The organism is Pseudomonas sp. R3-56, assembly GCF_051132075.1.
In the GTDB taxonomy this organism is placed as follows: Bacteria; Pseudomonadota; Gammaproteobacteria; order Pseudomonadales; family Pseudomonadaceae; genus Aquipseudomonas.
This window is the reverse complement of the sequence record NZ_CP071657.1, coordinates 931,072-988,135: the sequence shown is the minus strand read 5'-3', so window position 1 is coordinate 988,135 and position 57,064 is coordinate 931,072. Positions and strand designations below refer to the sequence as shown.

General features: G+C 60.8%; 50 protein-coding genes, 4 tRNA genes and 1 pseudogene (2 of these 55 running past the window's edge). 30 read left to right on the top strand and 25 right to left on the bottom strand.

Annotation, left to right across the window (positions count from 1 at the left end):
* The 12 genes from J3P96_RS04585 to J3P96_RS04530 form a co-directional block, all read left to right on the top strand.
* Positions 1–2,172, top strand: the 3' portion of a protein-coding gene (locus J3P96_RS04585; RefSeq protein ID WP_434628244.1) for a sensor histidine kinase. Its footprint begins 783 nt before the window's first position; only the last 2,172 of its 2,955 coding nucleotides appear in the window; its start codon lies off the left edge, out of view; it ends in the stop codon at positions 2,170–2,172.
* A gap of 22 nt (positions 2,173–2,194) precedes the next feature.
* Positions 2,195–3,631 (top strand): sigma-54-dependent transcriptional regulator, encoded by a 1,437-nt coding sequence (locus J3P96_RS04580; protein WP_434655631.1) that lies wholly within the window; start codon positions 2,195–2,197, stop codon positions 3,629–3,631.
* A gap of 714 nt (positions 3,632–4,345) precedes the next feature.
* Positions 4,346–5,743 carry a polynucleotide adenylyltransferase PcnB gene (locus tag J3P96_RS04575; RefSeq protein ID WP_434601856.1) on the top strand — a complete coding sequence of 466 codons (1,398 nt, stop codon included), beginning with the start codon at positions 4,346–4,348 and terminating at the stop codon, positions 5,741–5,743.
* A 3-nt stretch (positions 5,744–5,746) separates the two neighbouring features.
* The gene (gene folK, locus J3P96_RS04570) at positions 5,747–6,232 is read left to right on the top strand and encodes a 2-amino-4-hydroxy-6-hydroxymethyldihydropteridine diphosphokinase (RefSeq protein WP_434655629.1); all 486 of its coding nucleotides are present in this window, start codon (positions 5,747–5,749) and stop codon (positions 6,230–6,232) included.
* A gap of 327 nt (positions 6,233–6,559) precedes the next feature.
* Entirely contained in the window at positions 6,560–7,360 is an 801-nt protein-coding gene (panB, locus tag J3P96_RS04565) for a 3-methyl-2-oxobutanoate hydroxymethyltransferase (RefSeq protein ID WP_434655627.1), read from the top strand.
* Positions 7,357–8,217 (top strand): pantoate--beta-alanine ligase, encoded by an 861-nt coding sequence (gene panC / locus J3P96_RS04560; protein WP_434628232.1) that lies wholly within the window; start codon positions 7,357–7,359, stop codon positions 8,215–8,217. Before panB ends, panC begins: the two co-directional genes overlap by 4 nt.
* A 214-nt stretch (positions 8,218–8,431) precedes the next feature.
* A complete protein-coding gene (gene panD, locus J3P96_RS04555) occupies positions 8,432–8,812 on the top strand; it encodes an aspartate 1-decarboxylase (RefSeq protein ID WP_434655625.1) in 381 nt (126 codons plus the stop codon).
* Positions 8,813–9,155: 343 nt separating this feature from the next.
* Complete coding sequence (pgi, locus tag J3P96_RS04550) at positions 9,156–10,820, top strand: glucose-6-phosphate isomerase (RefSeq protein ID WP_434655623.1); 1,665 nt, start codon at positions 9,156–9,158, stop codon at positions 10,818–10,820.
* Positions 10,821–11,011: 191 nt separating this feature from the next.
* Complete coding sequence (gene acs / locus J3P96_RS04545) at positions 11,012–12,949, top strand: acetate--CoA ligase (RefSeq protein WP_305498769.1); 1,938 nt, start codon at positions 11,012–11,014, stop codon at positions 12,947–12,949.
* A gap of 251 nt (positions 12,950–13,200) precedes the next feature.
* Entirely contained in the window at positions 13,201–14,217 is a 1,017-nt protein-coding gene (locus J3P96_RS04540) for a class I SAM-dependent rRNA methyltransferase (protein WP_434655620.1), read from the top strand.
* Between the two features lie 116 nt (positions 14,218–14,333).
* Positions 14,334–17,267, top strand: a complete 2,934-nt coding sequence (locus J3P96_RS04535; protein ID WP_434655617.1) for a DUF748 domain-containing protein — start codon at positions 14,334–14,336, stop codon at positions 17,265–17,267.
* A gap of 2 nt (positions 17,268–17,269) precedes the next feature.
* A complete protein-coding gene (locus J3P96_RS04530) occupies positions 17,270–17,566 on the top strand; it encodes a DUF2845 domain-containing protein (RefSeq protein WP_434631157.1) in 297 nt (98 codons plus the stop codon).
* A 317-nt stretch (positions 17,567–17,883) separates the two neighbouring features.
* Here the strand turns inward: J3P96_RS04530 and J3P96_RS04525 are convergent, their stop codons facing one another.
* Positions 17,884–18,237, bottom strand: a complete 354-nt coding sequence (locus J3P96_RS04525; protein ID WP_434628219.1) for a BON domain-containing protein — start codon at positions 18,235–18,237, stop codon at positions 17,884–17,886.
* A 284-nt stretch (positions 18,238–18,521) separates the two neighbouring features.
* Positions 18,522–18,932 (bottom strand): pilin, encoded by a 411-nt coding sequence (locus J3P96_RS04520; protein ID WP_434655614.1) that lies wholly within the window; start codon positions 18,930–18,932, stop codon positions 18,522–18,524.
* A 224-nt stretch (positions 18,933–19,156) separates the two neighbouring features.
* On the opposite strand from J3P96_RS04520, the gene pilB reads away from it, so the two are divergent.
* From pilB to yacG, 5 genes are read left to right on the top strand one after another with little or no spacing between them, the layout of a single operon-like run.
* Positions 19,157–20,857: a type IV-A pilus assembly ATPase PilB gene (gene pilB, locus J3P96_RS04515; RefSeq protein ID WP_434628213.1), complete on the top strand. Its 1,701-nt coding sequence runs from the start codon at positions 19,157–19,159 to the stop codon at positions 20,855–20,857.
* A 2-nt stretch (positions 20,858–20,859) separates the two neighbouring features.
* Complete coding sequence (locus J3P96_RS04510) at positions 20,860–22,077, top strand: type II secretion system F family protein (protein ID WP_434655612.1); 1,218 nt, start codon at positions 20,860–20,862, stop codon at positions 22,075–22,077.
* A 1-nt stretch (position 22,078) separates the two neighbouring features.
* Positions 22,079–22,948 carry a prepilin peptidase gene (locus J3P96_RS04505; RefSeq protein ID WP_434655609.1) on the top strand — a complete coding sequence of 290 codons (870 nt, stop codon included), beginning with the start codon at positions 22,079–22,081 and terminating at the stop codon, positions 22,946–22,948.
* Positions 22,948–23,571, top strand: coding sequence for a dephospho-CoA kinase (gene coaE, locus J3P96_RS04500; protein WP_434655606.1), 624 nt, complete (start codon positions 22,948–22,950; stop codon positions 23,569–23,571). Before J3P96_RS04505 ends, coaE begins: the two co-directional genes overlap by 1 nt.
* Positions 23,568–23,774 carry a DNA gyrase inhibitor YacG gene (gene yacG, locus J3P96_RS04495; protein ID WP_434571758.1) on the top strand — a complete coding sequence of 69 codons (207 nt, stop codon included), beginning with the start codon at positions 23,568–23,570 and terminating at the stop codon, positions 23,772–23,774. Before coaE ends, yacG begins: the two co-directional genes overlap by 4 nt.
* Before the next feature lie 47 nt (positions 23,775–23,821).
* Here the strand turns inward: yacG and J3P96_RS04490 are convergent, their stop codons facing one another.
* The gene (locus J3P96_RS04490; protein ID WP_434628198.1) at positions 23,822–24,508 is read right to left on the bottom strand and encodes an energy-coupling factor ABC transporter permease; all 687 of its coding nucleotides are present in this window, start codon (positions 24,506–24,508) and stop codon (positions 23,822–23,824) included.
* A 143-nt stretch (positions 24,509–24,651) separates the two neighbouring features.
* Between J3P96_RS04490 and J3P96_RS04485 the strand changes: the two genes are divergently transcribed.
* The 4 genes from J3P96_RS04485 to J3P96_RS04470 are packed head-to-tail and all read left to right on the top strand — an operon-like array spanning position 24,652 to position 27,387.
* On the top strand, positions 24,652–25,278 hold the full coding sequence (locus J3P96_RS04485; protein ID WP_030140261.1) for a DUF1780 domain-containing protein: 627 nt from the start codon (positions 24,652–24,654) through the stop codon (positions 25,276–25,278).
* On the top strand, positions 25,275–25,802 hold the full coding sequence (locus J3P96_RS04480; RefSeq protein WP_434655603.1) for an MOSC domain-containing protein: 528 nt from the start codon (positions 25,275–25,277) through the stop codon (positions 25,800–25,802). Before J3P96_RS04485 ends, J3P96_RS04480 begins: the two co-directional genes overlap by 4 nt.
* Positions 25,803–25,854: 52 nt before the next feature.
* A complete protein-coding gene (locus J3P96_RS04475; protein ID WP_076386361.1) occupies positions 25,855–26,028 on the top strand; it encodes a DUF3094 family protein in 174 nt (57 codons plus the stop codon).
* A 60-nt stretch (positions 26,029–26,088) separates the two neighbouring features.
* On the top strand, positions 26,089–27,387 hold the full coding sequence (locus J3P96_RS04470) for an NAD(P)/FAD-dependent oxidoreductase (protein WP_434571751.1): 1,299 nt from the start codon (positions 26,089–26,091) through the stop codon (positions 27,385–27,387).
* A gap of 151 nt (positions 27,388–27,538) precedes the next feature.
* On the opposite strand, the gene J3P96_RS04465 is transcribed toward J3P96_RS04470, so the two are convergent.
* The 8 genes from J3P96_RS04465 to rluD form a co-directional block, all read right to left on the bottom strand.
* Positions 27,539–29,164, bottom strand: coding sequence for a methyl-accepting chemotaxis protein (locus J3P96_RS04465; RefSeq protein ID WP_434655600.1), 1,626 nt, complete (start codon positions 29,162–29,164; stop codon positions 27,539–27,541).
* 155 nt (positions 29,165–29,319) lie between these two features.
* A tRNA-Pro gene (locus J3P96_RS04460) sits at positions 29,320–29,396 on the bottom strand.
* Between the two features lie 94 nt (positions 29,397–29,490).
* A tRNA-Lys gene (locus tag J3P96_RS04455) sits at positions 29,491–29,566 on the bottom strand.
* A gap of 5 nt (positions 29,567–29,571) precedes the next feature.
* A tRNA-Pro gene (locus tag J3P96_RS04450) sits at positions 29,572–29,648 on the bottom strand.
* 7 nt (positions 29,649–29,655) lie between these two features.
* Positions 29,656–29,731 (bottom strand) — tRNA-Asn (locus J3P96_RS04445).
* Positions 29,732–30,046: 315 nt separating this feature from the next.
* Complete coding sequence (clpB, locus tag J3P96_RS04440) at positions 30,047–32,611, bottom strand: ATP-dependent chaperone ClpB (protein WP_181290028.1); 2,565 nt, start codon at positions 32,609–32,611, stop codon at positions 30,047–30,049.
* 131 nt (positions 32,612–32,742) lie between these two features.
* Positions 32,743–33,468, bottom strand: coding sequence for a peptidoglycan editing factor PgeF (pgeF, locus tag J3P96_RS04435; protein WP_434655597.1), 726 nt, complete (start codon positions 33,466–33,468; stop codon positions 32,743–32,745).
* Positions 33,465–34,427: a 23S rRNA pseudouridine(1911/1915/1917) synthase RluD gene (gene rluD, locus J3P96_RS04430; RefSeq protein WP_434655594.1), complete on the bottom strand. Its 963-nt coding sequence runs from the start codon at positions 34,425–34,427 to the stop codon at positions 33,465–33,467. The genes pgeF and rluD overlap by 4 nt, the downstream gene beginning before the upstream one ends.
* Positions 34,428–34,577: 150 nt before the next feature.
* On the opposite strand from rluD, the gene J3P96_RS04425 reads away from it, so the two are divergent.
* The 4 genes from J3P96_RS04425 (at position 34,578) to J3P96_RS04410 (ending at position 38,874) form a co-directional block, all read left to right on the top strand.
* Positions 34,578–35,594 (top strand): outer membrane protein assembly factor BamD, encoded by a 1,017-nt coding sequence (locus J3P96_RS04425; protein WP_305498735.1) that lies wholly within the window; start codon positions 34,578–34,580, stop codon positions 35,592–35,594.
* A gap of 124 nt (positions 35,595–35,718) precedes the next feature.
* Positions 35,719–35,952 (top strand): PP0621 family protein, encoded by a 234-nt coding sequence (locus J3P96_RS04420; RefSeq protein WP_434601868.1) that lies wholly within the window; start codon positions 35,719–35,721, stop codon positions 35,950–35,952.
* Complete coding sequence (locus J3P96_RS04415; RefSeq protein ID WP_434655591.1) at positions 35,942–37,531, top strand: two-component system sensor histidine kinase NtrB; 1,590 nt, start codon at positions 35,942–35,944, stop codon at positions 37,529–37,531. Before J3P96_RS04420 ends, J3P96_RS04415 begins: the two co-directional genes overlap by 11 nt.
* A complete protein-coding gene (locus J3P96_RS04410; RefSeq protein ID WP_434628177.1) occupies positions 37,528–38,874 on the top strand; it encodes a sigma-54-dependent transcriptional regulator in 1,347 nt (448 codons plus the stop codon). Before J3P96_RS04415 ends, J3P96_RS04410 begins: the two co-directional genes overlap by 4 nt.
* Before the next feature lie 194 nt (positions 38,875–39,068).
* On the opposite strand, the gene thiO is transcribed toward J3P96_RS04410, so the two are convergent.
* Genes thiO through J3P96_RS04375 form a run of 7 tightly spaced genes read right to left on the bottom strand, consistent with a single transcriptional unit; the run spans position 39,069 to position 45,860 of the window.
* On the bottom strand, positions 39,069–40,169 hold the full coding sequence (gene thiO / locus J3P96_RS04405) for a glycine oxidase ThiO (protein ID WP_434655588.1): 1,101 nt from the start codon (positions 40,167–40,169) through the stop codon (positions 39,069–39,071).
* Positions 40,170–40,223: 54 nt separating this feature from the next.
* Positions 40,224–40,625: a type IV pilin protein gene (locus J3P96_RS04400; RefSeq protein ID WP_434655585.1), complete on the bottom strand. Its 402-nt coding sequence runs from the start codon at positions 40,623–40,625 to the stop codon at positions 40,224–40,226.
* Between the two features lie 8 nt (positions 40,626–40,633).
* Positions 40,634–43,735 (bottom strand): pilus assembly protein, encoded by a 3,102-nt coding sequence (locus J3P96_RS04395; protein WP_434655583.1) that lies wholly within the window; start codon positions 43,733–43,735, stop codon positions 40,634–40,636.
* Positions 43,722–44,198 (bottom strand): pilus assembly PilX family protein, encoded by a 477-nt coding sequence (locus J3P96_RS04390; protein WP_305498726.1) that lies wholly within the window; start codon positions 44,196–44,198, stop codon positions 43,722–43,724. Before J3P96_RS04390 ends, J3P96_RS04395 begins: the two co-directional genes overlap by 14 nt.
* A gap of 11 nt (positions 44,199–44,209) precedes the next feature.
* Positions 44,210–44,923 carry a PilW family protein gene (locus J3P96_RS04385; protein WP_434655581.1) on the bottom strand — a complete coding sequence of 238 codons (714 nt, stop codon included), beginning with the start codon at positions 44,921–44,923 and terminating at the stop codon, positions 44,210–44,212.
* Positions 44,920–45,381 carry a type IV pilus modification protein PilV gene (gene pilV, locus J3P96_RS04380; protein ID WP_305498723.1) on the bottom strand — a complete coding sequence of 154 codons (462 nt, stop codon included), beginning with the start codon at positions 45,379–45,381 and terminating at the stop codon, positions 44,920–44,922. The genes J3P96_RS04385 and pilV overlap by 4 nt, the downstream gene beginning before the upstream one ends.
* A complete protein-coding gene (locus J3P96_RS04375; RefSeq protein WP_434655579.1) occupies positions 45,378–45,860 on the bottom strand; it encodes a GspH/FimT family pseudopilin in 483 nt (160 codons plus the stop codon). Before J3P96_RS04375 ends, pilV begins: the two co-directional genes overlap by 4 nt.
* A 126-nt stretch (positions 45,861–45,986) precedes the next feature.
* Here J3P96_RS04375 and J3P96_RS04370 point away from each other — a divergent pair, with 126 nt between their 5' ends.
* Positions 45,987–46,526 carry a GspH/FimT family pseudopilin gene (locus J3P96_RS04370; protein ID WP_434601876.1) on the top strand — a complete coding sequence of 180 codons (540 nt, stop codon included), beginning with the start codon at positions 45,987–45,989 and terminating at the stop codon, positions 46,524–46,526.
* On the opposite strand, the gene ispH is transcribed toward J3P96_RS04370, so the two are convergent.
* From ispH to murJ, 6 genes are all read right to left on the bottom strand, one after another.
* Positions 46,480–47,427: a 4-hydroxy-3-methylbut-2-enyl diphosphate reductase gene (gene ispH, locus J3P96_RS04365; protein ID WP_420767641.1), complete on the bottom strand. Its 948-nt coding sequence runs from the start codon at positions 47,425–47,427 to the stop codon at positions 46,480–46,482. The genes J3P96_RS04370 and ispH overlap by 47 nt on opposite strands.
* 135 nt (positions 47,428–47,562) lie before the next feature.
* Positions 47,563–48,000: an FKBP-type peptidyl-prolyl cis-trans isomerase gene (fkpB, locus tag J3P96_RS04360; protein ID WP_434571725.1), complete on the bottom strand. Its 438-nt coding sequence runs from the start codon at positions 47,998–48,000 to the stop codon at positions 47,563–47,565.
* Complete coding sequence (gene lspA, locus J3P96_RS04355; protein ID WP_434601878.1) at positions 47,993–48,517, bottom strand: signal peptidase II; 525 nt, start codon at positions 48,515–48,517, stop codon at positions 47,993–47,995. The genes fkpB and lspA overlap by 8 nt, the downstream gene beginning before the upstream one ends.
* The gene (gene ileS / locus J3P96_RS04350; RefSeq protein ID WP_434655576.1) at positions 48,510–51,341 is read right to left on the bottom strand and encodes an isoleucine--tRNA ligase; all 2,832 of its coding nucleotides are present in this window, start codon (positions 51,339–51,341) and stop codon (positions 48,510–48,512) included. The genes lspA and ileS overlap by 8 nt, the downstream gene beginning before the upstream one ends.
* Before the next feature lie 13 nt (positions 51,342–51,354).
* Positions 51,355–52,293 carry a bifunctional riboflavin kinase/FAD synthetase gene (ribF, locus tag J3P96_RS04345; protein WP_039593898.1) on the bottom strand — a complete coding sequence of 313 codons (939 nt, stop codon included), beginning with the start codon at positions 52,291–52,293 and terminating at the stop codon, positions 51,355–51,357.
* Positions 52,294–52,422: 129 nt separating this feature from the next.
* Positions 52,423–53,961 carry a murein biosynthesis integral membrane protein MurJ gene (gene murJ, locus J3P96_RS04340; protein WP_434601880.1) on the bottom strand — a complete coding sequence of 513 codons (1,539 nt, stop codon included), beginning with the start codon at positions 53,959–53,961 and terminating at the stop codon, positions 52,423–52,425.
* 254 nt (positions 53,962–54,215) lie between these two features.
* On the opposite strand from murJ, the gene rpsT reads away from it, so the two are divergent.
* Positions 54,216–54,494 (top strand): 30S ribosomal protein S20, encoded by a 279-nt coding sequence (gene rpsT, locus J3P96_RS04335; RefSeq protein WP_020798646.1) that lies wholly within the window; start codon positions 54,216–54,218, stop codon positions 54,492–54,494.
* A gap of 369 nt (positions 54,495–54,863) precedes the next feature.
* On the top strand, positions 54,864–55,811 hold the full coding sequence (locus tag J3P96_RS04330; protein WP_434623735.1) for an IS110 family transposase: 948 nt from the start codon (positions 54,864–54,866) through the stop codon (positions 55,809–55,811).
* 94 nt (positions 55,812–55,905) lie between these two features.
* On the opposite strand, the pseudogene J3P96_RS04325 reads toward J3P96_RS04330, so the two are convergent.
* Positions 55,906–56,103: pseudogene (locus J3P96_RS04325) on the bottom strand (CreA family protein); the annotation flags it as partial.
* Positions 56,104–56,519: 416 nt separating this feature from the next.
* Here J3P96_RS04325 and J3P96_RS04320 point away from each other — a divergent pair.
* Both J3P96_RS04320 and J3P96_RS04315 read left to right on the top strand, forming a co-directional pair.
* A complete protein-coding gene (locus J3P96_RS04320) occupies positions 56,520–56,744 on the top strand; it encodes a hypothetical protein (protein WP_434655567.1) in 225 nt (74 codons plus the stop codon).
* Between the two features lie 52 nt (positions 56,745–56,796).
* Positions 56,797–57,064, top strand: partial view of a ThiF family adenylyltransferase gene (locus tag J3P96_RS04315; protein ID WP_434655564.1) — the beginning only. It continues 710 nt past the right edge of the window; the window shows 268 of its 978 coding nt (coding positions 1–268); the start codon lies at positions 56,797–56,799; the stop codon falls past the right edge of the window.

Here is a 57,064-nt window from a genome sequence, read left to right as displayed (position 1 = left end):
ACCTTCACCGAAAACCTCAACCCGCGCTCACTGGTCAGCGCGAGCTGGGGCCTGCCGCTGTTCCTGCTGTTGATGAGCCTGGCGGTGCCACTGATTCTGTGGGCAGGCCTGAAACTCGGCGCCAGCACCAATCCGGAATACTTCACCCTCGGCATCGGCATTGCCGCCAACAGCAAGGCCCTGGCATTGCTGGCCTATATCGGCGGGCTGTCGGCGGCCAGCGGCCTGATCATCGTCACCACTTTGGCGTTGTCGGGCATGGCCCTCAATCATCTGGTGCTGCCGCTCTACCAGCCGCCGGCGGAAGGAAACATCTACCGCTGGTTGAAATGGACCCGCCGCGCGCTGATCGTTGCGATCATCATGGCCGGTTATGGTTTCTACCTGATGCTGGGCGACGGGCAGGACCTGGCCAACCTGGGCATCGTCGCGTTCGTCGCCACCCTGCAGTTCCTGCCCGGCGTGCTGTCGGTCCTGTATTGGCCAACCGCCAACCGCCGCGGCTTTATCGCCGGCCTGATGGCCGGGATCCTGGTCTGGCTGGTCGCCATGCTGTTGCCGCTGCTGGGCAACCTGCAGGGGTTCTACATCCCGCTGCTGAACATGATCTACGTGCTCGACGACACCAGCTGGCACATGGCGGCCATCGCCTCGCTGGCGGCGAACGTGCTGATGTTCACCCTGATTTCGCTGTTCACCAACGCCAGCAGTGAAGAAGCCAGCGCCGCCGAAGCCTGCGCTGTGGACAACGTGCGTCGCCCGCAACGCCGCGAACTGCACGCCGCCTCGCCCCAGGAATTCGCCACGCAACTGGCCAAGCCGCTGGGCGCCAAGGCCGCACAAAAGGAAGTCGAACAGGCCCTGCGCGATCTTTACCTGCCGTTCGATGAGCGTCGCCCGTACGCGTTGCGTCGCTTGCGCGACCGGATCGAAGCCAACCTGTCCGGCCTGATGGGCCCCAGTGTGGCCCAGGACATGGTCGAAACCTTCCTGCCTTATAAGGCAGGCGGCGAAAACTACGTGACCGAAGACATCCACTTCATTGAAAGCCGCCTCGAGGACTACCATTCGCGCCTCACTGGCCTCGCCGCCGAGCTGGATGCCTTGCGCCGCTACCACCGCCAGACCCTGCAGGAACTGCCGATGGGCGTCTGTTCGCTGGCCAAGGACCAGGAAATCCTCATGTGGAACAAGGCCATGGAAGAGCTGACCGGCATCGCCGCCCAGCGCGTGGTCGGCTCGCGCTTGAGTACCCTGGGCGAGCCGTGGAAAGGTTTGCTGCAAGGCTTCATCGACCTGCCGGACGAACACCTGCACAAACAGCACTTGGCTCTCGACGGCCAGACCCGGTGGCTGAACCTGCACAAGGCGGCGATCGACGAGCCGTTGGCGCCGGGCAACAGCGGCCTGGTGCTGCTGGTGGAAGACCTGACCGACACCCAGATGCTCGAAGACAAGCTGGTCCATTCCGAGCGCCTGGCCAGCATCGGTCGACTGGCCGCCGGCGTGGCCCACGAAATTGGCAACCCGATCACCGGCATTGCCTGCCTGGCGCAGAACCTGCGCGAAGAACGCGAGGACGACGGTGAACTGACGGAAATCAGCGGGCAGATTCTCGAACAGACCAAGCGCGTGTCGCGCATTGTCCAGTCCCTGATGAGTTTCGCCCACGCCGGCGGCCACCAGCACAACGACGAGCCGGTGTGCCTGGCCGAAGTCGCCCAGGACGCCATTGGCCTGCTGGCACTCAACCGGCGCAATTTCGAAGTGCAGTTCTTCAACCTGTGCGACCCCGATCATTGGGTCGATGGCGATCCTCAGCGGCTCGCCCAGGTGCTGATCAACCTGCTTTCCAACGCGCGCGACGCCTCCCCGGCCGGCAGCGCGGTACGGGTCAAGAGCGAAGCCTTTGAACACACGGTCGACCTGATCGTCGAAGACGAAGGCAGCGGTATCCCACAGAACATCATGGATCGATTGTTCGAACCTTTCTTTACCACCAAGGATCCTGGCGAAGGCACCGGTCTGGGCCTCGCACTGGTCTATTCCATCGTTGAAGAGCATTATGGACAAATCACCATCGACAGCCCGGCCGATGTTCAGAGCCAACGCGGCACCCGTATCCGGGTGACCTTGCCGCGTCATGTCGAAGCGACGTCCGCTGTGAACTGAGACCGTCGAGAGAATCGAATCAATGCCGCACATTTTGATCGTCGAAGACGAAACAATTATCCGCTCCGCCTTGCGCCGCCTGCTGGAACGCAACCAGTACCAGGTCAGCGAAGCCGGTTCCGTGCAGGAAGCACAAGAGCGTTTCAGCATTCCAACGTTTGACCTGATCGTCAGTGACCTGCGCCTGCCTGGTGCCCCGGGGACCGAGTTGATCAAGCTCGGCCAGGGCACGCCTGTGCTGATCATGACCAGTTATGCCAGCCTGCGCTCGGCGGTCGACTCCATGAAAATGGGTGCGGTCGACTACATCGCCAAGCCGTTCGACCACGACGAAATGCTTCAGGCCGTCGCTCGAATCCTGCGTGACCGACAAACGGCGACCAGCCAGCCTTCGGAACCGACGAACGGCAAGACCGCTGCTCCAGGCAAGGCGGGCGCCAGCAACAGCAATGGCGAAATCGGCATCATCGGCTCCTGCCCACCCATGCAGGACCTCTACAGCAAGATCCGCAAAGTGGCACCGACCGATTCCAACGTCCTGATCCAGGGCGAGTCCGGCACCGGCAAGGAGCTTGTGGCCAGGGCGCTGCATAACCTGTCCCGCCGAGCCAAGGCGCCAATGATTTCGGTGAACTGTGCGGCCATCCCGGAAAGCCTGATCGAGTCCGAGCTGTTCGGCCATGAGAAAGGCGCCTTCACCGGCGCCAGCGCAGGGCGTGCCGGCCTGGTCGAGGCGGCGGACGGAGGCACGCTGTTTCTTGACGAAATCGGCGAGCTGCCCCTGGAAGCCCAGGCGCGGCTGTTGCGCGTCCTCCAGGAAGGCGAGATTCGTCGAGTCGGTTCGGTCCAGTCGCAAAAGGTCGATGTGCGCCTGATCGCCGCGACGCACCGCGATCTCAAGAGCCTGGCGAAAATCGGTCAGTTCCGTGAAGACCTGTATTACCGGCTGCACGTAATTGCCCTGAAGCTGCCGCCACTGCGCGAGCGCGGCGCGGACGTCAACGAGATTGCCAATGCCTTCCTCGCCCGCCAGAGCGCGCGGGTCAACCGCACCGACCTGAAGTTTGCCCCCGACGCCGAACAAGCCATTCGTCATTACGCCTGGCCGGGTAACGTCCGTGAGCTGGAAAATGCCGTGGAGCGCGCGGTGATCCTGTGCGAGAGCCCGGAAATTTCCGCCGACCTGCTGGGGATCGACATCGAATTGAGTGACCTGGACGATGAAGAATTCATCGGCCTGGCCCCTCAACAGGGCGGCGGCGCCAACAACACCAGCCACGAACCCACCGAAGACCTGTCGCTGGAGGACTACTTCCAGCACTTCGTCCTGGAGCACCAGGACCACATGACCGAGACGGAACTGGCGCGCAAGCTGGGCGTGAGCCGCAAGTGCCTGTGGGAGCGCCGCCAGCGCCTGGGTATCCCACGACGCAAGACGGGCGTCGCCAGCGAGAGCTGAAACACGCAGGTAACACCGCAGGCTGTGAAAAAACTGTTACCTCAGCTTTTTCACGTAACAGATGCCGGGGTTTACGGTAACGAAACCCCGGCTTTTTTTCGCCTCGAAAAAACCGCTATAACCATAGAACCCCCGGTTTCGCTGGGCCTGCCAAAAGTTGGCACGCACCCTGCTATAGCTTTGGTACAAGAACAATAACAAGCAATGCACAAGACAATAAAAATAAGACGAATCGACTCACGCACAATAAAAACAAGACGGCGAGAGGCGCAGCTAACTGATTCTTTTGGAGAGGCGTTGTATTTGGGGCTTGCCCCACAACCAGGCCGAGAACAATAAAACTGTCTCAAGACAGGTGCCTGAACTGGTTGGATCGATTGATCACTGCAACACAGCGACCAAAGCAATCCGTTTGCTCTTGGCTCCCGATTGGGAGGGTCACGAAGGGAAACCTCGTGGCGCGGGCACTCAACAAAAACAAAAAGCCCGAAACCAATAATAAGAACAGAGCACGCAACTAATTCTGGGGGAGCTTCGGCTCCCCTTGTGGTTTCTGTCATTCCGCCTTCCCCGCAGCCTACAAGCTCGTCGCCTAAAGCTTGCAGCTCAAAACTCCTGTGTCCTACACCATCCCTCGACTAAATGCTAGAATCCCCGCCCATCATGCGGTCATTCCTCGTTTTTGGCCGAATATTCCTTCAAACAGTGCATCCCATGCTGAAGAAGCTGTTCCAGTCATTCCGTTCTCCCTTGCGTCGTACGCAACACATCCGCAGCACGCCTGAAGTGCTCAACAGCGGCCAGCATTCGTTGCAAAAGGCCCAATTCAGCCGTTACGCGGTGAACATCGTCGAACGCCTGCAGAACGCCGGCTACCAGGCTTACCTGGTCGGTGGTTGCGTGCGCGACATGCTGCTCAATATCACGCCCAAGGATTTCGACGTCGCCACCAGTGCCACGCCTGAGCAGATACGAGCCGAGTTCCGCAATGCGCGGATCATCGGGCGGCGCTTCAAGCTGGTGCACATCCACTTCGGCCGCGAAATCATCGAGGTCGCGACGTTCCGCGCCAACCACCCGCAAAACGACGAAGAAGAAGACAGCAACCAGTCTTCGCGCAACGAGAGCGGGCGCATCCTGCGCGATAACGTCTACGGCACATTGGAAGAAGACGCGCAGCGCCGCGACTTCACCATCAACGCGCTGTATTACGACCCGGTCAGCGAACGCATTCTCGATTACGCCAACGGCGTTCACGACATCCGCAACCGGCTTATCCGCCTGATTGGCGATCCCAGGCAGCGTTACCAGGAAGACCCGGTGCGGATGCTGCGGGCCGTGCGTTTCGCCGCCAAGCTGGATTTTGGCATTGAAAAGCACAGCGCCCTGCCGATTCGCGAACTGGCGCCGATGCTGAGGGAAATCCCGTCGGCGCGCCTGTTCGAAGAAGTGCTCAAGTTGTTCCTCTCGGGTCACGCCGCAGACACCTTCGAAATGCTCGTCGACCTGCAGTTGTTCGACCCGCTGTTCCCCGCCAGTGCCGAGGCGCTGGAATACAACCCGACCTACACCCACACCTTGATCAGCGAAGCGTTGATCAACACCGACCTGCGCATCAAGCAGAACAAACCGGTGACCCCGGCGTTCCTGTTCGCCGCCTTGCTCTGGCCCGCCCTGCCCGCCCGGGTCCTGCGTTTGCAGGAACGCGGCATGCCGCCGATTCCGGCAATGCAGGAAGCCGCCCACGAGCTGATCGCAGAGCAATGCCAGCGCATCGCCATTCCAAAACGCTTCACGATGCCGATCCGCGAGATCTGGGACATGCAAGAGCGCCTGCCGCGGCGCAGCGGCAAACGCGCCGACCTGCTGCTGGACAACCCGCGTTTCCGCGCCGGTTACGACTTCCTGCTGCTGCGCGAAAGCGCCGGCGAACAGACCGATGGCCTGGGCGAATGGTGGACCGATTACCAGGACGCCAACGACAGCGAGCGCCGCGACATGATCCGCGAACTGAGCGGCAAGGATGACGGCGCCAGCGGCCCGCGCAAACGTCGCCGCAGCAGTGGCGCCAAGCGCAAACGTGCCGGTGCGCCAAGCGCCTCGGGCGAGTGATCGATGGAACGCATCTACATCGGCATGGGCAGCAACCTGGCCGAGCCCGCCGAACAATTGCGCAGCGCCGTCGAGGCGCTGGCGCGACTGCCCGAGACGCGATTGGCGGGCGTTTCAGCGTTCTATCAAAGCGACTCCCTGCTCCCCGGCCAACCGCGCTATACCAATGCCGTTGCGGCGCTGGACAGCAACCTAGCGCCGCTGGACTTGCTCGATGCACTACAGGCCATCGAAACCGGCCAGGGCCGCGAGCGCCTCGAGCGCTGGGGCCCGCGCACCCTGGACCTGGATATTCTGCTGTTCGGTGATCACCTGATCGACGAGCCGCGCCTCGAAGTCCCTCATTACCATATGCACGCCCGAGCCTTTGTCCTGTATCCGCTGGCCGAGCTCGCGCCCGCCGACCTGCGCCTGGCCGATGGGCGTTTGCTCAAGGACCTCCTCGCGGCGTGCCCCTTCGTCGGCCTGGAGCGCCTGCCTGCTAACTGACACCAATCCCCTGTGGGAGCGAGCCTGCTCGCGAAAGCTTTGCGTCAGCCTCATTTGCCGGACTGGTACACCGCCTTCGCGAGCAGGCTCGCTCCCACAAAAAATCCGCGACCAGGCAGTCAGTTTTTAAACACGCCTCCACGCTGAAACGCATCAGTAACCTCGGTAACACCCACCGGTAACACATCCAATTGACTTCCCGGTTGCTCCTCACGACTATAGGCGTCCCGTCGCCGCCAACGCGGCGCTAATGGGCGTAATCCAGGCCTTACAAGCACCACGCATAGAAGGTGCGCCTGTATTGGAGCGCCTAATGAGGACTTTTTCATGCCAGCTATTACCCTGACCACGCTGCAAGGTCTCAAGCAGAAAGGTGAAAAAATCACCATGCTGACCTGCTATGACGCAACCTTCGCCCATGCCTGCAACGAGGCCGGTGTCGAAGTGCTGCTGGTGGGCGATTCCCTCGGCATGGTGCTGCAAGGTCACGACAGCACGCTGCCGGTGACCACCGCCGAGATGGCCTACCATGTAGCCGCCGTCAAACGCGGTAACACCGACGCGCTGATCCTCGCCGACCTGCCGTTCATGGCCTACGCCACCCTCGAACAAACCATGACCAACAGCGCCATGCTCATGCAGGCCGGTGCCCACATGGTCAAGGTCGAAGGCGCGTTGTGGCTCGCCGACTCGATCCGCCTGCTGGCCGAGCGCGGCATCCCGGTGTGCGCACACCTGGGCCTGACGCCCCAGGCGGTGAATATCCTCGGTGGCTACAAGGTCCAGGGCCGCAACGAAAACCAGGCGCGGCAGATGCGTGCCGATGCGATTGCGCTGGAACAGGCCGGTGCCGCCATGTTGCTGCTCGAATGCGTACCCAGCGAGCTGGCGCAGGAAATCACTCAAGCGGTAAAAATCCCGGTGATCGGCATCGGCGCCGGTAACGCTACCGACGGCCAGGTACTGGTGCTCCACGACATGCTTGGGCTGTCGATTACCGGCCGCGTACCCAAGTTCGTGAAGAATTTCATGGCCGGGCAAACCACTATCCAGGCAGCCTTGTCCGCCTATGTCGCTGAAGTGAAGGCGGCAACCTTCCCTGGCGCCGAGCACGGATTTTCCGCATGAACACCGTCAAGACCGTACGCGAACTCCGCGCCGCCGTGGCCCGCGCCCGGGGCGAAGGCAAACGCATCGCCTTTGTCCCGACCATGGGCAACCTGCACAGCGGGCACATGGCGCTGGTGACCAAGGCGGCGCAACGGGCCGATTTTGTCGTGGCGAGTATTTTCGTCAATCCGCTGCAATTCGGCGCTGGCGAAGACCTCGACAAATATCCGCGCACCCTCGCGGCCGACCAGGAGAAACTGCTCCAGGCCGGCTGCCATCTGCTGTTCGCGCCCAGCGTGGAGGAGATGTATCCCGATGGCATGGCCGGTCAGACCCGCGTCAGCGTCCCGCAGTTGTCCGAAGGCCTGTGTGGCGCCAGCCGTCCGGGGCATTTTGAAGGCGTGGCTACCGTGGTCAGCAAGCTCTTCAACATGGTCCAGCCGGATCTGGCGGTGTTCGGCCAGAAGGATTTCCAGCAACTGGCGGTGATCCGCGCGCTGGTGCATGACCTGAACATGCCGATCCAGATCATCGGCGAGCCGACCGTGCGCGCCGATGACGGCCTGGCGCTGTCTTCGCGCAACGGTTTTCTCAGCCCCGAGCAACGCGCCGTGGCGCCCGTGGTCTACCGTGCCCTGAGCCAGATCGCCGAAGCGATCAGGCAGGGGCGACGGGACTTCCCGGCGCTGATTGGCGAACAGCTCAAACAGCTCGAATCCGCCGGCCTGCGTCCCGATTACCTGGAAATCCGTGACGCCAGGACCTTGCGCCCAGCTGTGAGCGAGGATCGCGACCTGGTGATTCTGGTCGCCGCCTTCCTGGGCACCACGCGCCTGATCGACAACCTGCATCTGGAACTCGACACGCCCGCCTGAACACCTCAGCGCCCCTGTGGGAGCGAGCCTGCTCGCGAAAACGGCAGGTCAGTTGGCGCAAGCGTCGACTGATACACCGCCTTCGCGAGCAGGCTCGCTCCCACAGGAGTATGGGGTGCCTGACAGACTGTATTTGAAGATCCCACGCGTATTGCCGCCCCCCAAGCCTTCGGGCAAACTGCCCGCCGTTTGGACCCGACCAGAGGAAACACTCATGCACGCCATCATGCTCAAGGCCAAGCTGCACCGCGCCGAAGTCACTCACGCCGTGCTCGACTACGAAGGCTCCTGCGCCATTGACGGTGATTGGCTGGACCTGTCGGGCATCCGCGAATACGAACAGATCCAGATCTACAACGTCGACAACGGCGAGCGCTTCACCACCTACGCCATCCGTGGCGAAGAAGGCTCGCGGATGATCTCGGTCAACGGCGCTGCGGCGCACAAGGCCAAGGTCGGAGACCGCGTCATCATCTGCGCCTATGCCCATTACAGCGAAGCCGAACTGCTCAACTTCAAGCCGCGCATGCTTTACATGGCGCCGGGCAACGAACTGAGCCACACCAGCAACGCCATTCCGGTCCAGGTGGCCTGACCGAATCCAACGGCTCCCACGCTCCTCTTCCGTGGGAGCGAGCCTGCTCGCGAAGGCGGTGCGTCAGTCACTCACAATGTATCGGCCAGAGCGCTTTCGCGAGCAGGCTCGCTCCCACAGGGGGAATCTGCGTTCCGCCTGTCGGACCCTATCACCCGCTGTTGTATAAAAAAGTACCGGGAAACTGTCAGACAAAGTCAAGACAGATCGCAACGCGAGGTTTACTGTAGTCGCCCTGTGTCCGGCGATCGTGTCGACGCAGTTGTCCGGACGCCCTTCTCGGGCCGCGCCGGAATTTTTCAGTGTTAAAAAGGCCGTTCAAAGTAAAAGGAAACCCGCAGCGATGGCGTATTACCGAACTCCTCATGACGTGACCGCTCTGCCCGCCTGGCAAGCGCTGAATGACCACCGCAAAGCCATGCAGGATTTCAGCATGCGCGAAGCGTTCAATGCCGATCCGCAGCGTTTCAATCAATTCACCCTGTCGAGCTGCGGCCTGTTTCTCGACTATTCGAAGAACCTGATCAACGCCCAGACCCGCGACCTGTTGGTAAACCTGGCCAACGAAGTCGACCTCAAGGGCGCGATCGAGGCGCTGTTCGAAGGCGAAATCGTCAACGCCTCGGAGAACCGCCCGGCCCTGCACACCGCGCTGCGTCGCCCGGTCGGCGACAAATTGCTGGTCAGTGGCGTCAACGTGATGCCCGATGTGCACAAAGTGCTGAACCAGATTACCGATCTGGTCGGTCGCATTCACGATGGCCTGTGGCGCGGCTACACCGAAAAACCGATTACCGACGTGGTGAACATCGGCATCGGTGGCTCCTTCCTCGGCCCGCAGCTGGTGTCCGAAGCGCTGTTGTCCTACACGCATAAAGGCGTGCGCTGTCACTACCTGGCGAACATCGACGGCAGTGAGTTCCACGAGCTGGCCCAGAAGCTGCGCGCCGAGACCACGTTGTTCATTGTCTCGTCGAAATCCTTCAATACCCTCGAGACCCTGAAGAATGCCGAGGCCGCTCGTGCCTGGTACCTGGCCCAGGGTGGCTCGGAAGCGGAGCTCTATCGCCACTTCATCGCGGTATCGAGCAACAACGCCGCCGCGGTGGCCTTCGGCATCCGTGAAGAAAACATCTTCCCTATGTGGGACTGGGTCGGCGGCCGTTACTCGCTGTGGTCGGCCATCGGTCTGCCAATCGCCCTGGCCATCGGCATGTCGAACTTCAAGGAGCTGCTGTCCGGCGCCTATTCCATGGACCAGCATTTCCAGAGCGCGCCGTTCGACCAGAACATGCCGGTGCTGCTGGCGCTGCTTGGCGTGTGGTACGGCAATTTCTGGGGCGCGCAAAGCCACGCGATCCTGCCGTACGACCACTATCTGCGCAACATCACCAAGCATCTCCAGCAACTGGACATGGAATCCAACGGCAAGAGCGTCCGCCAGGATGGCACGCCGGTGTCCACCGATACGGGGCCAGTGATCTGGGGTGGCGTCGGCGCCAACGGTCAGCACGCCTACCATCAATTGCTGCATCAGGGCACCCAACTGATCCCGGCCGATTTCATCGTGCCGATCGTCAGCTTCAACCCGGTTGCCGACCATCATCAGTGGCTGTACGCCAACTGCCTGTCCCAGAGCCAGGCGCTGATGCTCGGCAAGACTCGCAGCGAGGCCGAGGCCGAGTTGCGCGATAAAGGCGCCAGTGAAGAAGAAGTGCAGAAGCTCGCCCCCCACAAGGTGATCCCGGGCAACCGCCCGAGCAACACCCTGGTGGTCGAACGCATCAGCCCGCGCCGCCTCGGTGCACTGGTTGCGCTGTATGAGCACAAGGTATTCGTGCAAAGCGTGGTCTGGGGCATCAATGCCTTCGACCAATGGGGCGTGGAACTTGGCAAGGAACTGGGCAAAGGCGTCTACAACCGCCTGGTGGGCAGCGAAGAAAGCCCGGCCGAAGATGCTTCGACCCAAGGCCTGATCAGCTACTTCCGCGGACGTCATCGCGGCTGATCCGAAGTTTGCGCTAACCCTGTGGGAGCGAGCCTGCTCGCGAAGGCGGTGTTTCAGTCAACCTCCGTGTTAACTGGTCCATCGCCTTCGCGAGCAGGCTCGCTCCCACAGTTGTTTTGCACATGACTTGAACCCTCCAGTTACTCGGCGCATCTTTATGTCTTGTCGCAAAACAAGAATAAGGAACCGTCATGTTCGATATCAGCCAGTACCCCCACGCCGATGCCGTCCGCCGGGCTGCGCAATTGAGTCAGGACGAGTACAAGCGGCTCTATAAAGAATCCATTGAACACCCCAGCGCCTTCTGGGCCGAGCAGGCCACGCGTTTTCTTGACTGGATGACGCCGTGGCAGACCGTCCAGCGCTACGACTTGAAGAGCGGCGAAGCGAGCTGGTTCGCCGGTGGCAAGCTGAACGTCAGCGCCAACTGCATCGACCGTCACCTGGACACGCGCGGCGACCAGATCGCGATCATCTGGGAAGGCGACAATCCCGCCGAATCGGCACAGATCACCTACAAGAAACTTCACCATCATGTGTGCCGCCTGGCCAACGTGCTGAAAAGCCGTGGCGTGAAAAAAGGCGATCGGGTCTGCATCTACATGCCGATGATCCCGGAAGCGGCCTACGCCATGCTCGCCTGCACCCGCATCGGCGCGGTGCATTCGGTGGTGTTCGGCGGGTTCTCGCCGGACTCGCTGCGCGACCGGATTCTCGATGCCGATTGCCGCACCGTCATTACCGCCGACGAAGGCGTGCGCGGCGGGCGATTCATACCGCTCAAGCGCAACGTCGACAAGGCGCTGGAAAGCTGCCCGGACGTCAGCACCGTGCTGGTGGTGGAGCGCACCCAGGGCGAGGTGGAGTGGGTCGAAGGGCGCGACGTCTGGTACCACCAGGCCATGCACGACATGAGCGACGACTGCCCCCCCGAACCGATGGACGCCGAGGACCCGCTGTTCATCCTCTACACCTCCGGCAGCACCGGCAAACCCAAGGGCGTGCTGCACACCACCGGCGGCTATCTGTTGCAGGCGGCGATGACCTTCAAGTACGTGCTGGATTACCGCGACAACGAAGTGTTCTGGTGCACCGCCGATGTCGGCTGGGTCACCGGCCATAGCTATATCGTCTACGGGCCACTGGCGAACGGCGCCACCACGCTGATCTTCGAGGGCGTGCCAAGCCATCCGAGCAGTTCGCGGTTCTGGCAGGTGATCGACAAACATCAGGTCAACATCTTCTACACCGCCCCGACCGCCCTGCGCGCGCTGATGCGCGAGGGCGCCGGGCCGCTGCAGGACACTTCGCGCAAGAGCCTGCGATTGCTCGGAAGTGTCGGTGAGCCGATCAACCCGGAAGCGTGGGAATGGTATTTCAACGTCGTCGGCGAACAACGCTGCCCGATTGTCGATACCTGGTGGCAGACCGAAACCGGCGGCATCATGCTCAGCCCGCTGGTAAGCGCGCCACGGCTCAAGCCGGGCTGCGCCACCCGGCCGATGTTCGGCGTGCAGCCGGTGCTGCTGGATGAAGTCGGCAAGGAGATCAGCGGCGCGGGCAGCGGCGTACTGGCGATAAAATCCAGTTGGCCAGGGCAGATTCGCAGCGTCTACGGCGACCACCAACGAATGGTCGACACCTACTTCAAGCCTTACCCCGGGTACTATTTCACCGGCGACGGCGCCCGTCGCGACGAAGATGGCGACTATTGGATCACCGGGCGTATCGACGATGTGATCAATGTATCGGGCCACCGTATCGGCACCGCCGAGGTAGAGAGTGCGCTGGTGTTGCACGACAGCATTGCCGAGGCAGCAGTCGTGGGTTATCCCCATGACTTGAAAGGCCAGGGCATCTACGCCTTTGTCACGCCGATGAACGGGGTCGAAGCCAACGACGAGTTGAAGAAGGAGTTGCTGGCCCATGTCAGCAAGGAAATCGGCAGTTTTGCCAAACCGGAACTGATCCAGTGGGCGCCGGCCCTGCCGAAGACCCGCTCGGGGAAGATCATGCGGCGGATCCTGCGCAAGATCGCCTGCAACGAGCTCGACAGCCTGGGCGACACCTCGACCCTGGCTGATCCGAGCGTGGTGGAGGGTTTGATCGACACGCGCCTGAACCGCTGAGACAGGCGCCCCAATATCCTGAAGCACCCATTTCTTGTGGCGAGGGGATTTATCCCCGTTGGGCTGCACAGCAGCCCTGAAACCTGACCATTCGGAGTGTCGGTCAGACCTCGCTCTCTCTATGGAGACTGCTGCGCAGTCCAACGGGGATAAATCCCCTCGCCACAGATGATCGGTGCCAGTCTGAACAGTGGGTCTCTAGCCTATAACTGCTAAACTCCCGCGCCTCATTTCCTTAAGGCGCGCCCGGCATGTCTTCCTTGAATCTGGCGCTGCGCGCCGCCCTCGACCAGCGTCAGGACCTGCTTGGCCAACTGCATCAGCAGGGCACCGATTGCTATCGCCTGTTCCACGGCAGCCAGGAAGGCGCTCCCGGCCTGACGGTCGACCGCTACGGCCCGCAGCTGCTGGTGCAGAGTTTTCATCAGTCACTGGAGCGCGAGGCCCTGTTGCAACTGCACGGCATCGTCAATCAACACTTGGGCCTGGATACCCTGCTGGTCTACAACGACCGCGCCCGGGGCAACTCGCGCATCGACCGCCAGGACAGCATTTATCAGCCTGACGAGGCTGCCTTGCAAGACCTGGTTGGCCATGAGTGGGGGTTGAACTACCGGGTTCGCGGACGTCACGCCGGGCAGGATCCGTTGCTGTTTCTCGATCTGCGCAACGCCCGGGGCTGGGTCAAGGATCACAGCCGGAACAAAAGCGTGCTGAACCTGTTCGCCTATACCTGCGGCGTCGGCCTGAGCGCCGCGGCGGGCGGAGCGCGCGAGGTGTGCAACCTGGACTTCGCCGAGGGCAACCTGGCGGTGGGCCGCGATAACGGCCTGCTCAATCCCGACCTGCCGACGATGGAATTCGTCCAGTCGGATTATTTCCCGGCGATTCGCCAACTCGCCGGCTTGCCGATCAGTCAACGCCGCGGACAGAAACTGCCCGCTTACGTGCGCCTGGAGCAACGCCAATATGACCTGGTGCTGCTCGACCCGCCGGCCTGGGCCAAGAGCGCTTTCGGCACAGTCGACCTGCTGCGCGATTACCAAAGCCTGCTTAAGCCGGCACTGCTCACCACCGCCGAAAATGGCGTGCTGATCTGCTGCAACAACCTGGCGAAGGTGTCCATGGACGACTGGCGCGAGCAGGTATTGCGCTGTGCGGAAAAAGCCGGCCGCCCGGTTCGCGAGTGGAGCGTGCTGACACCTGGCAGCGATTTTCCCTCGCAGGATCAACAGCCGCCGCTCAAGACGTTGATCCTCCAGCTCTGAGCCCCCATGAATTCCCACGAATAAAACGGACAATTCTCATAAAACACAGTGGCTTCGGAACCGTAATCACATGCCATACTCCAAGGCACTCCGATTCACACCAGATGAAGCCACACATGCCCAAAGGATTGATTCGCGCTTTCGGCGCCCTGTTGACCGCACTGGCCCTCTACAGTCTGTTGGGTTTTCTGATACTGCCGGGCATTGCCCTGCGGATCGCCAATCAGCAACTGGCCGCCCACGCAACGGTGCCGGCCCAGATCCAGCGCATCGAGCTCAATCCTTTCAGCCTTGAAGTGACCATGTGGGGGCTGGTGGTCGGCGAACCTGGCAAGGAACAGGTCGGTTTCGAACGGCTCTATGCCAACCTGCAACTCGACAGTCTGTGGTCCGGCGCCCTGCACCTGGCCGACGTCGAGCTGGACAAGCCCAGGACCGAGATCGCGTTCGCCAAGGACGGCCAGCTGAATCTGCTGGGCCTGTTCAAGCTGCCGCCCAGCGAACCGACTCCGGCGGATCCCGACGCCAAGCCGTTTCCCTTGCGAGTCGAGCGGATCAAACTGGCCAGCGGCTACGTGCACTTCCAGGACCTGCGCCCCAGCGAACCCATCGAGTTCCTATATGACACCCTCGACTTCGAGCTGAAGAACCTCAGCACCCTGCCCGACGACAGCGCCGACATGACCCTGGTGGCCGTCGGTCCCGAGGGTGGGCAGATCGACTGGACCGGTAATTTCAGCCTCGCGCCGATCGCCTCCGAGGGCACGCTCAAGGTGACCGGGGGCCAGATGAAAGCCTGGTGGCCCTACGTGCGAGACGCAGTGCCGCTCGTTCTGGAAAACGGCGTGCTGAACCTCAGCACCGAGTACAAGCTCAACCTCGCCAAGGGCACGGAACTGCTGCTCAACAACGCGTCGGTCAGCGTCGCGCCCTTCGCCATCAAGGCGCCCGACGGCCGTCCGCTGGCAAGGCTGGAGCGCCTGGACGTCAGCGAAACCTCGCTGGACCTGGGCAAGCAGCAGGTCATCGTGGGCAAGATCCGCAGCCACAAACTCGAGACCTGGGCCGCTCGGGAAGCCGACGGGCAGCTGGACTGGCAGAAGCTCTTCGCCAGCCAGGCAGCCAAACCCAAGGTCAAGGCCGAACCGGCCTCGGCTCCGGCAGCCGCCGACTCGCCCAAGCCTGAGCCGACAACACCGAGCAAGCCTTGGCAAGTGCTGCTGAAGGACGTGCAACTGCGCGATTACCAGGTACACCTGGCCGACCGCCAGGCGCAGCCGGCCGTGGCGCTGGACCTCGGCCCGCTGAACCTCGACCTGCAGAACTACGACACACTCAACGGCTCGCCTTTCAAACTCAAGCTGGACACCGGGCTGGGCAAACAAGGCAAGCTGCTCGCCGATGGCGAGGTCAATCTGAACCCGGTTACCGCGAAGCTCAACGTCAAGACCCAGGACATCGACCTGCGGGTCGCCCAGGCCTACATCAACCCGTTCATCCGCCTGGAGCTACGCTCCGGGATGCTCGGCAGCGATCTGGCGGTGGACCTGAAAAGTACCGAACCGCTGGCGTTCGCCGTGACCGGCCGCGCCCAGGTCGATCAGTTGCATACCCTCGACACGCTCAAGACCCGTGACTTCCTCAAATGGCAGCGCCTGGAACTCCAGGGGCTCAATTACCAGCATGGCGACAGCCTGTCGATCGACAAGGTCAACCTGTTCCAGCCCTATGCACGCTTCATGATCAACGACGATCGCACCACCAACGTCGACGACCTGCTGATTCCACAACCCGCCGACGCCCCGGCCAGAAACACCGCGGCCAAACCGGCACCCAAGGAAAAACCGCTGGGCATTCATATCGGCGGAATCGCCATCAATGACGGTTCGGCCAATTTCGCCGACTTCAGCCTGACGCCGAACTTCGCCACAGCCGTCCAGCAGCTCAACGGCGAGATCGGCACCATTGACAGCCGCCAGGCCAAGCCCGCCACCGTCGATGTGAAAGGCAAGGTCGACCGCTACGCGCCTGTCACGATCAAGGGCGCGGTCAACCCCTTCGACCCGATGGCCAGCCTCGATATCGCCACCAGTTTCAAACGGGTCGAGCTGACCACCCTGACGCCGTACTCCGGCAAGTTCGCCGGCTATCGCATCCGCAAGGGCCGGCTCAATCTCGACCTGCATTACCGGATCACCAAGGGCCAGCTCCAGGCCGACAACAAAGTCGTGGTCGAACAGTTGCAGCTAGGGGAAAAGGTCGACAGCCCGGACGCCGTGAGCCTGCCGCTCAAGCTCGCCGTCGCCTTGCTGAAAGATTCCGAGGGCAGGATCTCCATCGAGCTGCCGGTTTCCGGCAACCTCAACGACCCGCAGTTCAGCGTCATGCCGATTGTCTGGCAAACCCTGCGCAACCTGGTGGTCCGCGCGGCACAAGCGCCGTTCAAGCTGATCGGCGGGCTGGTGGCCGGCGGCGGCTCGGAAGACCTGGGCAGCGTGGCGTTCGCACCGGGCTCCAGTGACCTCAGCAAGGAAAACGAAAACGCCCTGCTCAAGTTGTCCGAAGCCTTGGGCAAACGGCCAGAGCTGAAGCTGGAAATCGAAGGCACCGCCGCCGAAAGCAGCGACGGCCCGCTGCTCGCCGCCCAGCGCCTGGAACGCGAATACCAGTACAACTACTACAAGATGCTGCAGCGCAGGGGCGACAAGGTCCCGGCCAAAGCTTCGTTGCTGGAAGTACCGGAAGACGAAAAAGCCCCGCTGCTTGAAGGCATCTATCGCACTCGCCTGAAGACTCAACCACCGGCCGAATGGACGCAACTGGATAAACAGGCCCGCATCGAAAAACTCCGTGAAGGGGTCATCAAGTTCTGGAGCGGCAGTGATCTGCTGTTGCGCGAACTGGGACAGGAACGGGCCAGCAGCATCAAGGACTTCCTGGTGGACAAGGGCAAGCTGGCCGATGACCGCGTGTACTTCATCGACGCCAGCCTCGGTCAGGCCGAAAGCGACGGTAGCGTCATTACTCCTATGCATCTGGATGCCGAATGAAAATGAAGTGTCTGTCTGGAATCGGCCTGGTCCTGCTGCTTGCGAGCGGCCATGCATCAGCCGCCGAGACCCTGCGCTGCGGCAGCCAATTGATCAGCGTCGGTGATCGCTCCAGCGAGGTGCTGCAGAAGTGTGGCGAGCCCACGGCGCGCGATGACCTGGGCTACCAACGCAGCGCCAATCGCCGGAATGAGTACCCGGTGGAGGAATGGACCTACGGGCCCAACAACGGCATGTACCAATACTTGCGCTTCGTGGGGAATCGGCTGGTGGAGATCACCAGCAAGCGTGGGCGGTGATTGTGCCTCTGGGACAGGCATTTCCCATGCATAGCGCCGACGCCTTCGCGAGCAGGCTCGCTCCCACATTTGACTGCATTTTTGCCTGAAGAGACTCGGTCCAGTGTGGGAGCGAGCCTGCTCGCGAAAAGAACAACCCGGTTTCCAGGCCGTACACCAGGTTTTCCTCCCCAAAATAGAACAGGCCCCCGGCACGAATGCCGGGGGCCTGTAATGGCCACGTCCCTGTGGCCTTTCGCATGAACTCCAAAGCAACGGCATACGTATATCTCAGCCCGCGTGCCGTGCCTTCTCCCGTTCAGGCGAGAAGCCTAGCCTTACTCGGCTTTCAGGCCGTCAGCCGATACGGCTTTGACGCCTTTGATTTTCTTGGTGATTGCCACAGCGGTGTCTTTTTGTGCGTCAGTGACTTTGGTCATAGAAGACAGGGACACAACGCCCTTGTTGGTTTCAACCTTGATGTCGGAGCCTGGAATGCCTTTCTCGGTGACCAGGTCAGCTTTGACCTTGGTGGTGATCCAGGTGTCCGAAACGTCTTCCTTAGCCTCTGTCACTTCGCCAGCAGCCAGCATCATCGGTGCCTGAGTCGCTTGAGTGGTCTCGGCAAATGCGTTAGCCATGGTCAGGGTCAGTGCAGTGGCAGCAGCGGCAGTGATAGCGAACTTCTTCATACGAGTAACTCCTGTTTTTCTCAGAAACTGCCGAAAGTGCATCGCGGCAGGTTGTCAGGAGTAGTGCGAAGGCTGTGCCAGTTTTGAAACAATCAAATTATTATTTAAAATCAGTCACTTAAGCGAAGCGGCATTTTTCATAATCATGCAATTTGCATGACCAAGTGATTTGGTACATGCAAGTTGCGGGTTTTGCGCCGGTTGCTAACTCCATGAATTCCGTAAACATTTCTCATCCAATAAAAAGCCCCGCTGAAAAGCGGGGCCAAGTCATACGGCTTGGTCTATGCCCCGTCACAACCAGCCGGCAAGAATTCCTGAGCAGCGGTTGAAGTGCAGGTCCAGACCCCTGTAGCAGCTCGACTGAGCGTAATGGTTCGGCCGAGCACGGGGGCAGGCGCATTAAGAAGGGTGCAAGCGATCGTGCCGACGCCATCGTTGGCCGTTCCGGACGCCGTCATAGTGCAGTTGCTGGTCGGAGTTGTGCCGCCAATATTTGCCAGCGTTGGGTTCGTCCCCTGATTCATCACATCTTCGAATGCCACTCTCAAGGCAGAAATTTCCGCCAGGCCCGCTGTCGCCTTTGCCCGCGCCTGATACCTCGAATACTGCGGCAACGCAAACGTCGCCAGGATGCCGATAATCGCCACCACAATCAGCAGCTCGATCAAGGTGAAACCCTTTTGCCTGTTCATAGTCATCTCCCTTGCATGAGTCGGATCTCATGCGATGAAACGAGCATTGCACGGCACATGCCAACCGCCGCGGCCCCGCCAGCCGAAGCTTTTCCAGCGAAATACGAGCAACTTCCTACCCCAACAACCGCACTATCTGACGCTTTTTGTCACCTCTGCTCGCTGGTGAGGCACCGATGCTTGACTAGGCTATAAATCATGAACAGTCCGCCACCGGTATTCCCATGAATGACATTGCCCTCAGCGGCCTGGCCAAGCAACTGGTGCTGGCCGAACTGATCACTGAACAAAGCGCACAGCAGGCCTATCAACAGGCGCAGCGCAATCGCACGCCCCTGGTCAGCTATCTGGTGCAGAACAAACTCGTCCAGAGCCGCCAGGTGGCGGAAATCGCCTCGGAGCATTTTGGTATCGCCCTGCTGGACCTCAACAGCCTCGACAAGGACAACCAGCCCGCTGGCCTGGTCAGCGAGAAACTCGTGCGCCAGCATCACGCCCTGCCCCTGTGGCGGCGTGGCAACAAGCTGTACGTGGGCATTTCCGATCCGACCAATCACCAGGCCATCAACGACATACAGTTCAGCACCGGCCTGACCACCGAAGCCATACTGGTGGAGGACGACAAGCTCAGCGATGCCATCGAGAAGTTCTTCGAGTCCAGCAGCACGGGCCTGGAAGGCATGGCCGACGTCGACCTCGACGGCCTCGACATCGAGTCGATCGACGACCGCAAGCAGGATGCCATCGCCGGCCAGGACGGCGACGATGCGCCGGTGGTGCGCTTCGTCAACAAGATGTTGCTGGATGCGATCAAGGGCGGCTCTTCCGACCTGCACTTCGAACCCTATGAAAAGACCTATCGGGTACGCGTGCGCACCGACGGTATGCTGCGGGAAGTCGCAAAGCCGCCCATCCAACTGGCCAACCGCATTGCCGCGCGCCTCAAGGTGATGGCGAGCCTGGACATTTCCGAACGGCGCAAGCCCCAGGACGGTCGGCTGAAGATGCGCCTGTCAAAGACCAAGTCCATCGATTTCCGGGTCAACACCCTTCCCACGCTCTGGGGAGAAAAAGTGGTGATCCGGATCCTCGACCCCTCAAGCGCGCAAATGGGCATCGACGCCCTGGGCTACGAACCGGAACAGAAAGACCTGTACATGGCGGCCCTCAAGCAACCCCAGGGGCTGATTCTGGTAACCGGGCCGACCGGCTCGGGCAAGACCGTGTCGCTGTATACCGGCTTGAACATCCTCAACACCGTGGACATCAATATTTCCACCGCCGAGGACCCGGTGGAAATCAACATGGAAGGCATCAACCAGGTCAACGTGAATCCGCGCCAGGGGCTGGATTTCGCCCATGCACTGCGCTCGTTCCTGCGCCAGGACCCGGACGTGATCATGGTCGGCGAGATCCGCGACCTGGAAACCGCCGAGATCGCCATCAAGGCGGCCCAGACCGGGCACTTGGTGCTTTCCACGCTGCACACCAACAGCGCTGCCGAAACCCTGATCCGACTACAGAACATGGGCATCCCCGGTTTCAACATCGCCACGGCAGTGCACCTGATCATCGCCCAGCGCCTGGCGCGCAAGTTGTGCATGCACTGCCGCAGAGCCATCGAGATTCCCGAGGAAACCCTGCTCAAGGAGGGCTTCCCGCGGGAACGCATCGGCTCATTCACGATCTATGAGCCGGTCGGTTGCGAACAGTGCAACAACGGCTACAAGGGTCGCGTGGGGGTCTACGAAGTGGTCAAGAACACGCCGGAGCTGCAGCGGCTGATCATGGCCGAAGGCAACTCCCTGGAAATCGACCTGCAAATGCGCAAGGACGGCTTCAATGACTTGCGCACCTCGGGGCTGGTCAAAGTGATGCAAGGCGTCACCAGTCTCGAAGAAATCAACCGGGTCACCAAGGATTGAGCATGGCGGTCAAGGCAGCAAAAACCGACGTCTACACGTGGGAAGGCAAGGACCGCAAAGGCACAAAAATGTCCGGCGAACTGACCGGCCAGAGCCCGGCACTGGTCAAGGCACAGCTGCGCAAGCAAGGGATCAATCCGGGCAAGGTACGCAAGAAGTCCACTTCGATATTCAGCAAGGGCAAACGCATCAAGCCGCTGGATATCGCACTCTTCACCCGCCAGATGGCGACGATGCTCAAGGCCGGCGTTCCTCTGCTGCAGGCATTCGACATCATCGGCGAAGGCTTCGACAACCCCAACATGCGCAAGCTGGTGGACGAGGTGAAGCAGGAAGTCGCCGCGGGCAACAGCTTCGCCGCCTCGCTGCGCAAATGCCCGCAGTATTTCGACGAGTTGTACTGCAACCTGGTCGATGCCGGTGAGCAGGCCGGTGCCCTGGACACGCTGCTCGACCGAGTCGCGACCTACAAGGAAAAGAGCGAAGCCCTGAAGGCAAAGATCAAGAAAGCCATGACCTACCCCGCAGCGGTGATCGCCGTCGCGGCGGTGGTCACCAGCATCTTGCTGATCAAGGTCGTGCCGCAGTTCGAGTCGGTATTTTCCGGCTTTGGCGCGAAGCTGCCGGCCTTCACGCTGATGGTCATCGGCTTGTCGGAGTTCCTGCAAGACTGGTGGTGGGTGCTGCTTGGCGGAGTGGTGGGCGGATTTTTCGGGGTGAAATATGCCCTCAAGCGCTCCCAGGCGTTTCGTGACTGGCGAGACAAGTGGCTGCTCAAGCTGCCCTTGGTCGGCACCTTGATGTACAAGTCCGCCGTGGCGCGTTACGCGCGCACGCTCTCGACCACGTTCGCCGCCGGCGTGCCGCTGGTCGAAGCCCTCGACTCCGTCTCGGGCGCCACCGGCAACGTGGTATTCAAGCGTGCCGTGCAGCGGATCAAGCAGGACGTCTCGACCGGCATGCAGTTGAACTTCTCCATGCGCACCTCAGGCATTTTTCCGAACCTGGCGATCCAGATGACCGCCATTGGCGAAGAGTCCGGTGCGCTAGATGACATGCTCGACAAAGTGGCGAGTTTTTATGAGGCCGAAGTGGATAATCTGGTGGACAACCTCACCAGCCTGATGGAACCCTTCATCATGGTGATCCTGGGGGTGGTCGTCGGCGGCCTGGTGGTTGCCATGTACATGCCCATCTTCCAACTCGGCTCTGCGATCTGACATGCCCCTGAGCGAATTTTTCATGCTTTACCCGCTGGCCTTCGTACTGACAGCGCTGCTGCTCGGGTTGATCATCGGCAGCTTTCTCAACGTGCTGGTGTGGCGCCTGCCGAAGATGCTCGATCGCGAATGGCGCCTGCAAGCCCAGGACTTGCTCGGCCTGCAGGCCGACGCCCCCGGTCCGGTCTACAACCTGATGCTGCCCCACTCCCAGTGTCCCCATTGTGGCCATCGCATCCGCGCCTGGGAAAATATTCCGCTGTTGAGCTACCTGATGTTGCGCGGCCGCTGTTCCAGCTGCGCCGTGCCCATCGGCAAGCGCTACCCGCTGACCGAACTGGCGTGTGGCGTCCTGTCGGCATTCATTGCCTGGCATTTCGGCTTCGGCTGGCAGGCCGCCATGGCGATGCTGCTGAGCTGGGGCCTGCTGTCCATGAGCCTGATCGACGCCGAGCACCAGTTGCTGCCCGACTCCCTGGTGCTGCCATTGTTATGGCTAGGCTTGATCGTCAACAGCTTCGGGCTGTTCGTCTCGCTGAACCAGGCATTGTGGGGGGCGGTGGCCGGCTATCTGGCGCTGTGGTCGGTGTTCTGGGTCTTCAAGCTGCTGACCGGGAAAGAAGGCATGGGCTACGGCGACTTCAAGCTGCTGGCGATGCTCGGTGCCTGGGGCGGCTGGCAGATCCTGCCGCTGACGCTGCTACTGTCGTCGCTGGTGGGCGCCATTATCGGCGTCATTGTGCTGCGCACGCGCGGCGCGCCGACGTCGACCCAGATCCCGTTCGGACCTTATCTGGCCATTGCCGGCTGGATTGCCTTGCTCTGGGGTGGTCAAATAACCGACTTCTATTGGCAGTCAGTCGGTTTCTAATGAACAGCTCTGCGAAAAAAACCTGGATCCTCGGCCTGACCGGTGGCATCGGCAGCGGCAAGAGTGCGGCGGCCGAGCATTTCATCGACCTGGGTGTGCACGTCATCGACGCCGACCATGCGGCGCGCTGGGTCGTTGAGCCCGGGCGCCCGGCGCTGGCAAAAATCAGCGAACACTTCGGCCCTGGTGTATTGCAGGCAGACGGTACGCTCGATCGGGCAGCGCTGCGCAGGCTCATCTTCGAAAATGCCGAGGAACGCCGCTGGCTGGAGGCATTGCTGCATCCGCTGATCGCCGAAGATATCGTCCATCACCTGGGCCAGGCGCAATCGCCGTACGCGATTCTGGTATCGCCACTGCTGATCGAATCCGGGCAGTACGCGATGACCCAGCGGATCCTGGTGATCGACGCTCCGGAACAATTGCAGATCGAACGCACCTTGCAGCGCGACCAGACCAGCGAACAGCAAGTCCAGGCGATCCTCAAAGCCCAATCCAGTCGCCAGGACCGTCTGAGCCATGCCGACGATGTGGTAGTCAACGACCGCGACCTCGCCTGGCTGCACAGCGAGGTCGAACGCCTGCATCACTTCTACCTTACTTTGCGTGGAGGCCAACCATGAGCCAAACCCCAACCGTTGATTGCCCAACCTGCGGCGCCCCTGTCGAATGGACCCCGGAAAGCAAATTCCGGCCGTTCTGCTCCGATCGCTGCAAGCTGATCGACCTGGGCGCCTGGGCGTCGGAGGAACACAAGATCCCGGTCGCACCGGATGCCGAGGATGAATTGTTCAGCGAAGACTTCAACCCTCGCTCCCATCACTAGGTTTTCCATGGCATGAGGGCCTGAAGGCGGTGCAGCCTTGAGGTGAATCAAGGCTTGTCGTCATCGTTCCAAGGGGCCGACAGGTAGCGCGTACGGTTGAAAGTTTCCAGCCATTCGGGGCTGAACACCACCAGCGCGCTGACCACCATGCCGTTGATGAAGGCCTCGGGAAAGATCATCAGCCAGAGATAGCCGATGAAATCCTCCAGCCAATAAGGCATCGCGAAGATGCCGTCATGCCACAGCAGGCCAAGCCCCAGCAGCAGGCACGCCAGCGCCGACAGGGCGGCGGCGAGGAATCCCGAACAGAAGATATACACGAACAGATTGCGCGGCTGGGCACGCTCCACCAGTATCGCGCAGCATTCCGTGACCAGTACCGGCAGGAGAACCAGCAGCGCGCCATTGACCCCGACGGCCATCATGTCCTGGCGCCCCAACAGCACCAGCGCAAGCTGGGCAAATAACCCGCCAAGGATCGCCAGCGGCCAGTCCAGCAACAAGGTGACGGCGGTCAGGCCAATGAAGTGGTACGAGACCCCCGTATCGAAATCCCGTCGCACCATCCACAACAGGATCAGCGCGAATACCGTGCCGAACAGCAGATGGTGGCGGCGATTGTCGGTAAACAGCTCGACCCACGGTGCCTTTGCCACCGCCCAGGCCAACACCGGTACGTAGATCAACCAGCCGACCGCCAGGGTCTGCGAGGAGAGCAACTCGGTACCGATCATCGACGTACTCCTTTGGCGTGCCCCTGCATCAGAGACTCCATGATCGCCCTGAGATTCAAGCCGGCAGTCTACACCCCCGCCCGAACGCGATTAATCAACGCAACGCTTTCGGCTTGTCGTAATTGAACGCTAAGCTTGGGCTCATGGATGATTCCGATTATTTACGCTTGTTGACCATCGCGGCCGAGCAAGCCAACGCCTTCCTCTCCAATGCCCGCAAATGGGAGCGTGAGCGTTGGGTCTGCCAGCGCCTGCTGCAAGGGCTCAACGTGCCCTATCGCGCCGATGAGTTCGCGCCCGCCGGGGAGCCGCCGGACGTGTTGTTTCGCGATGCCAATTTCGAGGTGTTTTTTGTCCTCGATGAAGGCCGTCGTCTCAATGATGAATGGCGTGACGAACTGCAACGCCGCCGCAGCGCCTTTTCCCTGAGCCAACTGGTGCGTCGCGAGGCCAAGCCAAGACGGATTCCGGCCAACGAGTTCCTGATGAGACTGGCCCCGACCCTGCGCAAGAAAGCCCATAACTACACCGAGCGCGGCATGGACCTGGGGGAGCTGGATATCATTGCTTTCGCCAGCCTCAAGCGCGAAGTCCTCGACCTCAACAGCCATTTCCCGCCGCCTACCGAGTACCTGCGCCAAGGGTGGCGCTCGTTGTCGCTGGTGGGCCCGACCTTTGCCCGCGTGCTGTTCGCCCATCCCGATGCACCCGACTTCCTGCGGGGGAACCTGGGCCGCAGCATCGTCTTCGATGTGGGGATCAGCCTTTGAGCCCGTTACAGGAACTGATCGCCGCCGTGCCGCAGCGGGGCCGGGTACGCTGGATCGGCGTGCGCCCCGCAGGGTATGCACCGATGATCGAGCTGGACGCCGTCGAGGCACGACTCGAAGCCGGCCTGACCGGCGATCACGCTCGCCCAGGCGTGCGTAATGCGCGGCAAGTGACGTTGATCCAATGGGAACACCTGGCCGTGATCAGCTCGCTGATGGGCCGTCCCGAGGAACAACCGGTGCGTCCCGAGGAGCTGCGCCGCAACATTGTGGTCAGCGGCATCAACCTGTTCAGCCTCAAGGGCCGGCGCTTTTGCATCGGCCAGGCGATCTTCGAAACCACCGGCTGGTGCCAACCCTGCGCGCGACTTGAGCGAAATCTTGGCGAAGGCACGTTCCAGGCGGTACGCGGCCATGGCGGAATCACCGCCCGGGTGTTAAAAAGTGGAATCATTCGCCTGGACGACAGCCTGATCGTCGAGCCCGTCCCGGCAACCGGCTACGCTGCTTTTAATGCCGGATAGCCGGACGCTGTAACGTCTGCACCTTTCGCAACGTCTACCTGACGAGGCCTTTATGACCAGTCGCCTGAACCCAGAAGACCAGAAGCATGTCGAAGAGTACCTGCAACTGTCCCAGCACCGAGTCGAGCGCCGGCCTTTCCGGCCGTGGATGCTCCTGGTGGTGGTACTGGCCATCACGATTGGCCTGGGCCTGTTGAGCCGATTGATCAGTTACCTGACGCTATGAGCCGATTGATGCTCGCGCGGGTAACGGCACCGAATTCCTTTAGCCTTGCGAGATATCCCTATGACTCATCGTATTGTCATCGTTGGCGGCGGCGCCGGCGGTCTGGAGTTGGCTACCCGTCTGGGTAAGACTCTGGGCAAGCGTGGCACGGCCAGTGTGATGCTGGTCGACGCGAACCTGACCCACATCTGGAAACCCTTGTTGCACGAAGTGGCCGCCGGTTCCCTGAATTCTTCCGAAGACGAACTCAACTATGTCGCCCAGGCGAAATGGAACCACTTCGAGTTCCAGCTCGGGCGTATGAGCGGCCTGGACCGTGAGCGCAAGCGCATCCAGTTGGCCGCCACCTACGACGAAGCAGGCCTGGAGTTGTTGCCGGCCCGCGAGCTGGGCTACGACACGCTGGTGATCGCGGTCGGTAGCACCACCAATGATTTTGGCACCGAGGGCGCGGCGCAGCATTGCCTGTTCCTCGACACTCGCAAACAGGCCGAGCGCTTCCATCAGCAGTTGCTGCACCACTATCTGCGCGCCCATGCCGGGCAGACTGACGTGGTCGAGCGCATCAGCGTCGCGATTGTCGGCGCGGGCGCCACCGGTGTCGAACTGGCGGCCGAGCTGCATAATGCCGCCCACGAATTGCACGCCTATGGACTGGACCGGATCAAACCGGAAAACATGCACATCACTCTGATCGAGGCCGGTCCACGGGTCTTGCCGGCACTGCCGGAGCGGATCGGCGGGCCAGTGCACAGGACTCTGGAAAAACTCGGGGTCAAGGTCATGACCAACGCGGCCGTCAGTCAGGTGACTGCCGACAGCCTGATCACCGCAGATGGCAAAGTGATCGACGCGAGCCTTAAAGTCTGGGCCGCCGGGATTCGCGCGCCGGAGTTCCTCAAGGACATTGACGGCCTGGAGACCAACCGGATCAATCAGTTGCAGGTGCTGCCTACACTCCAGACCACCCGCGACGAGAATATCTTCGCCTTTGGCGACTGCGCCGCCTGCCCGCAACCGGACAGCGACCGCAACGTTCCGCCCCGCGCCCAGGCCGCGCACCAGCAGGCCTCGCTGTTGGCGAAATCGCTGAAGCTGCGGATCGAAGGCAAGGCCCTGCCTGACTACAAATACACCGACTACGGCTCGCTGATCTCACTGTCGCGCTTCTCGGCGGTCGGCAACCTGATGGGCAACCTCACCGGCAGCGTGATGCTTGAGGGCTGGTTGGCGCGGATGTTCTACGTGTCGCTGTACCGCATGCACCAGATGGCGCTCTACGGCATGTTCCGCACGGCGATGCTGATGCTGGGCAGCAAGATCGGGCGCGGGACCGAGCCTCGGTTGAAGTTGCATTGAGGCCTTACTGACGATTGTGCTGGATCAGCAGTATTAGTGCTGACTGATCCACCGTCATCGCGAGCAAGCTCGCTCCCACAGTTGATCGCGGTCATCCTGTGGGAGCGAGCTTGCTCGCGATGAGGGCGGTACAGTCAGTACTTAATCTCGATCAAACCTGAAACCGCTGCACCATCGTGCGCAGCGAGTTCGCCAACTGCGACAGTTCATGGCTGGACGCGCTGGTCTGGTCGGCCCCAGTGGCCGAGCGCACGGACAAATCACGAATATTGACCAGGTTGCGATCCACCTCGCGGGCCACCTGCGCCTGCTCTTCGGCCGCGCTGGCGATCACCAGGTTGCGCTCGTGGATCTGATGCACCGACGCCGTAATGGTTTGCAGCGCCTCCCCCGCGCGCTCGGCCATTGCCAGGGTACTGGCCGCACGGCTGGAGCTGGCCTGCATGGAATCCAGGGCCTGGGTGGCACCGCTGCGCATGCCTTGGACCATCTGCTCGATTTCCTGGGTCGATTGCTGCGTGCGATAGGCCAATGCCCGGACTTCGTCGGCGACCACGGCAAAACCACGGCCGCTCTCTCCCGCCCGCGCCGCTTCGATGGCCGCGTTGAGCGCCAACAGGTTGGTCTGCTCGGCAATGGCCCGGATCACATCCAGCACCTTGCCGATGTCCTGGGACTGGCTGGCCAGGGATTGCACCAGGCCGCCGGTGATTTGCACATCGCTGGCGAGGGCGCTGATCGCGTTGACGGTATCGCTGACCCGCTCCTGGCCCAACATCGCCGACTCGCTGGATTGGCGTGTCGCATCGGAGGTGGACACCGCGTTGCGCGCGACCTCTTCCACGGCGGTAGTCATTTCGGTGACCGCAGTGGCGGCCTGCTCGATTTCGTTGTTCTGCTGTTGCAGGCTTTGAGTGCTGTCGAGCGTGACGGCGTTCAATTCATCGGCAGCGGTCGCCAGTTGCGTCGCCGAGCCGCTGATGCCCTGCAGGGTTTGCCGAAGGTTCTGCTGCATGGTGGCCAACGCCTTGAGCAGGCGACTCACTTCATCATTGCCATGGGTCTCGATCGGCCGGGTCAGGTCACCGCGGGCCACACTCTCCGCGGCAGTCAGCGCCTCGCCCAGCGGCTTGACGATACTGCGGGTCAGCAACATTGCCAGGACCACCGTGGCCAGAGCCGCCAGCACCACGAACAGACTGACGACCATCCGCGAGTTGGCGTAGTGCTCCTGGGATTTCTGGCTCTCGATGGACACCTGTTTGGAGAACAGTTGCGCAAGATCGTTGAGCTGCTTGCCCGAGCCATCCACCACGGTTTTCATGTCCACCAGCAACAACTTGATCAATTCATCCCGCCGCCCCTGCTCCGCCAGGGTGAATGACTGGGCGATCCCCGCGCGGTAGGCGGTGAAGGTCTGCTTGAACTGCTCGTAGAGCGCCTTGCCTTCCGGTGTCACCACAAGCTTGTCGTAACTGGCGATTTTCTCGCTCAGTTCCTTGTCGCGGGTATCCATCTGCCCGCGATACACCGGGATGTTCTTCGGGTCTTCATCCAGGGCCATGCGCAGGGAAATGGTGCGAATGCGCAACATCAATTCGCGGATCTCGTCGCCGCCCCGGATGCTCGGCAGCCATTGGGTTTCCACCGCGACCTCGCTGTCGCGAATACTCGACATCTGCCCCAGCGCAAATACGCCGAGCAGCGCCACCAGCACGGCGATCAAGGCGAAACCCAGCGCGGCGCGGGGGGCGATATTCAACTGACGAAGAAACATAACGGGCGCCTTTTCTTGTTATCGGCCTGAAGAGAGGGCGATCGTTCATGCCCCTGTCGGCGGGTTATCGGCAAGTTGTATGATGACTTGAAGGGAAGAGGCTTTCCGGCGGGCAAAAAAAATCCCCGTATCTTTCGATACGAGGATTTTTAATATGGTCGGGGTAAGGGGATTCGAACTCCTGACATCCTGCTCCCAAAGCAGGCGCGCTACCGGACTGCGCTATACCCCGGTAAAAAAAAGGCGACCTTCGCAAGTCGCCTTCCTCGATCAGCGCTTTTGGCCTCTGATCTTAAGATTCGATTCCAGCGAACTGGTTTCAAAAATGGTGGGTCGTGTGGGATTCGAACCTACGACCAATTGGTTAAAAGCCAACTGCTCTACCAACTGAGCTAACGACCCAAATATGGTCGGGGTAAGGGGATTCGAACTCCTGACATCCTGCTCCCAAAGCAGGCGCGCTACCGGACTGCGCTATACCCCGATTGAAATGGCTCCGTGACCAGGACTCGAACCTGGGACCCAATGATTAACAGTCATTTGCTCTACCGACTGAGCTATCACGGAACTGATATTTCAAGTTACTGCTATTTACCGCTACAGCGTTGAAGCTTGCTGCAACCTCTTCGACCCGTTTGCATCGCTGCGTTCGTGTGTCTGAGGCGCGCTATTCTACAATCTTCAAAACCTCTGTCAACCCCTTAAATTGCTTTCAAGACAATGATTTGCAACTTATTTTGGATTCCTTCTCAGTGAGAAGTCGCCCTCGGGGTGACGTACTGCGGGGCGCACTTTACAAGCCTTTTCCTTTGAGTTCAACGGCCTGATGAAAAAAATGGCCTCGCCAGGCGAGGCCATTTCAATCACCGGCTGTTGCGGCTTTCAGTTGAAGACGATCTCGTCGTTTTCCACGGTGCCGGTCACTGTTTCGCCGGGCATGAAGCGGCCGGACAGAATCAACTGCGCCAACGGGTTTTCGATCCAGCGCTGGATGGCCCGTTTCAGCGGCCGTGCGCCATAGACCGGGTCGTAACCCACCGCGATCAGCTTGTCCAACGCCTCGTCGCTCAGTTGCAGCTTCAGCTCACGCTCGGTGAGACGGCTGCGCAGGCGACCCAGCTGGATCTCGGTAATACCGGCGATCTGATCACGGGCCAGCGGCTCGAAGATCACCACTTCGTCCACCCGGTTGATGAACTCGGGACGGAAGTGCGTGGAAATCGCGTCCATCACCGCAGCGCGTTGCGCCTCGCGATCGCCGACCAGTTCCTGGATCTGCGTCGAGCCCAGGTTGGAGGTCATCACGATCACCGTATTGCGAAAATCCACTGTACGGCCGTGGCTGTCAGTCAGGCGACCGTCCTCAAGCACCTGCAAGAGAATGTTGAACACGTCCGGGTGGGCCTTCTCGACCTCATCGAGCAGGATCACCGAGTAGGGTTTACGCCGCACGGCCTCGGTCAGGTAACCGCCCTCTTCGTAGCCGACATAGCCTGGCGGCGCACCGATCAAGCGGGCCACGGAATGTTTCTCCATGAACTCGGACATGTCGATGCGCACCATGGCCTCTTCGGTGTCGAAGAGGAATTCGGCCAGCGCCTTGCACAGCTCGGTCTTGCCCACGCCGGTCGGGCCGAGGAACATGAACGAGCCGCTCGGACGGTTAGGGTCCGACAACCCGGCACGGGACCGACGCACGGCGTTGGAGACCGCCACCACGGCTTCTTCCTGGCCGATCACGCGCTGGTGCAGCAGGCTTTCCATCTTCAACAGCTTGTCGCGCTCGCCTTCAAGCATTTTCGACACGGGAATGCCGGTCCACTTGGAAACCACCTCGGCGATTTCCTCTTCGGTGACCTTGCTACGTAGCAGCTGGTTTTCACTCTTACCGTGCTGGTCAACCATCTGCAGGCTGCGCTCAAGATCCGGGATCACCCCATATTGCAGCTCGGCCATGCGGTTGAGATCGCCCTTGCGGCGGGCCGCTTCCAGTTCCTGGCGAGACTGCTCGATCTTCTGCTGGATCTGCGCCGAGCCCTGGACTTCGGCTTTCTCCGAATTCCAGATTTCTTCGAGATCGGAATACTCGCGCTCGTGCCGGACGATTTCTTCCTGCAACCTTTCCAGGCGTTTCTTCGCGGCCTCGTCGCTCTCTTTTTTCAGGGCCTGGGATTCGACCTTGAGCTGAATCAAGCGCCGCTCCAGACGATCCAGTACTTCAGGCTTGGAATCGATTTCCATGCGGATGCGGCTGGCGGCCTCGTCAATCAGGTCGATGGCCTTGTCCGGCAATTGCCGGTCAGTGATATAGCGGTGGCTGAGCTTTGCTGCCGCGATGATCGCACCGTCGGTGATCGCCACCTTGTGGTGAACCTCGTAGCGCTCCTTCAGGCCGCGCAAGATCGCGATGGTGTCTTCTTCGCTCGGCTCCTCCACCAGCACCTTCTGGAAGCGCCGTTCTAGGGCCGCGTCTTTCTCGATGTACTGGCGGTATTCGTTGAGCGTGGTCGCGCCAACGCAATGCAACTCACCACGGGCCAGCGCAGGCTTGAGCATATTGCCGGCGTCCATCGAGCCCTCGCCCTTGCCGGCCCCGACCATGGTGTGCAATTCGTCGATGAACAGAATGATCTGCCCTTCCTGCTTCGACAGTTCATTGAGCAAGGCCTTGAGCCGTTCCTCGAATTCGCCGCGGTACTTGGCGCCAGCGATCAGCGCGCCCATGTCGAGGGACAGCAAGCGCTTGCCCCGCAGGCCGTCGGGCACTTCGCCATTGATGATGCGCTGGGCCAGGCCCTCGGCGATGGCGGTCTTGCCCACGCCAGGTTCACCGATCAGCACCGGGTTGTTCTTGGTGCGACGCTGCAGGACCTGGATGGTGCGGCGAATTTCATCGTCACGGCCGATCACCGGGTCAAGCTTGCCTTCCTCGGCGCGCTTGGTCAGGTCGACGGTGTATTTGTCCAGCGCCTGGCGCGCTTCCTCGTGGTTGGGATCGTTGACCGCATCGCCACCACGCAGGTTGTTGATGGCATTTTCCAGGGCTTTCTTGCTCACGCCCTGGCCGAGCAGCAACTTGCCCAGCTTGCTGTTCTCGTCCATCGCGGCGAGCAGCACCAGTTCGCTGGAAATGAACTGGTCGCCCTTCTGTTGGGCCAGGCGATCGGCCTGGTTGAGCAGCCGCGCCAGGTCCTGGGACATGTTCACGTCACCGGTCGGATTCTGGATCTTGGGCAGTTGGTCGAGTTCTTTGGCCAACTCTTTGCGCAGGCTGTTGACGTCAAAGCCCACCTGCATCAGCAGTGGCTTGATGGAACCGCCTTGCTGTTCGAGCATGGCCTGCATCAAGTGCGCCGGTTCGATGCCGGGATGGTCCAGGCCGACGGCCAGGGATTGGGCATCGGACAAGGCCAATTGCAGTTTGCTGGTTAAACGATCAATACGCATGGGTCACCTTCCTAATGAGCAGGCCGGACCTGGAAAAACATCCTGAATGAAGAAACCTGCCAGATACCGCTATAGATGTGGCCGATTCTGGAAGATTCAAGCAGTGCGCGGTTGATACAGATCAGCAGAGTCTAGCGTTCAAGCCAGATCAGGGAAGCGAAGCGACCGGTGCGGGCGCTGCGACGGTAGGAAAAGAAGCGCGGATCGGTCACGGTGCACAGGCCGCCACCGTACACGGCGGTGACGCCGCGAGCCGCGAGACGCAGCCGCGCCAGCGCATAGATATCCGCCAGGAACTTCCCGGCATTGTGGCTGGGCATGAAGGCTTGTTGCGCCTCGGGCAGTTGCGCAACAAAAACCTCACGCACCTCCGGCCCCACTTCGAACGCTTGCGGGCCGATGGCCGGGCCGAGCCAGGCGAGGATTTCTTCGCCCGGTACTTGCAGACGATCAAGGGTGGCTTCCAAGACTCCGTTGGCCAGCCCGCGCCAACCGGCATGGGCTGCCGCGACATGGGTGCCGGCGTGGTTACAGAACAATACAGGCAGGCAATCGGCCGTCATTGCCGCGCAGGCGATACCCGGCGTGGCGGTCCAGCAGGCATCGGCGACAGCCACCTCGGCCGGGTCAGCTTCGACCACCTCGATACCGTGGACCTGCTGCAACCAGGCCGGACGCATGGCGAAACGATCGGTGAGGCGACGACGGTTTTCGGCGACGGCCGCAGGCTCATCGCCGACATGGTCGCCGAGGTTGAGGCTGTCGAACGGCGCCAGGCTGACGCCGCCCTCGCGGGTGGTGACACAGGCCTTGACCCGGGCCGGCGCGGGCCAGTCGGGTATCAGCCAGTCACTCATCCGATGAACGCCTCGCGATCCTGCTTGAGCAGCGTCAGCAGCCAGACGAAGTCATCCGGCAACGGCGATTCCCAGCTCATGCGCTTACCGGTCGTCGGGTGGTCCAGCTCCAGCAAGCGCGCGTGCAGCGCCTGGCGCGGGAAGTTTTTCAACGATTCGACCATGGTCTGGCTCGCGGCCGGCGGAATGCGGAAACGACCGCCATAGGCCGGGTCGCCCACCAGCGGGAAGTTGATATGGGACATATGCACGCGAATCTGGTGGGTCCGGCCGGTTTCCAGCTTGACCCGCACATGCGTGTGCGAACGAAAACGCTCCAGCACGCGGTAATGACTGACCGCCTGCTTGCCACCTTCCATCACCGCCATGCGCTGGCGCTGCTGGCCGTGACGGCCGATCGGTGCGTTGATCTTGCCACCGGCGGTGACCACGCCGATCACGATGCATTCATAGATGCGGCTGACGCTGCGGCTTTGCAGCTGTGTGACCAGCTGTGTCTGCGCCTGGATGGTCTTGGCGACCACCATCAGGCCGGTGGTGTCCTTGTCCAGGCGGTGCACGATCCCGGCGCGGGGCACATTGATGATGTCCGGCACATGGTGCAGCAAGGCGTTGAGCAGGGTGCCATCGGCGTGACCGGCCGCCGGGTGGACCACCAGGCCCGCGGGCTTGTTGATCACCAGGATGTCGTCGTCTTCGTAGACGATGTCCAGGGCAATATCCTGGGCGACCCATTCTCCCTGGGCCTCCTGCTCGGCGGTCAGTTCGAGGATGGCGCCGCCATGGACGATGTCGCGCGGACGGATCACCGCCCCGTCCACTGTCAGGCGACCGTCCTTGATCCAGGCGGAAAGGCGCGAGCGCGAGTGCTCGGCGAAGAGTTGGGCGGCGACTTGATCGAGGCGTTGGCCGCCCAATTCGGACGGCACCTCTGCGCGAAGTTCTATTTTATCGGACATGCTCGGACTGGGCGTCGGCACAGCCTTTGGTTTCGGCTGCGCGCTTGTGGTTAAATACGGCGTCTTTTGCCCCGAGGCTTTCAACGGGGCGCTCATCATAACAGGACGGCCCCGCCCAAGACAGCGGCCGTCATAGGGACGCAAGCCGCCATGCAAGTGAAACACCTGCTGCTGATCGCCATCCTCGCATTGACTGCTGCTTGCTCGTCGAAGGAAGTCGTAGACGAAAACCTGAGCGAAGTCGAACTGTACCAACAGGCGCAGAACGACCTGGATAACAACAGCTATACCAGCGCCACCGCCAAGCTCAAGGCGTTGGAGTCGCGGTATCCGTTCGGTCGCTACGCCGACCAGGCGCAGCTGGAGCTGATCTACGCCAACTACAAGAACGCCGAGCCGGAAGCTGCCAAGTCCGCCGCCGAGCGTTTCATTCGTCTGCACCCGCAGCACCCGAACGTCGATTACGCTTACTACCTCAAGGGCCTGACCTCCTTCGACCAGGACGTCGGCCTGCTGGCGCGCTTCCTGCCGCTGGACATGACCAAGCGTGACCCGGGCGCCGCGCGCGACTCCTACAACGAGTTCGCCCAGCTGACCAGCCGCTTCCCCAACAGCCGCTATTCGCCTGATGCCAAGCAGCGCATGATCTACCTGCGCAACCTGCTGGCGTCCTACGAAATCCACGTGGCTGACTACTACCTGACCCGCCAGGCCTACGTCGCCGCCGCGAACCGTGGCCGCTACGTGGTGGAAAACTTCCAGGAAACCCCATCGGTTGGCGACGGCCTGGCTGTCATGACCGAAGCCTACCAGCGCCTGCACCTGGATGACCTCGCGGCCACCAGCCTGGAAACGCTGAAGCTGAACTACCCCGATCACCCATCGCTGGTCGATGGCCAGTTCACCCCCCGGGTCGATGAAGCCGACAACCGTTCGTGGCTGAGCAAGGCGACCCTCGGCCTGATCGAATCCCGTCCGCCGCTGCCGCCGGGCGAAACCCGCGCCAACCAGGACGTCCAGCGCCAGTTCCAGGACGCCAAGGAAGCCATTCCGAACGAGCTCAAGCCCAAGGACGAAAATGGCGACGTGATCGAAGAAGAAGAGCCGGAAAGCGAATCCAGCGATCGCTCCTGGTTCAGCTACATGACCTTCGGCATGTTCGACTGAAAGCCAAGGCACCATAAAAAGGGAGACCCTGGGTCTCCCTTTTTCATGCCTGCATTTTATTGCGCTGTGCGCCGTTCCTGTCCTTGGCTAAACTGCCTGATCTCTAGCCAAAAAGCCGCCCATCATGCTTCGTTTACTGTTCTGGATCGCCCTGATTGCCGCCGCGATATGGTTGTGGCGCAAGTTCAAGGCGACCTCCGCCACATCGAACACCTCGCGTGACCATGACGCGCGCCCGATGGTGCGTTGCGCCCAGTGCGGGGTGCACCTGCCGCGCGACCGGGCGCTGGCCCTCGACCAACAATGGTATTGCAGCCAGGCTCACCTCGAGCAAGGCCCGGGTACTCGTGATCGCTGAGGCCTCGCGTCCCCGCGTCAAACAGGCGCAGCGTCTGCTGCGCCTCTATCACCTGTACCGCCTGAGCATCGGCATCACCCTGGTGCTGCTGATCACCAGCAACATGGACAACCGGCTGCTGGAGTTCGCCAACGACGACCTGCTGCGCAGCGGCAGCTGGTTGTATCTGGTGCTGAACATCCTGCTGGTGGTGTTCCTTGAAAATACGCGTCGCCCAGCCCGGCTGTTCGGGCTGGCGCTCACCGACGTATTGCTGCTGTCGTGGCTGTTCTTCGTCGCGGGTGGCGCCCCCAGCGCCATCGGCAACCTGATCATTGTCTCGGTAGCCATCGGCAACACCTTGCTGAAGGGGCGCATCGGCCTGCTGATCGCTGCCGTCGCCACCCTTGGCATCGTCGGCTCGACATTTGTCCTCGGCCTCAGCGACGCGAGCCGCCCCAGCAGCTATCTACAGGCAGGCACCCTGGGCGCTTTGTGTTTCGCCGCCGCTTTGCTGGTGCAAGGCCTGACCCGACGCCTGGAAGCCAGCGAAACCCTGGCCGAGCAACGGGCCAGCGAAGTGCTCAGCCTCGAAGCGCTCAACGCCTTGATCCTGCAACGCATGCGCACCGGCATCCTGGTGCTTGATCACCAGCACCGGGTGCGACTGGCCAACGAAAGCGCCTTGAACCTGCTGGGCATGCACGACCTGGTCGGCCAGCAGATAGACGATTATTCCAGCGCCCTGGTCGAACGGCTGCAATCGTGGCGGAACAACCCCAGCCTGCGCGCGCAAAGCCTGACCATCAGCGGCACCGGCCTGACGCTGCAACCCAGCTTCATCGCCCTCGGCCCTCAGGATCAGCAGCAAACCCTGGTATTTCTCGAAGACCTGGCCCAAGTGGCCCAACATGCCCAGCAACTGAAACTCGCCTCCCTCGGGCGCCTCACCGCGGGTATTTCCCATGAAATCCGCAACCCTCTGGGCGCCATCAGCCACGCCGCGCAATTGCTCGGTGAATCCGAGGAACTGAACAACGCCGACCGACGTCTGACGCAGATTATTCAAGATCACTCCCTACGAATGAATCGCGTCATCGAAAACGTCCTGCAGCTGTCCCGCCGCCAGCAAACCGCGCCGCAACGCCTGGATTTACGCACATGGCTGGAGCAATTCGTCCGGCAGACCCGGGAAAACGCGGCCGAGCCCCAGCGATTGCACCTGAGCATCGACCCGGGCGACTACATCACACTCATGGACCCCGACCAACTGGCCCAGGTGCTCGACAATCTGCTGCGCAACGCCTGGCGTCATAGCGCAATGGCCCATGAACAGGCCGAGGCCTGGTTGAAGCTGTTCGTCGACCCGCACAGTCAACTGGCAACGCTAGACATCATCGACAACGGCCCTGGCGTAACGCCGGAGCAGCAGGCGCACTTGTTCGAACCCTTCTTCACCACCAGCAGCCAGGGCACCGGCCTCGGGCTCTATCTGTCCCGTGAGCTGTGCGAAAGCAACCAGGCCCGCCTAGACTTCAAATCACGCCAAGGCGGCGGTTGCTTTCGCATCACCTTTGCTCACGGACGGAAACAGATTTGAATACACGCTCACGGCAACGAATCCTGATCGTCGATGACGAACCGGACATCCGCGAACTCCTGGAAATCACCCTGGGAAGGATGAAACTCGACACCCGCAGCGCCAAGAACCTCGCCGAGGCCCAAGCCCTGCTGGCAGGTGAAACCTTCGACCTGTGCCTGACCGACATGCGCCTGCCCGATGGTACCGGCCTGGAACTGGTGCAACACATCCAGCAACGCGTTCCTCAACTGCCGGTGGCGATGATCACCGCCTATGGCAGCCTGGAAGTCGCTATCGACGCGCTCAAGGCCGGCGCCTTCGACTTCCTGACCAAACCGGTCGACCTGGGGCGGCTGCGGGAGCTGATTGGCAGCGCCTTGCGCCTGTCGCCGGGTGCTGCGCCGAGTACGACCGTCGAGCGCTGCCTGTTGGGCGACTCGCCACCCATGCGCAGCGTGCGCCGACAGATTGAAAAACTCGCCCGCAGCCAGGCGCCGGTCTACATCAGCGGCGAATCAGGCTGCGGCAAGGAACTGGTGGCGCGCCTGATTCATGAACAAGGCCCTCGCTACAGCCAGGGGTTTGTGCCAGTCAATTGTGGGGCCATTCCGACGGAGTTGATGGAAAGCGAGTTTTTCGGCCATCGAAAAGGCAGCTTCACCGGCGCCATCGAAGACAAGCCCGGCCTGTTCCAGGCGGCTCACGGCGGGACTCTGTTCCTCGATGAAGTCGCCGACCTGCCACTGGCGATGCAGGTCAAGCTGTTGCGTGCCATCCAGGAAAAAGCCGTGCGCGCGGTGGGCGGGCAACAGGAGGAAGTGGTGGATGTGCGAATCCTCTGCGCCACCCACAAGGACCTCGGCGCAGAAGTCGCCGCCGGTCGCTTTCGCCAGGACTTGTATTACCGGCTGAATGTGATCGAACTGCGCGTCCCGCCCTTGCGTGAACGCCGGGAAGACATCGAACTGCTGGCCAACCACATGCTCCAGCGCCTGGCCACCAACGCCGGCAGCCCAGTGGCGACGCTCCATCCGCAAGCCCTCAAAGCGCTGCAGAACTACCGCTTCCCGGGCAACGTGCGAGAACTGGAGAACATGCTCGAACGGGCCTACACCCTGTGCGAACACCAGCAGATCGAGGCCGATGACTTGCGTCTCGCCGAACACAGCGGGGCTGGCGAGGCGGGCAATCCGGATCTGATGCAGGTCGACAATCTGGAAGATTATCTGGAGGACGTCGAACGCAAGGTCATCCTCCAGGCCCTGGAAGAAACCCGCTGGAACCGCACCGCAGCGGCGCAGAGATTGAAGTTGTCGTTTCGATCGATGCGGTATCGGTTGAAGAAGTTGGGGTTGGATTGAAGGCAGCGCTCATCCTGTGGCGAGGGAGCTTGCTCCCGCTCGGCTGCGTAGCAGTCGTAAAAACACCCTGCTGTTTCCCAGATGCACCTTGCTGAATGATTTTGGGTCTGCTGCGCAGCCCAGCGGGAGCAAGCTCCCTCGCCACGGGATTTTTGGTTGCTGCCGCAGCTGCGCTCCCACAGGGAGAGCCGAACCTACAGTCGCCCCGCCGGGGCATACGGCGCAGGATCAATCACCGGCTCACGCCCCAGCATCACGTCGACGAACAACCGGCACGAAGCCGGCGCCAGCACCAGGCCGTTGCGGTAATGGCCGCAGTTCAACCACAACCCCGCAAACCCCGGCACTTCGCCAATGTAGGGAATACCCTCCGGCGATCCTGGCCGTAACCCAGCCCAATGCCCCACCAACTCGGCGTCGGCCAGCGCCGGGATCAACTCCAGAGCCGAAGCCTTGAGGCTTTCCAGCGCCGAGTCGGTCGGCGTCTTGTCGAAGCCTTCATGCTCCAGCGTACTGCCAATCAAGATGTGCCCGTCACGACGCGGAATCGCATAACGGCCCTTGGCCAGGACCATGCTCGACAGGAAATCGGACGCGCACTTGTACAGGATCATCTGGCCCTTCACCGGCTCGACCGGCAACTCCAGCCCCAGCGTTCCAAGCAACTCGCCGCTCCAGGCCCCCGCAGCGAGAACCACTTGATCGCCGCGTATCTCCCCCGCTGAACTCCTCACGCCACTGACGCGCTCACCGTCGCGAATGAACCCGCTGACTTCGCAATGCTCATGAAGCGTGACATTCGGCATCGTCTGCAATGCAGCCTTGAGGGACTTCACCAGCCGCGGATTACGCACGTTCGCCACATCGGCCATATGGATCGCCCGGGAAAAGCCCGAGCCCAATACCGGAACCGCATCATGAACCGCGGAGATATCCACAGCCCGCAGCGGGCGCCCTTCCCGCTCGGCCCAGGCCAGTGCTTCGGCCTGATCGTCGAGGTCCAGCCAATACAGGCCGGTGATATGCACTTGCGGATCGATCCCGGTCGCGGCAAACAAGGACTCGCCCAGCTGTGGATAAAAATCCTGCGACCAGTGGGCCAGCGCGGTGACCGCCGGGCTATAGCGCCATGGGTACAGCGGCGAAACAATACCGCCGCCGGCCCAGGATGATTCCTGGCCAAGCCCGGAGCGGTCCAGCAGCACCACCCGCTGGCCTTCGGAGGCGAGATTGAATGCCGTCAGCAGGCCGATGACTCCGCCGCCGACTATCACCACTTGCTGTTGCCTGGTCATGTTCTGTTTCGACTCACAAGACAGAGGGCGCTCGTGTGCACCCGGATAAAAAACTCAACGACCCCAGCAATCCTTGGTGGTCACGCCGGCAGAGGAGTTGATATTGGCCCGCTTGCCCGTGTTGTCGATCGTAAAATCACCGCACTTGTCTGTCGCCATGGACGAGCCACTTCTGCGTAGTGCGGTCAGGGTAAAGCTCTGCTCCGTCGGCGTCAGGTTAATAGTGTAGAAATCGTTGCCACCGCTCAGGCCAGTCGCGTTGGTATAGACGTTGGTCTTCGAATAGTGACGCTCAAGGATTTGTGCCTGCTCCGACAGCAGCCCGGCGATTTCGGCCCGCCGCCCCTTTTTCATGTATTCGGTCAGGCTGGGATAGCCGATGGTGATCACGATACCGATGATCGCGATGACAATCATGATTTCGATCAAGGTGAAACCCCGGTTGAATTTGCGCATGCCTTACCTCACTGTATTTGCCGCCACATGATACGACGGCTGCCACCGACGGACTTGGTCAGCAGGTCGGTGATTCCACCACCGGAGTCATTCACCACCATATTGGTTGCTCCATTGGCGCTGACGACGGCACTCAAGGTCGGGATCCCCCCCCTGAACACCACGCCAGCGGAAATCGTGTCGAGGGTATTGATTGAACCATCGTTGTTGGTATCGAGCACCGCGTAGTTGAGCATCTTACCGTTGAACGCATCCACTTCGATCAGTTTGCCCGTACCAAAGCTCGCACAAGGATCAGTGGTGTCCACGGCGGCGGTGGTAAAGACCACACGCCCAAGTACCAGGCTGGCCGGGTTGATCACCCGTTCACCGGTCAGCGCGTTGTTGTATATCAGCGGCAGATACCAGCCTTTTTGCGTGGGATAGGCCACGTTGTTCTGGCTGGTGGTCACGAATTGCCCGGTAGTACCGGAAAAAATGCTAGTGATCGACTGGGCCTGCAGGTTCGCCACGGTAATCTGCCCGGCGCCACCGCTAGCGTCCCAGATCGAATAGAACCCTTGCAGGTCCTTGTTGAGCTTGTCCGCCGACTCATTGAACTTGCCCGTGCCGAAAAATACCTGGATGCCGCCCTGGGGGTTCTCCGCCAGCAGCGGTTGCGCGGTGATCGGCTGTGTCGCCCCACCTGGAGCGGTGAACAACGGCTGGCCGGCAAACGCCAGGCCCCAGGTGTTCGGCGAAGTTGCGCTGAGGTCGAACTTCCACATCCGTCCTTTCAGATCCCCACCATAGGCCGCCTGCACAACGTTCTGGGCGTTGACCCGCAGCTTGACCGACGAAAGGCCATTATTGGTGTCGGGGCTGTTGACGACTATCTTGCGAATCAGCGAACCGTCGCGAACGTCCACCACGTACAGCGCCGCAACGCCGGTATTACTGCCATAACCATTGGCGATGAACGCCGCCGAGCGACCGTCCGCAAGGCGTGCGACTTCAGGGCGCGCGTAGGCGTAGCCCAGGTCATTGAAGGCATTGGCTGCGTTGGCGATGGTCGGCGCGCTGATCTCCCACAGTGCCCGGATCGCGTTGCCTGCCGCTGCATCGAACAGTTGCACCGCGTAAAACGCCCGGCCGCCCGCGCCGGTGCCACCCAGGGCCAGCGTTTTCCAGACGCTGCCCAGTTGCGCATCGAATACGGCAACCTGTCCGTCCACCAGGAATTTATGACTCACGCCATTGATGTAGCCGGGATCAGCGATGAGCTGCAATGAGGGAAGCACGGTCGACGGCATATATGCGTAACGGCGGGTTCCGTTGGCGCTGTTGATGACACTAAAGAAACCATCATTGCCATTCACCACCAGGCTGCTGCTCATGTTTGCCGCCTTGGTCGTCAGGTAATTGCTGTAACTGGTGTCGTTCAGCAGGTCCGAGGCGGTCTGGTCATTGGGCGAGGCCAGGACCAGCGGCGAATTGATGATGTCCCCCAGCAGCACGCTGCGCACCTTGAGCCCGGTCTTGTTGACGCCTTTGCTCCACTCCACCAAGTCGTTGCCGGTGATCCCCGTGGGCAGGCCCTGGCTCAGGCTGGTTTGCTGGGCCGGCGAAAAGTTGCCATAGGCCAGGGTCACCGGCACGTTGGTCGCGGTGTTCCAGGACTGGTAAATCGGTGGTGTGGCACCGGGAACGATAGCGGTGTCGGTGGTCCACTGCGCTGCTGCGGTGTTCACCGTTCCAGTGGAATTGAAGCCGAATGCCTTGATGGTGCCGCGCCAGTCCCTGGGGTCGTAGGTGGTCTGGTAAAAACTGGAAGTGCTGGAGAGCGTCGCGCCATTGCTGGTGCCGCCGCCTCCCGAACCGGCCTTGGAGGTGATGTCGCTCAGGGCCGATGACAGCGCCGAGTTCAGGCCTTCACTGTCGGTGGCCGGATAATATTTGCCCGCACCGTAGCGAGCGGCGTCGGAAAGCATCTGGTTGGTGACAGCAAAACCCACAGTGTAGGTATTGAGGTACTGCCTGCGGAATTCGGCTCCATCCCAGCTTTTCCCGGTGACGTCGGTGCCGGTGGAACGCATGTCGATGTCGAAGGCGAACTTGGCGATGTCGTCCAAGTACAGCGTGTCGCCCTCCGCGTCGCCCGTGGCACTGGCGCCATCATTCGCACTGATGCCATCCCAATTCGGCAAGCGGCCTGCCCCTAGCGGATCGTTGGTGGGAAACGTCCGATCGTAGGTGGGCAGGCCATCGGTAATCACCACGCCGAAATTCTTCTGGCAGCGATACTGGATCGGGCTGGTATAGGTGCTGGGCGTGCCGTTGTAATACGGTGCCATGCCGCGGAAATAGCGGGTAACCTCGTAATAACTTTCTGCCAACGGGGTGTTGGCGACGGCGCCCAAAGCGTTGATGGCATTGATAAGAGCGCTGTAGTTGGTGTTGGCCTGGGTCTGGGTGACGCTGCCGCTGACCGGCGACAAGTCGCTGATGGCTCGGGCGATATAACCACCGGGGCCGAAGTTGATGCTGCTGGGCGGGTTGAAAGTGGCCAGGCCAATGCGCAGGGCGCGGTTATTGGCGACCAGGTCTGTGGAGACATCCCGAGCCACGTTGATTCGATAATCGTTGGGAATCGTGCCGGTGGTGAAGTCGCGGCTCGAACCGTTGGCCAAGGTGACCAGATAAGCCAGGTACCTGGCCGTGTAACGAGTGTTACCGCCCCCTACAGGATCGGGCAACCGCAGACAGACCCGCCCGATGGTGGATCGATAGAAACCATACCAGCCGGAAGAGCAGCCGCCACGCAACAGGCCGACCAACAGAATGTTCGTGTCGTCCAGATCTAGTTCATACCTGTCGTTGCAGCTGCTACTGGAATTGCACGCAAATGTACGCGTCTGTGTTGCCGCCGGATCAAACCCCGCCGCCCAGATAATGTTGTTCATGCTCCCCGAATCGTCGATCAGCAACATCACGTTGGGCGTCACCGCCGCCGCACTCAACAACGGCGATTCCGACGGTGTGAAGCCATAGACCGGGGCCGTCAGGTAAAGGCTGAGCAACACTCCCCACAACGCCTGTCGCCAGCCCCGAAGCACTCTAATATTTCGCATAGATGCTCTCCACCACGCTGCGCTGGTTGTTGCCTACCACCGCCACCGCCGTGATCCGGTACAGCGTCGCCGAAGTATTGAGCGGCACGTTGACTGCCGTAAGGGTTGTGCCGATGTTTTGCACGCCGTAAAACCCACCGGCGGCGGCTACCCAGAGCACCCCCGACGACGAATAACGCCCCGCCACCGTCACTGTTGCCGACTCAGGCGGTGGCGCGCACTGGGCCGCGGTACAAACCGGCAGCGAATAACTTTCTGCCTGCACCGCGCTTTCCCCGACCCTCAGCGCCGCCTCGGCCATCTGGAACGACTGGTTGCGCTGCATGACGCTGCTGGTCATCTTTTCCTGGAGCGTGGCGCTCTGCATCGACGACAAACCAATCAGTGTCAGCAGCAGCAAAAAGACCAGGCTGACCAGCAAGGCCATGCCACGCTGGCGATACCCGAAACCTGTCGACCTCATCAGTCGCCCCCTCATAGCAGCCGGTTGCGCAAGGCAGCAACCACGTTGAAGGTCTGCTCGCGCACGGTATTTTTCGGGTCGAACAGCGTCAGCGTCAGGCGCACGCTGCGGATCAGCGCCGGGTCGCTCGGATTGCCGCTGTAGCTGGTGGCCGCGATGTCCGTCGCGCTGCCGGCCACGCCGAAGGTCACGTCGAATGCCCGCACGTTATCCACCAGCACCGCCATGGTCGGGTTGCCAGCGCCGCTCCCCAGCAATAACTGATTGTTGTTGAAACCATAGATCAGCCGCCGGATCGGAAAGGCCATCTGCCCGCTCGCGGGTGCTCGCGCTCCGGTGTAGGCGGTGGCCGTATTGCGGCAATCGGAAACGATGGTCCAGGTCGGCGCACTGCCGCTATTGCCGATATCCGCCGTGACCAGGGTCAACCTGCGGGTGGCGTTGTCCCAGCGAATCGGGGTGATCTGGCTGGCGGCGAAATCATTGTTCGAAGACGCGTCGGTGACCGTCGCCAGGCAGCCGAACATGCCCACCATGCGAATTTCCTGAACCATTTTGCTCAAGGCAAACCGTGCATCCTCTTGCATTACCGCGGCGGCACTCTGGCTTACGTAAGTATTTTTCGCGGCGATGAAAATCTGCACGACGCCCAGCACGACGATCAGGCTGATGACCAGCGCGATCATCAGTTCGATCAGCCCGAAACCCCGGCTATGCCGGTTCATGGCGTCGTCGCCAATGGATCGACAGCGACCCGGCTGGTCAGCACAAAGCTGCGTCGCGCCTCGGCCGCGTTGGTCGTGTTGGCAGCCCGGGCGTCGTCCCAGGAAATGGTGATGGTGTAGACCCGCTGGTTCAGCGCAACCGTACCGGTGGCCGTGGCGCCGCCGAAAGCGACGATGTTGGTCTTGAAGTCATAAAGATCCTGGTCCCGGGCCACGTTGAGGTTCGGCGAGCTCGGCGGCGTGATGGTGTAGTCGGCACCGGAATTGGCCCGGATGCGGTCCAACAGGTCGTAGGCGATGAAGCTGGCCTGGCTGGTCATGCGCGAGCTGTCGGTGTATTTGAGGGCATTGAGCTGGACCATCGCCGCGCCCAGCAAACCCACGCCGAGAATCAGCATCGCCACCAGCACCTCGATGAGCGTCATGCCCTCCTGCGCCGTTTTACTGCAATCCTTCATCCGCAATTTCCACCCAATACGATTCGTCCATTGAGGCAGACATTGAGCGTCCTGCTCTGCGCCCCTCTCACGTAATTGAAGCCCACCGGAGTGGTCGGTGCCGATAACCCGCCCAGGTTGTTGAAATCAATGTTGGTCACTTCTGAGGTTAGCGTCAGAGTCACGCCGCCGCCCATTGCTGGAACAACCCGCAATACATTGGTCGGATTGGCCGAGTTGCCCGTGTTGTCATACACCATCAATTCACCGCTCCAGGCACCGCCCTGCGTGGTGGGACGAATCCGCGTGGTGATGCCACGGTTGATCGCTTCCATTCGCGCGAAATTCAAGGCTCGGCGCAGGTCGTCGATCTCGGTATCGGCCTTGGTACTTTGCAGCGAGCCGGTGAATGACGGCACCGCCATGGTGATCAGGATCAGCAGCACGCCGAGGGCCACCAACACCTCGATCAGCGTGAAACCTTTTGTACGAAGATCCATCGATGCCCTCCGTTGCCGTCGGCTATACCTGCTTCTACACGCTAGAACAAACCGTCGCCGTATGCGAAGTGCCACAACGATTCATCAGCCTTAAATCCGCTTCACGCTCTCCAGGGAGGAGACGTCATGCATCAACAGGGCTTCAGCCTGATCGAACTGCTCATGGGACTGGCGATTGCCGCAATTGTTCTGCCGTGGGCCGGTGCAAGCTACAAAGAGCTGATCGAGTCCATCGAACGCGAGGATACCGCCCGGTTGCTGATCAGCGGGTTGCGTTTTGCCCGCAGCGAAGCCATCACGCGCAACCGCCGCATCTTGATCCAGGGAATCGACAATGATTGGGGCAAGGGCTGGCGGATCACGCTGGACAACAAGGAGCAAACCTTGCTGAGGGAGCGCAGCGGTCATGCTCGAGTGGTTGGCAACTCCCCAGTGAAACGCCGGGTGAGGTTCGGCGGCCAGGGAGAAGCCCTGCACCCCGACGGCGCGTTCCAGGCAGGCACGCTGCATGTCTGCGCCAGACGCGGGCCGGTCAGCCATCACCAGGTGATCCTGGCGCCCTCCGGCCGCGTCCGCCTGGAAAGTGTCAAAGCCGAGCAGGCCCTCTGTGAAAAAGGACTCAAAGCAGGGAGCGGACCCGCAGCTCTTTCGGCATCGAGAACGTAATGTTTTCCTCGCGACCCGCCAGCTCGTCAGCGCCCGTTGCGCCCCAGGCCTGCAATTGCTCGATCACCCCGCGTACGAGGACTTCCGGCGCTGAGGCACCGGCAGTGATGCCGATCCGCTCGACACCGTCGAACCAGCTGCGCTGCATGTCCTCGGCACCGTCGATCAGGTAGGCCGGGGTGGACATGCGTTCGGCCAGCTCGCGCAAGCGGTTGGAGTTGGAGCTGTTCGGGCTGCCGACCACCAGGACCACATCGCACTCGTTGGCCAGTTGCTTGACCGCGTCCTGACGATTCTGGGTCGCGTAGCAGATGTCATCCTTGCGCGGCCCGCCGATGGCCGGGAAGCGCGAGCGCAGGGCGTCGATCACCCGGCTGGTATCGTCCATGGACAAGGTGGTCTGGGTAACAAAAGCCAGCTTTTCCGGGTTGCGAACCTGCAAGGCCGCGACGTCCTCTTCGTCTTCGACCAGGTAGATCGCGCCGCCATTGCTGGCGTCGTACTGGCCCATGGTGCCTTCAACTTCCGGGTGGCCTTCATGGCCGATCAGGATGCATTCGCGACCGTCACGGCTGTAGCGCGCCACTTCGATGTGGACCTTGGTAACCAACGGGCATGTGGCATCGAACACTTTCAGGCCACGGCCAGCCGCTTCGGTACGCACCGCCTGGGAAACGCCGTGGGCGCTGAAGATCACGATGACGTCGTCCGGCACCTGGTCCAGTTCTTCGACGAAGATGGCGCCACGGCTGCGCAGGTCCTCGACGACGAACTTGTTGTGGACCACTTCATGGCGCACGTAGATCGGCGGCCCGAAGACTTCCAGGGCGCGGTTGACGATTTCGATCGCCCGGTCCACGCCAGCGCAGAAGCCACGGGGGTTGGCGAGTTTGATTTGCATGCTGTGCCTCGTGTCTGTGGGAGCGAGCCTGCTCGCGATGCGGTGGTTCAGTCAACTCGGTGGCGACTGTGACGCAGCCTTCGCGAGCAGGCTCGCTCCCACAGGTATTGTGGGTGCGGTAATTGCTGTTAAACGTTAAACCGCCTTCACTTCAAGGATTTCCACCTCGAAGCTCAAGGTCTTGCCCGCCAGTGGGTGGTTGAAGTCCACGGTCACCTCGGCATCGTCAAAAGCTTTCACCACACCCGGCAGCTCGGCGTTGGCCGCGTCGTTGAAGATCACCAGCAGGCCCTCGGACAGCTCCATGTCCTGGAACTGCGAGCGTGGCATGGTCTGCACGTTTTGCGGGTTGGGCTGACCAAAGGCATTTTCCGGAGGAACCACCACGGTGCGCTTGTCGCCGGCCTTGAAACCGAAGATCGCCGCCTCGAAGCCTGGCAGCAGGTTGCCGTCGCCGACCTTGAACACGGCCGGCGCCTTGTCGAACGTGCTGTCGACGGTGTCGCCGTTTTCCAGGTGCAGGGCGAAGTGAAGCTTCACTTCGGTGTTTTGAGCGATACGCTGCTCAGTCATGGACGGCTTCTCCGGTTTTCTTGCTCTTGAACATATCCAGGGCGAGCATCACGGCGCCCACGCTAATGGCACTGTCGGCAATGTTGAACGCCGGGAAGTACCAGCGATTCTGCCAATGCACCAGGATGAAATCGATCACATGGCCCAAGGCAATCCGGTCGTACAGGTTGCCCAGCGCGCCACCCAGGACCAGCGCCAGCGCCACGGCCAGCCAGGTCTCGTCACGCCCCAGGCGCTTGAGCCAGACCACCAGCACGGCGCTGACCACGACGGCAATCAGGGCGAACAGCCAACGCTGCCAGCCCGAACTGTCGGCCAGGAAGCTGAATGCCGCGCCGGTGTTGTAGGCCAGCGTCCAGCTGAAGTAGTCGGGGATGACCACGATCTGCTGGTACATGGTCAACGAACTCTCGAAGTAGTACTTGCTGGCCTGGTCGATCACCAGGACCAGCACACTCAACCAGAGCCAGCCCAGCCGTCCGAAACGGCCCGCTGCGTTGGGCGCCAAATCAGGCATAGTGGCGAACCTCACCCGTACCGCTGATGTTGTCGACGCAACGACCACAGATTTCCGGATGCTCCGGGTTCACACCGACGTCTTCGCGGCAGTGCCAGCAACGAGCGCACTTGACGAAGCTCGACTTGACCACCTTGAGCTTCAGGCCGCTTACCTCGGTGACCACCGCATCGGCCGGCGCCTGCACCAGCGGCGCGACGCTGGCGGTCGAGGTGATCAGCACGAAGCGCAGCTCGTTGCCCAGCTTGGCCAGATCGGCACCCAGCGCCTCTTCGGCGTAAAGGGTCACTTCAGCCTGCAGGTTGCCGCCGACAGCCTTGGCCGCCCGCTGGATTTCCATTTCCTTGTTGACTGCCGCCTTGACCGCCATGATCCGGTCCCAATACGCACGGTCCAGCTCAAAGCCTTGCGGCAGTTCGGTCAGGCCTTCGTACCAGGTGTTGAGCATCACCGATTCGTTGCGCTCGCCCGGCAGGTATTCCCACAGCTCATCGGCGGTGAACGCCAGGATCGGCGCGATCCAGCGCACCAGCGCCTCACTGATGTGGAACAGCGCGGTCTGGCACGAAAGGCGCGCCTTGCTGTTGGAGCCGGTGGTGTACTGGCGGTCCTTGATGATGTCGAGGTAGAAACCGCCAAGCTCCTGCACGCAGAAGTTATGGATCTTCGAGTAGACGTTCCAGAAACGGTATTCACCGTAGTGTTCCTGCAATTCGCGTTGCAGCAACAGGGTGCGGTCCACGGCCCAGCGGTCCAGCGCAAGCATGTCTTCGGCCGGCAGCAGGTCGGTGGCCGGATTGAAACCGGTCAGGTTCGAAAGCAGGAAGCGCGCGGTGTTGCGGATCCGCCGGTAGGCGTCCGCGCTGCGCTGCAAGATCTGCTCGGAGACGGCCATCTCGCCGGAATAGTCGGTGGAGGCGACCCACAGGCGCATGATGTCGGCGCCGAGGGTGTCGTTGACTTTCTGCGGCGCGATCACGTTGCCCAGGGACTTGGACATCTTGCGGCCGGCCTCGTCGACGGTGAAACCGTGGGTCAGCAGCTCGCGGTAAGGCGCGTGGTTGTCGATGGCGCAACCGGTCAGCAAGGACGAGTGGAACCAGCCACGGTGCTGGTCCGAACCTTCCAGGTACAGGTCGGCGCGCGGGCCGTTCTCGTGGCCCATCGGATGCGAGCCGCGCAGCACGTGCCAATGAGTGGTGCCGGAATCGAACCAGACGTCCAGGGTATCGCTGATCTTGTCGTACAGCGGCGCTTCGTCGCCGAGCAGCTCGGCGGCATCGAGCTTGAACCAGGCTTCGATGCCTTCGGCTTCAACGCGCTTGGCCACTTCTTCCATCAGCTCGACAGTGCGCGGGTGCAGCTCGCCGCTTTCCTTGTTCAGGAAGAACGGGATCGGCACGCCCCAGTTGCGCTGGCGGGAGATGCACCAGTCCGGACGGTTGGCGATCATCGAGTGCAGGCGCGCCTGCCCCCAGGCCGGAACGAATTGGGTCTCTTCGATGGCCTTGAGCGAACGCTGGCGCAGGGTGTCGCCGCTGGTTGGCTGCTTGTCCATGCCGATGAACCACTGCGCGGTCGCGCGGTAGATCAGCGGGGTCTTGTGGCGCCAGCAGTGCATGTAGCTGTGTTCGATGACAGTGGTGTGCAGCAGCGCGCCGACTTCGGTCAGCTTGTCGACGATGGCCGGGTTGGCTTTCCAGATGAACTGGCCGCCAAAGAATTCCAGCGACGGTACGTAGACGCCATTGCTCTGCACCGGATTGAGGATGTCATCGTTGACCATGCCGTATTTCTTGCAGGTCACGAAGTCGTCGACGCCATAGGCCGGCGCGGAGTGAACCACGCCAGTGCCGGCGCCCAGCTCCACGTAGTCGGCCAGATACACTGGCGACAGGCGGTCATAGAACGGATGACGGAAGTTGATCAGCTCCAACGCCGAACCTGGCGCGGTGGCAATCACCGAACCTTCCAGGCTGTAGCGGGCCAGGCAGGATTCGACCAGCTCTTCGGCCAGCACCAGCAGCCTGTCGCCGACGTCGACCAGGGCGTAGTTGAATTCCGGATGGACGTTCAGCGCCTGGTTGGCCGGGATGGTCCACGGGGTGGTGGTCCAGATCACGATGGCGGCCGGCTTGGCCAGCTTGCCCAGGCCGAAAGCGGCGGCAAGCTTGTCTTCATCGGCGATCGGGAACGCGACATCGATGGTCGAGGACTTCTTGTTCTCGTACTCGACTTCCGCCTCGGCCAGGGCCGAACCACAGTCGAAGCACCAGTTGACCGGTTTCAGGCCCTTGAACACGAAGCCGCCCTCGACGATTTTCGCCAGGGCGCGGATTTCACCGGCTTCGTTCGCAAAGTTCATGGTCTTGTACGGATTGGCGAAGTCGCCCAGCACGCCGAGACGGATGAATTCGGACTTCTGCCCTTCGATCTGCTCGGTGGCGTAGGCACGGCACAGCTCGCGGGTCTTGTCGGCGCCCAGGTTCTTGCCGTGGGTCACTTCGACCTTGTGCTCGATCGGCAGGCCGTGGCAGTCCCAGCCCGGGACATACGGCGCGTCAAAACCCGACAAGGTCTTGGAGCGGATGATCATGTCCTTGAGAATCTTGTTCAGCGCGTGACCGATGTGGATGGTGCCGTTGGCGTACGGAGGGCCGTCGTGCAGGACGAACTTCGGACGATCCTTGCCAATTTCGCGCAACTTTCCGTACAGGCCAATGCTGTCCCAACGCTGCAGAATCTGTGGTTCGCGCTGAGGCAGGCCGGCCTTCATTGGGAAGGCGGTGTCCGGAAGGTTTAGCGTGGCTTTATAGTCGGTCATTTAAGGCTCTTCATTAGCGATTGGCGCTGGTTGCGACAAGGGCACGGGCGGCGGCGATATCTGCATGGATCGCCGTCTTGAGCGCCTCCAGAGAGGCAAAACGCTGCTCTTCACGCAGCTTCTGGTGGAAAACCACCGTCAAACGCCGGTCATACAGATCGCCGGCAAAATCCAGAATGTGTACTTCGAGATGGGCCTTGCCATCCCCCTGCACCGTGGGACGTACGCCGATATTGGCGACGCCGGGCCAGGTCTTGCCGTCAATGTCGACACTCACCAGGAACACCCCGGTCAACGGCACACGACGGCGCTTGAGTTGCACGTTGGCCGTCGGTGTGCCCAATTGGCGCGCCAGTTTCTGCCCGTGCAGGATCCGCCCGGCAATCCGGTACGGCCGGCCGAGCAAGCGCTCGGCCAATTCGAAATCCGCCGCCGCCAGGGCATTGCGGACCTGGGTGCTGCTGACGCGCAGACCGTCCATTTCGACGGTCTGTGCCGCTTCGACGGTGAATCCCTGGGCGATGCCGGCCTGTTGCAGGTAATCGAAATCCCCTGCCCGGTCGCAGCCAAAACGGAAGTCGTCGCCGACTTCCAGATGCTTTACGTCGAGACCGTCCACCAGGATGGTATCGACGAACTCGGCGGCGCTGAGCTGGCTCAGGCGCTGGTTGAAGGCCAGGCAGAGGACCCGATCGACGCCTTCGGCGGCCAGCAGTTGCAGTTTGTCACGCAACCGGGCCAGACGCGCCGGAGCGGTGTCCGGAGCGAAGAACTCCCGGGGCTGCGGCTCGAAGATCACCACGCAGCTGGGCAGGCCCAACTCCAGCGCACGCTCGCGCAGCCGCGCCAGGATAGCCTGGTGGCCACGGTGAACACCGTCGAAGTTGCCAATAGTGGCGACACAGCCCCGATGCCGGGGACGCAGGTTGTGGAGGCCTCGAACCAGCTGCATAACGCGCTTCTTGCTCATAAAGTGGCCGATTATAACCACACCCGGCGGTCGGTGACAGGCAACACCGTAACCCAAAGTGATCGAACCGACAAAACCGCCGTCCGGCCCGGGATTATCGAAGGCAACCGTTCAGCTCAAGGCCTTGCGATTGAAGTCGCGCAGACGGAATCCCATTAGCAGCAACATGCCGAAATAAGCCACCACGCCGGCCACGACCAGCACGCCCAGGCGCAGGAAACGCTCGAGCATCTGCCCTTCGCCCCAGGCCGGCATGAAATGCATCCCCGCCAGCAACACCGCCGACATCACCGCCACGGCGACCAGCAGCTTGAGGCCGAACCTGGCCCAGCCGGGCTGCGGCTGATACATCTTCTGTTTGCGCAGCTGGTAGAACAGCAGCCCGGCGTTGAGGCAGGCACCGGCGCTGATCGCCAGGGCCAGGCCGGCATGGGCCAGAGGTCCGATGAGCAGCAGGTTGAACAGCTGGGTCATCACCAGGGTAAAAATCGCGATCTTCACTGGCGTGCGAATGTTCTGCTGGGCGTAGAAACCCGGCGCCAGGACCTTGATCACAATGATTCCAAGCAAGCCCACCGAATAGGCGATCAGCGCGCGCTGGGTCATCAAGGCATCAAACGCATTGAACTGGCCATACTGGAACAGCGAAACCGTCAGCGGCTCGGCAAGGATCCCCAGCGCCAGTGCACAAGGCAGGACCAGCACGAAGCACAGGCGCAGGCCCCAGTCGAGGATGCGCGAGTATTCATGACGGTCCTGGCTGGCGTAGGTCTTGGCCAGGGTAGGCAGCAGAATCGTGCCCAGCGCCACGCCCAGTACGCCGGAGGGCAGCTCCATCAAGCGGTCGGCGTAGTACATCCACGAGACCGAGCCGGCCACCAGGAACGAGGCGAAAATAGTGTTGATGATCAGCGAAATCTGACTCACCGACACCCCGAGAATGGCCGGCAGCATTTGCTTCATGACGCGCCACACGCCACTGTCGCGCAAGTTCAGGCGCGGCAGTACCAGCATGCCGATCTTTTTCAGGTGGGGCAGTTGATAGAGCAATTGCGCCAGGCCGCCGACCAGCACCGCCCAACCCAGGGCCATCACCGGCGGATCGAAGTACGGCGTCAGGAACAGTGCGAAGACGATCATGCTGACATTGAGCAGCGTCGGCACGAAGGCCGGCACCGAGAAACGGTTCCAGGTATTGAGGATCGCCCCGGCCAGCGATGACAGGGAAATCAGCAATATATAAGGAAAGGTCACCCGCAACAGGTCGGAGGTGAGCTGGAATTTTTCCGGCGTGTCGGTGAAACCTGGCGCGGTGGCCCAGATCACCCAAGGCGCGGCGAGCATGCCGGCCGCGGTGACCAGCGCCAGCACCAGCGTGAGCAAGCCGGTCACATAAGCGATGAAAGTGCGGGTCGCCTCGTCGCCCTTCTGGCTTTTGTATTCAGCCAGGATCGGCACGAAGGCCTGGGAAAAGGCCCCTTCGGCGAAGATCCGCCGCAGCAGGTTTGGCAGCTTGAAGGCGATGAAGAAGGCGTCGGTGGCCATTCCGGCACCGAATATCCGCGCGATCAGCGTATCGCGAACGAATCCCAGAACCCGGGAAAGCATCGTGATAGAGCTGACGGCAGCCAACGATTTGAGCAGATTCATGAAAAGAGTTTGTGCCTGTCGATAAACAGCAGGCGAACAACGCGCCCACTTGTGCGATACTTCGCGCCGCTAAACAGCACAGCGCCAAAGCCCGCGAGTTTACAGGTCGCACGCCGGAAAGAAATCATTCGGTGCGCCGCACCTGCCATTCAGCGGAACGTGTCACCCGCCCTTGACAACACGTCAACTCATCGGCATGATTCGCGGCCTATTTTGTTTGCTATTTCCTAAAAAGTCTTTCGAGGAGCTCGACGGTGGCCAACTCACCTTCCGCCAAAAAACGTGCAAAACAGGCTGAGAAGCGTCGCAGCCACAACGCCAGCCTGCGTTCCATGGTCCGTACCTACATCAAAAACGTAGTCAAGGCCATCGACGCAAAAGACGCTGAAAAAGCACAAGCTGCTTACGTTCTGGCTGTGCCAGTTATCGACCGCATGGCCGATAAAGGCATCATCCACAAGAACAAGGCTGCTCGCCATAAGAGCCGCCTGAATGGCCACGTAAAGGCCTTGAACGTTGCCGCTGCTGCCTAAGCGACGCGCTCGTTAAAAAACCGACCCCAGGGTCGGTTTTTTATTGCCTGCGATTTAATCAGGTGCACCACTCATTCAGAACTGTGGGAGCGAGCCTGCTCGCGAATACGGTGTGCCAGACAGCATCAATGTCACTGGCAGACTGCATTCGCGAGCAAGCTCGCTTGTATGGTAGGACTTGAAGGGAGGAGGAGGGACTAGGCTCGATTCTGACTGTTAGCCGCAGTACAGACCGTGGGAGATTTCGCCCCTCCTCCTTTCACCCAAGCGCCGATAAAGAATGCATCTGGCCTAGACCGACGATAGGAACAAGCCTGCGCCTCTGGGTGAACCCTTCAAGTGTTCAAACCTTAGCCCGGAGGATTTTCAATGGCAATGCCCGTCGCCACCGCCCAGCCGATCGTAGGTGTGGATGTCGCCAAAGATGAGTTGGTGATTTATCACGCCCAATCCGATCGACTCGAAACGATCCCCAACACCAAAGCTGATATCAAGAAGTGGCTCAAGGCATTACCTGCGCCAGTGGATGTCGCCATCGAAGCCACGAATATCTATCACCAGGACTTCGCCGATCTGGCTTATGCGCATGGCTGTGTGATTTATATGATCGGCGGTTACGAACTCAGTCATTACCGCAAAGGGGTGAAAGTGCGCGCTAAAACCGATGCGCTGGATGCTCGGTTGTTGGCTCGCTACTTGAACAACGAAGGCCACCAGTTGCACCCTTGGTCCCCGCCATCGCCCCTGTATTGCAGGCTTATAAGCCTTTTCCGGCGACGCGCAGCCTTGGTTCAGGCGCGTGTCAGCCTCAAGCAAAGCTGGTCGAACGAACCGTTGCTCAAAACGGCCTTTGAGAACCAGATAAAGGCCATGCAAAGACTCGAAATTTTGCTTGAGAAAACAATCCAGACGCAGTTGGATGCAGCCGGTTTGGGCAGTCAGCTCAAGCGCTGCATGAAAGTCGAAGGCATCGGTCTGTTAAGCGGTGCCCGTTTGCTCACGTCGTTTCAACGTGGAGATTTCAGAAATGCCGATGCCTTCATCGCTTTTCTGGGTCTGGACCTGCGCATATCGGACTCGGGAAAAAAGAAGGGACGCCGCTGCCTGTCTAAGCGAGGTGATCCGGAGGCACGCCGATTGATGCACAACGCCGCGATGTCGGCGAGTCGCACAGCGGCGTGGAAGGGATTTTACGAGGGTTTGAGGTCCCGAGGGCTCAGCACAACCGAGGCATTGGTAGCGCTGGCCCGCAAGCTTGCCCGAGTGGTATTCGCTCTGTTGAAGAACCAGAGCGAATACTTACCAAAAGGCATTTAGGGGCTAGTCCTGCACCATAGAATCTCCCACAGTGGTTTTTGCGTGGTTATTGAGCCTTGGCCCACGGCAGGATCGGAATCGCCGTCACCGCATTCTACGGGCTACCTTCGATCACACGGTCGCTGTAGACCAGGTAAACCAGGTAAACCAGCGTATTGCGCTTCTTGTCGAGAAAACGCACCACCTGCATGGTCTTGAACACCAGCGAGGTGCGCTCCCGGAAGACCTCCTCGCCATCCTTGAGCTCGCCCTTGAAGCTGATCGGCCCGACCTGGCTCAAATCGATGAATGCAAACTCAACAGACATGCCCAGTGCCGATACGAATCATCTCCTAACGAGATCAGCCGTCACGCCTCCAGCTCTTCTTATTTGTTACAAAACTTGACTCAATACGTCCAACGAGAACAAGCGCCGAACAAAAGACCTACTGACGCATCTGACAAAGCAAACATAAAACAAACCAAAACTTTCAAAAAAAAATCAAAGCCCAACTTTCACATATATGAAAAATCAAAGACTTAATTCAAGCGGAATAATCTCCTAAGAAAATCCCTACAGAACAAGTGCTCCACTCATCCCCGCCCCACCCCCTACCCGGCAACTAGAACCCAACATTCAGTTACACCCCCACACTTGCCCCATCAAAACACCCGGAACATGATCGATAGGCGGTCAACGTCACCAACCGCTGAACTCAGGAGTTAAAAATGAAAAAAATAATAAGTATCACTGCCATACTTTTAGGCACAAGCGGACTTGCTCAGGCCGGTGCAGAGCTTGCTCCCTCTATAAATAAAAACCTCACAGAGCCAACAAAAACTAGCCGTCCGCTCAGCATTATCAATGAAAATACTAAACTTTTAGTATCCACATTAGAAGATCACTCACTCAGTCAACCAAAACAAACAAAATTGAACGCTTCGTGTAATTGATGCGAAAACGGCGACCTTATGGTCGCCGTTAACCCTGACAAAGGCCATCTAAATGAAAGAAATCAATCAATATGAGAAATTAACCATTCACGATAGCTCAGGCACCGTGATAGGCATTATATCACCATCAACTTTTTACCACATTAAAGACAATTCAACACATATAAGCGGACCTCGCAAAAGTATAAAAACAAATGAACAAAGCATAGAGGCACTGATTGAAGGCTTGAAACAAGCCGGAAGCCTAATTGAAGGTAACTCCAAAGAAACAGCAGAGTTAGCTGAGCTTTTTAACGCCCCCGAAACTAGTAGAACCACAT

What these genes read in the sequence shown, in the direction of transcription:
- J3P96_RS04375 (WP_434655579.1), bottom strand. Translation starts at nt 45,860, where the DNA reads ATGGATCTTCGTACAAAAGGTTTCACGCTGATCGAGGTGTTGGTGGCC.
- murJ (WP_434601880.1), bottom strand. Translation starts at nt 53,961, where the DNA reads ATGAATCTGCTCAAATCGTTGGCTGCCGTCAGCTCTATCACGATGCTT.
- rluD (WP_434655594.1), bottom strand. Translation starts at nt 34,427, where the DNA reads ATGTCCGATAAAATAGAACTTCGCGCAGAGGTGCCGTCCGAATTGGGC.
- J3P96_RS04400 (WP_434655585.1), bottom strand. Translation starts at nt 40,625, where the DNA reads ATGCGCAAATTCAACCGGGGTTTCACCTTGATCGAAATCATGATTGTC.
- J3P96_RS04475 (WP_076386361.1), top strand. Translation starts at nt 25,855, where the DNA reads ATGACCAGTCGCCTGAACCCAGAAGACCAGAAGCATGTCGAAGAGTAC.
- pgi (WP_434655623.1), top strand. Translation starts at nt 9,156, where the DNA reads ATGGCGTATTACCGAACTCCTCATGACGTGACCGCTCTGCCCGCCTGG.
- ileS (WP_434655576.1), bottom strand. Translation starts at nt 51,341, where the DNA reads ATGACCGACTATAAAGCCACGCTAAACCTTCCGGACACCGCCTTCCCA.
- ispH (WP_420767641.1), bottom strand. Translation starts at nt 47,427, where the DNA reads ATGCAAATCAAACTCGCCAACCCCCGTGGCTTCTGCGCTGGCGTGGAC.
- pilV (WP_305498723.1), bottom strand. Translation starts at nt 45,381, where the DNA reads ATGAAGGATTGCAGTAAAACGGCGCAGGAGGGCATGACGCTCATCGAG.
- J3P96_RS04320 (WP_434655567.1), top strand. Translation starts at nt 56,520, where the DNA reads ATGAAAAAAATAATAAGTATCACTGCCATACTTTTAGGCACAAGCGGA.
- fkpB (WP_434571725.1), bottom strand. Translation starts at nt 48,000, where the DNA reads ATGACTGAGCAGCGTATCGCTCAAAACACCGAAGTGAAGCTTCACTTC.
- J3P96_RS04470 (WP_434571751.1), top strand. Translation starts at nt 26,089, where the DNA reads ATGACTCATCGTATTGTCATCGTTGGCGGCGGCGCCGGCGGTCTGGAG.
- J3P96_RS04540 (WP_434655620.1), top strand. Translation starts at nt 13,201, where the DNA reads ATGTCTTCCTTGAATCTGGCGCTGCGCGCCGCCCTCGACCAGCGTCAG.
- lspA (WP_434601878.1), bottom strand. Translation starts at nt 48,517, where the DNA reads ATGCCTGATTTGGCGCCCAACGCAGCGGGCCGTTTCGGACGGCTGGGC.
- J3P96_RS04505 (WP_434655609.1), top strand. Translation starts at nt 22,079, where the DNA reads ATGCCCCTGAGCGAATTTTTCATGCTTTACCCGCTGGCCTTCGTACTG.
- panD (WP_434655625.1), top strand. Translation starts at nt 8,432, where the DNA reads ATGCACGCCATCATGCTCAAGGCCAAGCTGCACCGCGCCGAAGTCACT.
- coaE (WP_434655606.1), top strand. Translation starts at nt 22,948, where the DNA reads ATGAACAGCTCTGCGAAAAAAACCTGGATCCTCGGCCTGACCGGTGGC.
- thiO (WP_434655588.1), bottom strand. Translation starts at nt 40,169, where the DNA reads ATGACCAGGCAACAGCAAGTGGTGATAGTCGGCGGCGGAGTCATCGGC.
- pilB (WP_434628213.1), top strand. Translation starts at nt 19,157, where the DNA reads ATGAATGACATTGCCCTCAGCGGCCTGGCCAAGCAACTGGTGCTGGCC.
- J3P96_RS04575 (WP_434601856.1), top strand. Translation starts at nt 4,346, where the DNA reads ATGCTGAAGAAGCTGTTCCAGTCATTCCGTTCTCCCTTGCGTCGTACG.
- ribF (WP_039593898.1), bottom strand. Translation starts at nt 52,293, where the DNA reads ATGCAGCTGGTTCGAGGCCTCCACAACCTGCGTCCCCGGCATCGGGGC.
- J3P96_RS04465 (WP_434655600.1), bottom strand. Translation starts at nt 29,164, where the DNA reads ATGTTTCTTCGTCAGTTGAATATCGCCCCCCGCGCCGCGCTGGGTTTC.
- J3P96_RS04390 (WP_305498726.1), bottom strand. Translation starts at nt 44,198, where the DNA reads ATGAGGTCGACAGGTTTCGGGTATCGCCAGCGTGGCATGGCCTTGCTG.
- J3P96_RS04535 (WP_434655617.1), top strand. Translation starts at nt 14,334, where the DNA reads ATGCCCAAAGGATTGATTCGCGCTTTCGGCGCCCTGTTGACCGCACTG.
- J3P96_RS04530 (WP_434631157.1), top strand. Translation starts at nt 17,270, where the DNA reads ATGAAGTGTCTGTCTGGAATCGGCCTGGTCCTGCTGCTTGCGAGCGGC.
- J3P96_RS04395 (WP_434655583.1), bottom strand. Translation starts at nt 43,735, where the DNA reads ATGCGAAATATTAGAGTGCTTCGGGGCTGGCGACAGGCGTTGTGGGGA.
- J3P96_RS04385 (WP_434655581.1), bottom strand. Translation starts at nt 44,923, where the DNA reads ATGAACCGGCATAGCCGGGGTTTCGGGCTGATCGAACTGATGATCGCG.
- folK (WP_434655629.1), top strand. Translation starts at nt 5,747, where the DNA reads ATGGAACGCATCTACATCGGCATGGGCAGCAACCTGGCCGAGCCCGCC.
- J3P96_RS04370 (WP_434601876.1), top strand. Translation starts at nt 45,987, where the DNA reads ATGCATCAACAGGGCTTCAGCCTGATCGAACTGCTCATGGGACTGGCG.
- J3P96_RS04520 (WP_434655614.1), bottom strand. Translation starts at nt 18,932, where the DNA reads ATGAACAGGCAAAAGGGTTTCACCTTGATCGAGCTGCTGATTGTGGTG.
- panB (WP_434655627.1), top strand. Translation starts at nt 6,560, where the DNA reads ATGCCAGCTATTACCCTGACCACGCTGCAAGGTCTCAAGCAGAAAGGT.
- clpB (WP_181290028.1), bottom strand. Translation starts at nt 32,611, where the DNA reads ATGCGTATTGATCGTTTAACCAGCAAACTGCAATTGGCCTTGTCCGAT.
- yacG (WP_434571758.1), top strand. Translation starts at nt 23,568, where the DNA reads ATGAGCCAAACCCCAACCGTTGATTGCCCAACCTGCGGCGCCCCTGTC.
- J3P96_RS04485 (WP_030140261.1), top strand. Translation starts at nt 24,652, where the DNA reads ATGGATGATTCCGATTATTTACGCTTGTTGACCATCGCGGCCGAGCAA.
- J3P96_RS04510 (WP_434655612.1), top strand. Translation starts at nt 20,860, where the DNA reads ATGGCGGTCAAGGCAGCAAAAACCGACGTCTACACGTGGGAAGGCAAG.
- pgeF (WP_434655597.1), bottom strand. Translation starts at nt 33,468, where the DNA reads ATGAGTGACTGGCTGATACCCGACTGGCCCGCGCCGGCCCGGGTCAAG.
- J3P96_RS04490 (WP_434628198.1), bottom strand. Translation starts at nt 24,508, where the DNA reads ATGATCGGTACCGAGTTGCTCTCCTCGCAGACCCTGGCGGTCGGCTGG.
- panC (WP_434628232.1), top strand. Translation starts at nt 7,357, where the DNA reads ATGAACACCGTCAAGACCGTACGCGAACTCCGCGCCGCCGTGGCCCGC.
- J3P96_RS04330 (WP_434623735.1), top strand. Translation starts at nt 54,864, where the DNA reads ATGGCAATGCCCGTCGCCACCGCCCAGCCGATCGTAGGTGTGGATGTC.
- J3P96_RS04580 (WP_434655631.1), top strand. Translation starts at nt 2,195, where the DNA reads ATGCCGCACATTTTGATCGTCGAAGACGAAACAATTATCCGCTCCGCC.
- J3P96_RS04420 (WP_434601868.1), top strand. Translation starts at nt 35,719, where the DNA reads ATGCTTCGTTTACTGTTCTGGATCGCCCTGATTGCCGCCGCGATATGG.
- acs (WP_305498769.1), top strand. Translation starts at nt 11,012, where the DNA reads ATGTTCGATATCAGCCAGTACCCCCACGCCGATGCCGTCCGCCGGGCT.
- J3P96_RS04425 (WP_305498735.1), top strand. Translation starts at nt 34,578, where the DNA reads ATGCAAGTGAAACACCTGCTGCTGATCGCCATCCTCGCATTGACTGCT.
- J3P96_RS04525 (WP_434628219.1), bottom strand. Translation starts at nt 18,237, where the DNA reads ATGAAGAAGTTCGCTATCACTGCCGCTGCTGCCACTGCACTGACCCTG.